The 57671-nt window shown below is 37.4% G+C and carries 63 protein-coding genes (1 of these 63 running past the window's edge); 23 read left to right on the forward strand and 40 right to left on the reverse strand.

Annotation, left to right across the window (positions count from 1 at the left end):
* Nucleotides 1–296: 296 nt before the first annotated feature.
* A complete protein-coding gene (locus ACQKN2_RS16135; protein ID WP_427415850.1) occupies nt 297–1196 on the reverse strand; it encodes a DMT family transporter in 900 nt (299 codons plus the stop codon).
* 333 nt (nt 1197–1529) lie between these two features.
* Between ACQKN2_RS16135 and ACQKN2_RS16140 the strand changes: the two genes are divergently transcribed.
* Nucleotides 1530–2246, forward strand: coding sequence for an MgtC/SapB family protein (locus tag ACQKN2_RS16140; RefSeq protein WP_427415851.1), 717 nt, complete (start codon nt 1530–1532; stop codon nt 2244–2246).
* Between the two features lie 15 nt (nt 2247–2261).
* Nucleotides 2262–3257: a cation diffusion facilitator family transporter gene (locus ACQKN2_RS16145; RefSeq protein ID WP_427415852.1), complete on the forward strand. Its 996-nt coding sequence runs from the start codon at nt 2262–2264 to the stop codon at nt 3255–3257.
* Nucleotides 3258–3457: 200 nt separating this feature from the next.
* Here the strand turns inward: ACQKN2_RS16145 and ACQKN2_RS16150 are convergent, their stop codons facing one another.
* The 4 genes from ACQKN2_RS16150 to pruA form a co-directional block, all read right to left on the reverse strand.
* A complete protein-coding gene (locus ACQKN2_RS16150) occupies nt 3458–4621 on the reverse strand; it encodes an iron-containing alcohol dehydrogenase (protein ID WP_427415853.1) in 1164 nt (387 codons plus the stop codon).
* Nucleotides 4622–4965: 344 nt separating this feature from the next.
* The gene (locus ACQKN2_RS16155; RefSeq protein ID WP_323648062.1) at nt 4966–6210 is read right to left on the reverse strand and encodes a Glu/Leu/Phe/Val dehydrogenase; all 1245 of its coding nucleotides are present in this window, start codon (nt 6208–6210) and stop codon (nt 4966–4968) included.
* Nucleotides 6211–6293: 83 nt separating this feature from the next.
* Nucleotides 6294–7487: an ornithine--oxo-acid transaminase gene (locus ACQKN2_RS16160; protein ID WP_323648063.1), complete on the reverse strand. Its 1194-nt coding sequence runs from the start codon at nt 7485–7487 to the stop codon at nt 6294–6296.
* 292 nt (nt 7488–7779) lie between these two features.
* Nucleotides 7780–9324: an L-glutamate gamma-semialdehyde dehydrogenase gene (gene pruA / locus ACQKN2_RS16165; protein ID WP_427415854.1), complete on the reverse strand. Its 1545-nt coding sequence runs from the start codon at nt 9322–9324 to the stop codon at nt 7780–7782.
* A 145-nt stretch (nt 9325–9469) separates the two neighbouring features.
* On the opposite strand from pruA, the gene ACQKN2_RS16170 reads away from it, so the two are divergent.
* Nucleotides 9470–10777, forward strand: coding sequence for a sigma 54-interacting transcriptional regulator (locus tag ACQKN2_RS16170; protein WP_427415855.1), 1308 nt, complete (start codon nt 9470–9472; stop codon nt 10775–10777).
* Nucleotides 10778–10923: 146 nt separating this feature from the next.
* On the opposite strand, the gene yugI is transcribed toward ACQKN2_RS16170, so the two are convergent.
* The 3 genes from yugI to ACQKN2_RS16185 all read right to left on the reverse strand — a co-directional run bounded on the left by yugI (nt 10924) and on the right by ACQKN2_RS16185 (nt 13574).
* Nucleotides 10924–11301 (reverse strand): S1 domain-containing post-transcriptional regulator GSP13, encoded by a 378-nt coding sequence (gene yugI / locus ACQKN2_RS16175; RefSeq protein ID WP_323648067.1) that lies wholly within the window; start codon nt 11299–11301, stop codon nt 10924–10926.
* Nucleotides 11302–11389: 88 nt separating this feature from the next.
* Nucleotides 11390–13033 carry a hypothetical protein gene (locus tag ACQKN2_RS16180; RefSeq protein WP_427415856.1) on the reverse strand — a complete coding sequence of 548 codons (1644 nt, stop codon included), beginning with the start codon at nt 13031–13033 and terminating at the stop codon, nt 11390–11392.
* On the reverse strand, nt 13026–13574 hold the full coding sequence (locus ACQKN2_RS16185) for an RNA polymerase sigma factor (RefSeq protein ID WP_427415857.1): 549 nt from the start codon (nt 13572–13574) through the stop codon (nt 13026–13028). The genes ACQKN2_RS16180 and ACQKN2_RS16185 overlap by 8 nt, the downstream gene beginning before the upstream one ends.
* A 267-nt stretch (nt 13575–13841) precedes the next feature.
* Between ACQKN2_RS16185 and ACQKN2_RS16190 the strand changes: the two genes are divergently transcribed.
* Nucleotides 13842–15182 carry a sodium-dependent transporter gene (locus ACQKN2_RS16190; RefSeq protein WP_427415858.1) on the forward strand — a complete coding sequence of 447 codons (1341 nt, stop codon included), beginning with the start codon at nt 13842–13844 and terminating at the stop codon, nt 15180–15182.
* Between the two features lie 200 nt (nt 15183–15382).
* Here the strand turns inward: ACQKN2_RS16190 and ACQKN2_RS16195 are convergent, their stop codons facing one another.
* Entirely contained in the window at nt 15383–15643 is a 261-nt protein-coding gene (locus ACQKN2_RS16195; RefSeq protein WP_079561543.1) for a DUF1871 family protein, read from the reverse strand.
* A gap of 72 nt (nt 15644–15715) precedes the next feature.
* Here ACQKN2_RS16195 and ACQKN2_RS16200 point away from each other — a divergent pair, with 72 nt between their 5' ends.
* A complete protein-coding gene (locus ACQKN2_RS16200; RefSeq protein ID WP_427415859.1) occupies nt 15716–16885 on the forward strand; it encodes a MalY/PatB family protein in 1170 nt (389 codons plus the stop codon).
* A gap of 230 nt (nt 16886–17115) precedes the next feature.
* On the opposite strand, the gene ACQKN2_RS16205 is transcribed toward ACQKN2_RS16200, so the two are convergent.
* Complete coding sequence (locus ACQKN2_RS16205; protein WP_427415860.1) at nt 17116–17328, reverse strand: hypothetical protein; 213 nt, start codon at nt 17326–17328, stop codon at nt 17116–17118.
* A gap of 22 nt (nt 17329–17350) precedes the next feature.
* Nucleotides 17351–17938: a peptidylprolyl isomerase gene (locus tag ACQKN2_RS16210; RefSeq protein WP_427415861.1), complete on the reverse strand. Its 588-nt coding sequence runs from the start codon at nt 17936–17938 to the stop codon at nt 17351–17353.
* A gap of 563 nt (nt 17939–18501) precedes the next feature.
* Between ACQKN2_RS16210 and ACQKN2_RS16215 the strand changes: the two genes are divergently transcribed.
* A complete protein-coding gene (locus ACQKN2_RS16215) occupies nt 18502–20352 on the forward strand; it encodes a transglycosylase domain-containing protein (protein ID WP_427415862.1) in 1851 nt (616 codons plus the stop codon).
* A 307-nt stretch (nt 20353–20659) separates the two neighbouring features.
* Here ACQKN2_RS16215 and ACQKN2_RS16220 read toward each other — a convergent pair whose 3' ends face one another.
* Nucleotides 20660–21223 carry a DUF5366 family protein gene (locus ACQKN2_RS16220; protein ID WP_427415863.1) on the reverse strand — a complete coding sequence of 188 codons (564 nt, stop codon included), beginning with the start codon at nt 21221–21223 and terminating at the stop codon, nt 20660–20662.
* Between the two features lie 154 nt (nt 21224–21377).
* Here ACQKN2_RS16220 and ACQKN2_RS16225 point away from each other — a divergent pair, with 154 nt between their 5' ends.
* From ACQKN2_RS16225 to mnhG, 7 genes are read left to right on the forward strand one after another with little or no spacing between them, the layout of a single operon-like run.
* Nucleotides 21378–23792 (forward strand): Na+/H+ antiporter subunit A, encoded by a 2415-nt coding sequence (locus ACQKN2_RS16225; RefSeq protein WP_427415864.1) that lies wholly within the window; start codon nt 21378–21380, stop codon nt 23790–23792.
* A complete protein-coding gene (locus ACQKN2_RS16230; RefSeq protein WP_049669152.1) occupies nt 23779–24201 on the forward strand; it encodes a Na(+)/H(+) antiporter subunit B in 423 nt (140 codons plus the stop codon). Before ACQKN2_RS16225 ends, ACQKN2_RS16230 begins: the two co-directional genes overlap by 14 nt.
* Nucleotides 24201–24542, forward strand: coding sequence for a Na(+)/H(+) antiporter subunit C (locus ACQKN2_RS16235; protein WP_142510534.1), 342 nt, complete (start codon nt 24201–24203; stop codon nt 24540–24542). Before ACQKN2_RS16230 ends, ACQKN2_RS16235 begins: the two co-directional genes overlap by 1 nt.
* Nucleotides 24535–26022, forward strand: a complete 1488-nt coding sequence (locus tag ACQKN2_RS16240; RefSeq protein ID WP_427415865.1) for a Na+/H+ antiporter subunit D — start codon at nt 24535–24537, stop codon at nt 26020–26022. Before ACQKN2_RS16235 ends, ACQKN2_RS16240 begins: the two co-directional genes overlap by 8 nt.
* Before the next feature lie 4 nt (nt 26023–26026).
* Nucleotides 26027–26506 carry a Na+/H+ antiporter subunit E gene (locus tag ACQKN2_RS16245; RefSeq protein WP_427415866.1) on the forward strand — a complete coding sequence of 160 codons (480 nt, stop codon included), beginning with the start codon at nt 26027–26029 and terminating at the stop codon, nt 26504–26506.
* Nucleotides 26503–26784: a Na(+)/H(+) antiporter subunit F1 gene (locus ACQKN2_RS16250; RefSeq protein ID WP_427415867.1), complete on the forward strand. Its 282-nt coding sequence runs from the start codon at nt 26503–26505 to the stop codon at nt 26782–26784. The genes ACQKN2_RS16245 and ACQKN2_RS16250 overlap by 4 nt, the downstream gene beginning before the upstream one ends.
* Complete coding sequence (gene mnhG / locus ACQKN2_RS16255; RefSeq protein WP_079561531.1) at nt 26768–27136, forward strand: monovalent cation/H(+) antiporter subunit G; 369 nt, start codon at nt 26768–26770, stop codon at nt 27134–27136. Before ACQKN2_RS16250 ends, mnhG begins: the two co-directional genes overlap by 17 nt.
* Nucleotides 27137–27271: 135 nt before the next feature.
* Here the strand turns inward: mnhG and ACQKN2_RS16260 are convergent, their stop codons facing one another.
* Together ACQKN2_RS16260 and ACQKN2_RS16265 are read right to left on the reverse strand one after the other, a co-directional pair.
* Nucleotides 27272–27478, reverse strand: a complete 207-nt coding sequence (locus tag ACQKN2_RS16260) for a hypothetical protein (protein ID WP_079561516.1) — start codon at nt 27476–27478, stop codon at nt 27272–27274.
* Nucleotides 27479–27545: 67 nt separating this feature from the next.
* Nucleotides 27546–29054: a leucyl aminopeptidase gene (locus ACQKN2_RS16265; RefSeq protein ID WP_427415868.1), complete on the reverse strand. Its 1509-nt coding sequence runs from the start codon at nt 29052–29054 to the stop codon at nt 27546–27548.
* Nucleotides 29055–29167: 113 nt separating this feature from the next.
* Between ACQKN2_RS16265 and ACQKN2_RS16270 the strand changes: the two genes are divergently transcribed.
* Entirely contained in the window at nt 29168–29650 is a 483-nt protein-coding gene (locus ACQKN2_RS16270; RefSeq protein ID WP_323648097.1) for a divergent PAP2 family protein, read from the forward strand.
* A gap of 291 nt (nt 29651–29941) precedes the next feature.
* Here the strand turns inward: ACQKN2_RS16270 and ACQKN2_RS16275 are convergent, their stop codons facing one another.
* From ACQKN2_RS16275 to ACQKN2_RS16295, 5 genes are all read right to left on the reverse strand, one after another.
* A complete protein-coding gene (locus ACQKN2_RS16275; RefSeq protein WP_079561513.1) occupies nt 29942–30271 on the reverse strand; it encodes a YuiB family protein in 330 nt (109 codons plus the stop codon).
* 456 nt (nt 30272–30727) lie between these two features.
* On the reverse strand, nt 30728–32521 hold the full coding sequence (cstA, locus tag ACQKN2_RS16280; RefSeq protein ID WP_323648098.1) for a carbon starvation protein CstA: 1794 nt from the start codon (nt 32519–32521) through the stop codon (nt 30728–30730).
* Nucleotides 32522–32639: 118 nt separating this feature from the next.
* Nucleotides 32640–33242 carry a LytR/AlgR family response regulator transcription factor gene (locus ACQKN2_RS16285; RefSeq protein ID WP_427415869.1) on the reverse strand — a complete coding sequence of 201 codons (603 nt, stop codon included), beginning with the start codon at nt 33240–33242 and terminating at the stop codon, nt 32640–32642.
* Nucleotides 33205–33702: an NUDIX hydrolase gene (locus ACQKN2_RS16290; protein WP_323648102.1), complete on the reverse strand. Its 498-nt coding sequence runs from the start codon at nt 33700–33702 to the stop codon at nt 33205–33207. Before ACQKN2_RS16290 ends, ACQKN2_RS16285 begins: the two co-directional genes overlap by 38 nt.
* A 585-nt stretch (nt 33703–34287) precedes the next feature.
* Complete coding sequence (locus ACQKN2_RS16295) at nt 34288–34728, reverse strand: MarR family winged helix-turn-helix transcriptional regulator (protein WP_427415908.1); 441 nt, start codon at nt 34726–34728, stop codon at nt 34288–34290.
* 136 nt (nt 34729–34864) lie between these two features.
* Here ACQKN2_RS16295 and ACQKN2_RS16300 point away from each other — a divergent pair, with 136 nt between their 5' ends.
* Nucleotides 34865–35356: a CarD family transcriptional regulator gene (locus ACQKN2_RS16300; protein ID WP_427415870.1), complete on the forward strand. Its 492-nt coding sequence runs from the start codon at nt 34865–34867 to the stop codon at nt 35354–35356.
* A 207-nt stretch (nt 35357–35563) separates the two neighbouring features.
* Here ACQKN2_RS16300 and ACQKN2_RS16305 read toward each other — a convergent pair whose 3' ends face one another.
* Both ACQKN2_RS16305 and ACQKN2_RS16310 read right to left on the reverse strand, forming a co-directional pair.
* Nucleotides 35564–35782, reverse strand: a complete 219-nt coding sequence (locus ACQKN2_RS16305; RefSeq protein WP_427415871.1) for a hypothetical protein — start codon at nt 35780–35782, stop codon at nt 35564–35566.
* Between the two features lie 379 nt (nt 35783–36161).
* Complete coding sequence (locus ACQKN2_RS16310; protein ID WP_427415872.1) at nt 36162–37685, reverse strand: SH3 domain-containing protein; 1524 nt, start codon at nt 37683–37685, stop codon at nt 36162–36164.
* 479 nt (nt 37686–38164) lie between these two features.
* Between ACQKN2_RS16310 and ACQKN2_RS16315 the strand changes: the two genes are divergently transcribed.
* Nucleotides 38165–38338: a hypothetical protein gene (locus ACQKN2_RS16315; RefSeq protein WP_427415873.1), complete on the forward strand. Its 174-nt coding sequence runs from the start codon at nt 38165–38167 to the stop codon at nt 38336–38338.
* A 328-nt stretch (nt 38339–38666) separates the two neighbouring features.
* On the opposite strand, the gene ACQKN2_RS16320 is transcribed toward ACQKN2_RS16315, so the two are convergent.
* Both ACQKN2_RS16320 and ACQKN2_RS16325 read right to left on the reverse strand, forming a co-directional pair.
* The gene (locus ACQKN2_RS16320) at nt 38667–38837 is read right to left on the reverse strand and encodes a hypothetical protein (RefSeq protein WP_427415874.1); all 171 of its coding nucleotides are present in this window, start codon (nt 38835–38837) and stop codon (nt 38667–38669) included.
* A 173-nt stretch (nt 38838–39010) separates the two neighbouring features.
* A complete protein-coding gene (locus ACQKN2_RS16325) occupies nt 39011–39382 on the reverse strand; it encodes a HesB/IscA family protein (protein ID WP_427415875.1) in 372 nt (123 codons plus the stop codon).
* Nucleotides 39383–39567: 185 nt separating this feature from the next.
* On the opposite strand from ACQKN2_RS16325, the gene ACQKN2_RS16330 reads away from it, so the two are divergent.
* The gene (locus ACQKN2_RS16330; protein WP_427415876.1) at nt 39568–40260 is read left to right on the forward strand and encodes a DUF2225 domain-containing protein; all 693 of its coding nucleotides are present in this window, start codon (nt 39568–39570) and stop codon (nt 40258–40260) included.
* 49 nt (nt 40261–40309) lie between these two features.
* Here ACQKN2_RS16330 and ACQKN2_RS16335 read toward each other — a convergent pair whose 3' ends face one another.
* Nucleotides 40310–40546: a NifU family protein gene (locus ACQKN2_RS16335; RefSeq protein WP_427415877.1), complete on the reverse strand. Its 237-nt coding sequence runs from the start codon at nt 40544–40546 to the stop codon at nt 40310–40312.
* 83 nt (nt 40547–40629) lie between these two features.
* Between ACQKN2_RS16335 and ACQKN2_RS16340 the strand changes: the two genes are divergently transcribed.
* Nucleotides 40630–40965, forward strand: a complete 336-nt coding sequence (locus tag ACQKN2_RS16340) for a YuzD family protein (RefSeq protein WP_427415878.1) — start codon at nt 40630–40632, stop codon at nt 40963–40965.
* A 143-nt stretch (nt 40966–41108) separates the two neighbouring features.
* On the opposite strand, the gene ACQKN2_RS16345 is transcribed toward ACQKN2_RS16340, so the two are convergent.
* Nucleotides 41109–42173, reverse strand: coding sequence for an NAD(P)/FAD-dependent oxidoreductase (locus ACQKN2_RS16345; RefSeq protein ID WP_427415879.1), 1065 nt, complete (start codon nt 42171–42173; stop codon nt 41109–41111).
* A gap of 366 nt (nt 42174–42539) precedes the next feature.
* Between ACQKN2_RS16345 and ACQKN2_RS16350 the strand changes: the two genes are divergently transcribed.
* Entirely contained in the window at nt 42540–42776 is a 237-nt protein-coding gene (locus ACQKN2_RS16350; RefSeq protein WP_285398312.1) for a YuzB family protein, read from the forward strand.
* A gap of 123 nt (nt 42777–42899) precedes the next feature.
* Here the strand turns inward: ACQKN2_RS16350 and ACQKN2_RS16355 are convergent, their stop codons facing one another.
* A complete protein-coding gene (locus tag ACQKN2_RS16355; protein WP_427415880.1) occupies nt 42900–43652 on the reverse strand; it encodes a TIGR01457 family HAD-type hydrolase in 753 nt (250 codons plus the stop codon).
* Entirely contained in the window at nt 43649–44101 is a 453-nt protein-coding gene (locus ACQKN2_RS16360) for a DUF86 domain-containing protein (RefSeq protein WP_323648136.1), read from the reverse strand. Before ACQKN2_RS16360 ends, ACQKN2_RS16355 begins: the two co-directional genes overlap by 4 nt.
* A gap of 88 nt (nt 44102–44189) precedes the next feature.
* On the opposite strand from ACQKN2_RS16360, the gene ACQKN2_RS16365 reads away from it, so the two are divergent.
* Nucleotides 44190–44456, forward strand: coding sequence for a DUF3055 domain-containing protein (locus ACQKN2_RS16365; RefSeq protein ID WP_427415881.1), 267 nt, complete (start codon nt 44190–44192; stop codon nt 44454–44456).
* Nucleotides 44457–44739: 283 nt separating this feature from the next.
* Here ACQKN2_RS16365 and ACQKN2_RS16370 read toward each other — a convergent pair whose 3' ends face one another.
* From ACQKN2_RS16370 to lipA, 4 genes are all read right to left on the reverse strand, one after another.
* The gene (locus tag ACQKN2_RS16370; protein WP_323648138.1) at nt 44740–44934 is read right to left on the reverse strand and encodes a hypothetical protein; all 195 of its coding nucleotides are present in this window, start codon (nt 44932–44934) and stop codon (nt 44740–44742) included.
* Nucleotides 44935–44998: 64 nt separating this feature from the next.
* On the reverse strand, nt 44999–45526 hold the full coding sequence (locus ACQKN2_RS16375) for a D-glycero-alpha-D-manno-heptose-1,7-bisphosphate 7-phosphatase (RefSeq protein WP_427415882.1): 528 nt from the start codon (nt 45524–45526) through the stop codon (nt 44999–45001).
* 429 nt (nt 45527–45955) lie between these two features.
* Entirely contained in the window at nt 45956–46309 is a 354-nt protein-coding gene (locus ACQKN2_RS16380) for a YutD family protein (RefSeq protein WP_427415883.1), read from the reverse strand.
* A 32-nt stretch (nt 46310–46341) separates the two neighbouring features.
* Entirely contained in the window at nt 46342–47265 is a 924-nt protein-coding gene (gene lipA, locus ACQKN2_RS16385) for a lipoyl synthase (protein ID WP_427415884.1), read from the reverse strand.
* 308 nt (nt 47266–47573) lie between these two features.
* On the opposite strand from lipA, the gene ACQKN2_RS16390 reads away from it, so the two are divergent.
* Nucleotides 47574–47825, forward strand: a complete 252-nt coding sequence (locus ACQKN2_RS16390; RefSeq protein WP_427415885.1) for a hypothetical protein — start codon at nt 47574–47576, stop codon at nt 47823–47825.
* Between the two features lie 6 nt (nt 47826–47831).
* On the opposite strand, the gene yunB is transcribed toward ACQKN2_RS16390, so the two are convergent.
* The 5 genes from yunB to ACQKN2_RS16415 form a co-directional block, all read right to left on the reverse strand.
* Nucleotides 47832–48653 (reverse strand): sporulation protein YunB, encoded by an 822-nt coding sequence (yunB, locus tag ACQKN2_RS16395; RefSeq protein WP_427415886.1) that lies wholly within the window; start codon nt 48651–48653, stop codon nt 47832–47834.
* A gap of 23 nt (nt 48654–48676) precedes the next feature.
* The gene (locus ACQKN2_RS16400) at nt 48677–49786 is read right to left on the reverse strand and encodes an HD-GYP domain-containing protein (RefSeq protein WP_427415887.1); all 1110 of its coding nucleotides are present in this window, start codon (nt 49784–49786) and stop codon (nt 48677–48679) included.
* Nucleotides 49787–49824: 38 nt separating this feature from the next.
* Nucleotides 49825–51192 carry a bifunctional metallophosphatase/5'-nucleotidase gene (locus ACQKN2_RS16405; RefSeq protein WP_427415888.1) on the reverse strand — a complete coding sequence of 456 codons (1368 nt, stop codon included), beginning with the start codon at nt 51190–51192 and terminating at the stop codon, nt 49825–49827.
* Nucleotides 51193–51660: 468 nt separating this feature from the next.
* A complete protein-coding gene (locus ACQKN2_RS16410) occupies nt 51661–52482 on the reverse strand; it encodes a sulfite exporter TauE/SafE family protein (protein WP_427415889.1) in 822 nt (273 codons plus the stop codon).
* On the reverse strand, nt 52482–53339 hold the full coding sequence (locus ACQKN2_RS16415; protein ID WP_427415890.1) for a DUF72 domain-containing protein: 858 nt from the start codon (nt 53337–53339) through the stop codon (nt 52482–52484). Before ACQKN2_RS16415 ends, ACQKN2_RS16410 begins: the two co-directional genes overlap by 1 nt.
* Before the next feature lie 475 nt (nt 53340–53814).
* On the opposite strand from ACQKN2_RS16415, the gene ACQKN2_RS16420 reads away from it, so the two are divergent.
* Nucleotides 53815–54639, forward strand: coding sequence for a GNAT family N-acetyltransferase (locus ACQKN2_RS16420; protein ID WP_427415891.1), 825 nt, complete (start codon nt 53815–53817; stop codon nt 54637–54639).
* A 67-nt stretch (nt 54640–54706) separates the two neighbouring features.
* Here the strand turns inward: ACQKN2_RS16420 and ACQKN2_RS16425 are convergent, their stop codons facing one another.
* The 3 genes from ACQKN2_RS16425 to ACQKN2_RS16435 all read right to left on the reverse strand — a co-directional run bounded on the left by ACQKN2_RS16425 (nt 54707) and on the right by ACQKN2_RS16435 (nt 56530).
* Entirely contained in the window at nt 54707–55309 is a 603-nt protein-coding gene (locus ACQKN2_RS16425; RefSeq protein ID WP_323648154.1) for a nitroreductase family protein, read from the reverse strand.
* A gap of 94 nt (nt 55310–55403) precedes the next feature.
* Nucleotides 55404–56003, reverse strand: a complete 600-nt coding sequence (locus tag ACQKN2_RS16430; RefSeq protein ID WP_427415892.1) for a DsbA family oxidoreductase — start codon at nt 56001–56003, stop codon at nt 55404–55406.
* Between the two features lie 89 nt (nt 56004–56092).
* Nucleotides 56093–56530, reverse strand: a complete 438-nt coding sequence (locus ACQKN2_RS16435; protein WP_427415909.1) for an Rrf2 family transcriptional regulator — start codon at nt 56528–56530, stop codon at nt 56093–56095.
* A 132-nt stretch (nt 56531–56662) separates the two neighbouring features.
* Here ACQKN2_RS16435 and ACQKN2_RS16440 point away from each other — a divergent pair, with 132 nt between their 5' ends.
* Nucleotides 56663–57529 carry a ferritin-like domain-containing protein gene (locus tag ACQKN2_RS16440; protein WP_427415893.1) on the forward strand — a complete coding sequence of 289 codons (867 nt, stop codon included), beginning with the start codon at nt 56663–56665 and terminating at the stop codon, nt 57527–57529.
* Nucleotides 57530–57603: 74 nt separating this feature from the next.
* Here ACQKN2_RS16440 and sufB read toward each other — a convergent pair whose 3' ends face one another.
* Nucleotides 57604–57671: the final stretch of a Fe-S cluster assembly protein SufB gene (gene sufB / locus ACQKN2_RS16445; protein WP_053593214.1), read on the reverse strand. 1330 nt of this gene lie beyond the right edge of the window; the window shows 68 of its 1398 coding nt (coding positions 1331–1398); the start codon falls outside the window, past its right edge; its stop codon occupies nt 57604–57606.

The raw sequence follows: 57671 nt of genomic DNA on the forward strand, positions 1-57671 counted from the left end.
ACTCTCCATAAAAAGAAATTTGATTAGCTCAAATTGTTTTGCTGGCATCATGTTTGATGTCCAAAATTTTGTTTCGTTCACCAACTCAAGGTTAGTTACTAAAAACTTTATTGATTACGTTTTGCTTGTTCAGTTTTCAAGGTTCATGTCGTTGTTGTTTTTAACAACTTTATCATCATAACTCATCTCCAACAAGAAGTCAACAACTTTTTTCAAAATCTTTTTTTCAAATCTTTTTTTCAAGTCATCCTTCTTGTTAAGGACAAGTAATAATATATAATATAGCAATTTAAAAATCAAGCTTTTTTTGAAAAAAGTTTAAAAATCTTTTTCTCATCCACCACAAACAATAGAATTCCTACTATAACAATTAATCCACCAATAATTTGTGTGGCTATTAAAAACTCTTTAAAAATGAGAAGAGCTAAGATGGCCGCCCCAATTGGTTCAAATAATATCGCAATAGAGATTACATTTGTACTAACGTATTTGATAGACCAATTAAATAGAGTATGACCCAATAAATTAGGTACGATTGCTAATAAAATAAACCATATCCAGTCCATAGTTGGATAAGGGCCGAACGATTCACCCTTAATAAGAACATAGATGAATAACGTAATTGTGCTAACAGCATAAACAATCATCGTATATGTCACAAGAGATAATCTCTTACGTACATCTTGTCCAAATAAAAAGTAAGCTGTAACGAGTGCGCACGCAATAAGAGCAAGCATGTCTCCATAAAATGCAGTACCGCTAAGTTTAAAATCTCCCCAACTAATTAAAATACTACCAATAATAGCTATTGTTCCTGCAAATATGGTTTTTAGAGTAATCTTCTCTTTAAAGAAAAAATATGTACCTACAAATGCAAACAACGGCTGTAGTGTAACCAAAACTGTAGAACTTGCTACAGAAGTGTAATTAAGTGATTCAAACCACAAAATAAAATGGAAGGCTAAAAATATGCCTGCAACCGAAGAAAATAGCCAATCACGCATTCTTAATTGTTTTACTTCATGAGTGTACTTCCAGAAAAACAGAGGAGCCATTATTAACACCGAAAACAACATACGGTAAAACGCAATAACCCCCGCTTCTGCATTTGCTAATTTTACAAATATCGCAGATAAGGATACAGAAATAACACCAATAAATATAGGTATGTATGGATGAATTCTTGGTTTCTCCATTAAATCCAACCTCCAATCATTTTTTCCTGGGTATAAATACGTCTGGATTCAGCTTTGTGCTATCTGCTATCCGTGATATCTACCTGAGGCTTCAACTTACACCAGCATCTACCTAGACACCTATAACGGCGGAAACTTCTGTAGCTAATTTGGCTACTAAAAACACTTGTAGCTGATGCATCGCTTTCGCTACCAAGATCGTTTACTGAAAGAAATAAAAAAATACTTATACTTCATTCCTATCGTGATGTACAATACAAAAAAGTAATGTACATATAATAATGACACCTTGCATATCTCTTAGCAATACGAAATATCTATGGAGGGTTGCGTATGGAAACCTTTGAAAATTTGATTACATATGAAGTTGGCATAAAATTAGTAATTGCAGCCACATTAAGTTTAGTAATCGGCATTGAAAGAGAATTAAAAAAGAAGCCTGTAGGATTAAAAACGAGCTTAGTTATTGCTACATTTAGCTGTTTATTAACTGTTATTTCAATTGAAACCGCCTACTCCACACCCCCAAGGTCAGATATCAATATTACTATGGACCCTCTACGCTTGGCTGCCCAAATCGTTAGTGGAATTGGATTTCTTGGAGCAGGCGTTATTTTAAGACGTGGTAATGATAGTATCTCAGGTTTAACAACTGCAGCAATGATTTGGGGAGCTGCCGGGATAGGAATTGCAGTTGGTGCAGGCTTCTATCTGGATGCTACATTAGCTGTGATTATCATTGTCTTTGGCATTGAGGTTTTATCGCCGTTTCTAATGAAAATAGGACCAAAAAGAATTCGTATGCGAGAGATATCATTGAAGGTTCAGATTAACAATGATGAAAATAGTGAATCCTTTTTACATTTTTTGAAGGAAAACAACATTATTATCGAAAACATACGCATTCAAGATGTTCCAAATAATGATAACGTTTTTCACGAATTAGATTTACGCTTATCATTAATAGTATCTGATAACTTACTGTCATTTTATCGTTCATTACGAGCACTACCCTATATAAAAAAAATTGAAATGGAAATTTTAAACTAGTCGGAGGATTCTTTCGTGGGAGAACTATTAAAACTATTAAAAAACGGGAATAAACCATCTTTGTTGGCGGCGGTTGTCAATGCCTTTTTAGGAATTATTAAAGGCGTCGCCTTCTTCTTTACAGGTAATGTTGCCATGTTTGCAGAAATGATGCACTCTCTAGGGGATGCAGCAAACCAATTATTTGTTTATATCGGCTCAGCACTTTCGAAAAAAGCACCGACAAAACAATTTCCTGGAGGCTTTGGCCGAATTGTAAATTTAGTTTGTCTTTTTGCTGTTATTATTGTTGCCATTCTTTCTTACGAAACTGTAAAAGAAGGCTTGCATCATTTTATGCACCCTGCTGGAGAATCTAAGGGAATGCTCATTGCACTTGGCGTATTATTGATCGGTATTGTTTTAGAAGGGTCAGTTCTTGCGAAAGCTGCCGTTGAAATACTACATGAGGCTGGACAAGAAAAAACGGGATTATTAACATCTATCCCTAAAGCTTTTCCCTTTTTAAATCGCGCAAAACCAGCAACAAAATTAGTATTTATGGAAGACTTAGTGGCTACAGGAGGTAATATCTTAGCCTTCGTCGCTATTTTAATGGCACATTTTACAGGCTGGACAAGAATCGAAGGACTTGTATCAATGATTATTGGCTTTATGATGTTCTATGTAGTAGCAAAAGTTTTCCTTGATAATGCACGAGGCGTTATTGGTGAAACAGACGAAGAAATGCTAAATCATATTGCTCATCTTGTTATGGATGACCCAAACATCAAAGATATTGTTCGTTTAGAGGTCGTTAAAGAAGGTGAATTTTTACATGTGGAATTAGTCGCTGAAGCTGACCCTAGCTTATCACTTGCTTTTCTAGATGATGTCCGCGACCATTTAACAGCGGTCATTTTAAGTCAGAAGGGCGTATCAAAAGTGGCCATTTTATATGATGAGGATGATGGGAAACAAAATTGGGTGCATATTGGTGAAAGACCGGATAATTCAACACCCAAACAATAACATCATAAGCCAAAATAATTTTTTTAAATAAGATAAATAGCCAATTGCCCTATTGCGGGTAGTTGGCTATTTTTTATACAAGTACTAGATGAATGATGTCTCTAATCAACGCAATGTGACATCAAGATTTATACGAAGAAGCCTGCACATTAAATTCCAATTAATAATATAAGACTGCGTAGCCTCATATCCGTTTTCCATTAAAGTGAGTTTTGCAAAATAGCTCGCACATCTTCTTCCTGCAATTTGTTGAAGTTTCCAAAGGGACCATTTTGCATTGCATGTTCTACGATTTGATGGAATTTCGAATTATCAATTTCATATTCCGCAAGATGACTTGGAGCTCCTATTGAAGTCCAGAATGCCGATAAACGATCAATTCCTTCATATGCTACTTCTTCCGGAGACTTTCCTGTAGCGTCGACACCAAAAACGCGTGTTGCAATGCCTGCAAAACGCTCTGGATTCACAGATACACTTAGACGCATCCAATGTGGTTGTAATATCGCTAAACCACCTGCGTGAGGAATATCGTATACGGCAGATACAGCGTGCTCAATATTATGTGACGCCCAATCACCTCGAGAACCAATTGATAAGAATCCATTTAACCCAATTGTTCCGGCTAATAAAACCGTTTCACGTAACTGGATATTCTCTAAATCTTCTATTAATTTAGGAGCTGTTGTAATAACTGTTCGTAATACCCCTTCACACATTTCATCTGTAATCGGTGTATTCGTCGTGTTATGGAAATATTGTTCAATTACATGCGACATTATATCAACGATACCATAAACGGTATGATTTTTTGGTACTGACACTGTATACGCTGGATTTAAAATCGAAAATTTCGGGAAAACAGCAGGGCTACCCCAGCTTAGTTTTTCTTCTGTCTCCGCATTTGTAATGACAGAGCCTGAGTTCATTTCAGAACCTGTTGCAGCTAGCGTCAATACCGTTCCAAGCGGTAAAGCGTCCTGCACAAATACTTTACGCTTTACAATGTCCCAAGCATCGCCATCATATTTTGCACCAGCGGCTATTAACTTAGAACAGTCAATAACGGAACCACCTCCAACAGCTAGAACTAGATCAATTCCTTCTTTTTTACAAAGACCAATACCAAGTCTCGCTGTTTCCACACGCGGATTTGGCTCCACACCGCTTAGTTCAAATATTGTTTTATCCGCTTCTTGTAACTTCTCGATGACAGCATTATATACACCATTTTTCTTTATACTACCTCCACCATAGACAACCAACACCTTTTTACCTTGTTGCGCTAACTCTTTTGATAGCTTTTCCAGTGCATCTTCACCAAAATGCAACTTCACTGGATTATAAAATGTAAATGAATCCATTCAATTCGCCCCTTTCAAGTTGGATTTTCTCATATTTCTGTTAATGAACGCAAAGATTTAAAACCGAAATATTGGCTTCAATTTGTCACTCCGAAAGGTCTAACTGTCTGTCCCATCTATTAGCCTCTCAGACTAACTTATCGTCTGTTAAGTAGCCGCTAAATAGTATGACTTCATATAAAAAATAAAGGGCTTCTTAAGCTTATCGTCAGGGGTTCCATAATTATGTATGTTCTCCAAATACGATCAAAGAAGAACGTCTTAAACATGCGATTAAAATGGGACGCATACAAAAAAAACGAGCCATCCGACTAAGAATGACTCGTTTTTCATATATATATTGATTAAACCCATCCACGGAAGCGTGAAGCTTCTGCAGTGCGGCGAACACCTACCATATAAGCTGCTAAACGCATGTTAATGTTACGTGTTGTCGCTGTTGTATAAACGTTCTCAAATGCATCGACCATTTTTTTGTATAGACGTTCTTCAACTTCTTCTTCTGTCCAGTAATAACCTTGGTTATTTTGTACCCACTCGAAGTAAGAAACTGTTACACCACCAGCTGATGCTAATACGTCTGGTACAAGTAAAATGCCACGATCAGTTAAAATTCTAGTTGCTTCAGCAGTTGTTGGACCGTTCGCTGCTTCTACCACGATGTTTGCTTTAACATTGTGTGCATTGTCAGCAGTAATTTGGTTTTCGATAGCAGCTGGCACTAGAATATCACAATCAAGCTCTAATAATTCTTTGTTTGAAATTGTGTTTTCAAATAATGTTGTTACAGTACCGAAGCTATCACGACGATCTAATAAGTAGTCAACATCTAAACCTTCTGGATCATGAAGTGCACCATAAGCATCTGAAATACCGATTACTTTTGCACCTAAATCATGCATGAATTTCGCAAGGAAACTACCTGCGTTACCGAAGCCTTGAATAACAACGCGTGCACCTTTAATATCAATGCCACGTTTTTTCGCTGCTTCTTGAATAACGATTGTTACACCTTGTGCAGTTGCACGGTCACGACCTTGAGAACCGCCAAGTACTAATGGCTTACCTGTGATGAAACCTGGTGAGTTGAATTCGTCCATACGGCTGTATTCATCCATCATCCAAGCCATAATTTGTGCATTCGTAAATACGTCTGGCGCAGGAATATCTTTTGTTGGTCCTACGATTTGACTAACTGCACGTACATATCCACGGCTTAATTTTTCGATTTCATCCATAGACATTTGACGAGGGTCACAGATGACACCGCCTTTACCACCGCCATAAGGTAGATCCACGATACCACATTTCAATGTCATCCACATTGAAAGCGCTTTAACTTCTTCCTCAGATACTGCCGGATGGAAACGTACCCCACCTTTAGTTGGTCCTACAGCATCATTATGTTGTGCACGGTAACCAGTAAATACTTTTGTTGTACCATCATCCATTTTCACTGGAATACGCACTTGTAGCATGCGAAGCGGTTCTTTTAACAATTCATACATTGCTTCGTCATAGCCAAGTCTATTTAGAGCCTCTTGAATGACTTCTTGAGTTGATGTGAACAGATTTAAGTTTTCAGACATTATTAAATCGCCTCTTTGTTTTTATAATGATAGTATATCGGCATCATTGTAACATACTTCCGAATTGAAATGTGAACAATTTGTTAAACTTTAAAAACTTTTTCAATTTGCTCGATTGACCAATCTAAATCTTCTTGAGAAATAACAAGTGGTGGCGCAAATCGAATAACTGTATCATGTGTTTCTTTACATAATAGACCTAATTCTTTAAGCTTTTCACAATACGGACGTGCTGCCTCTGTTAATTCCATTCCGATAAATAAACCACGACCACGAACATCTTTAATAACTGGGTTATTAATTTCTCTTAATTTCCCTTTAAAGTATTCACCAAGTTGGTGTGAACGCTCTGCTAATTTTTCATCTAGTAATACTTTAATTGAAGCAATAGATACAGCACATGCTAAAGGATTACCACCGAAAGTTGAACCGTGTGATCCTGGATTGAAAACTCCTAAGATTTCACGATTTGCAGCTACACAAGAAATTGGGAATACACCGCCGCCTAAAGCTTTCCCTAAAATGTACATATCAGGCTCTACTTCTTCCCAATCACATGCGAACATTTTACCTGTACGTGCTAAACCAGCTTGAATTTCATCTGCAATGAATAAAACATTGTTTTCACGGCAAAGCTCGCGAGCTGCTTTTAAGAAGCCTTCTGGTGGAATAACGATTCCAGCTTCACCTTGGATTGGTTCAATTAAAAACGCCGCTGTGTTAGGAGTAATAGCAGCTTTTAATGCTTCTAGGTTACCGTAATCGACTAATTTAACATTCGGTAACATTGGACCGAAGCCACGACGATATTCTTCGTCAGATGATAAAGATACAGCAAGCATTGTACGACCATGGAAGTTACCATTGCATGCAATGATTTCAGCCTTGCCATCTTCTACACCTTTTATATCATATGCCCAACGACGAGCTGCTTTAAATGCAGTTTCTACCGCTTCTGCACCTGTATTCATCGGTAATACCATCTGTTTATTTGTTAATTTACCAACAAGCTCATACCATTCACCAAGGTTTTCACTATAAAACGCACGAGAAGTTAGTGTTACTTTATCAGCCTGTTCTTTTAACGCAGCGATAATTTTTGGATGACGATGACCCTGATTCACAGCAGAGTAAGCTGATAGCATATCTAAGTATTTAGTACCTTCCGGATCTTTTACCCAAGCACCCTCAGCCTCTGAGATAACGATTGGTAGCGGGTGATAGTTTGCAGCACCAAAATTTTGAGTTTGTTCAATAACTTGATTTGTTTTTGTCATATAGTTTTCTCCCCTTACTTTCATGATGAAAAATCTCTGGACGACTCTGATTTTCTATAAGTATTTCAATAGGATAATTTCAGCATTTTCTGAATATAAAAACCAAAAATCTACCTTGCTACTCCTAAGTACGCCACTACAACGTTAGCGTCTGCGGTTCTTGCTCAGCCTACTTTACCAGGAGTAGTTTCGCAGATTCTCTTACTAGCCCCGGTCGGATTCGGTTTAGTGCTTGCACAAAACCGAATCCGTGACATAACCCGAGGGCTATAACTTCTGTCTGCTAAAGAGGTTATAGCATTTCTGAAGTTGTTTTTGCTTGCATGTGAAGTTGTAGATAGTCAGGGCCACCTGCTTTTGAGTCTGTACCTGACATATTGAAGCCACCGAATGGTTGGTAACCTACGATTGCACCTGTACAGCCACGGTTGAAGTATAAGTTACCTACATGGAAATCTTCACGAGCTTTTTCTATGTTCATACGATTATTTGTAATAACCGCACCAGTTAAACCGTATTCAGTGTCGTTTGCAATATCGATTGCTTGATCGAAATCTTTAGCCTTTGTGATAGCTACAACTGGACCAAAAATTTCTTCTTTCATGATACGTGCAGAAGCATCTACGTCTGCAAATACTGTTGGTTGGATGAAGTAACCAACTGAATCATCAGCTGTACCACCTGCAACAAGGCGACCTTCTCCTTTACCAATTTCAATGTACTCTGTCACTTTATTGAATGCTGCTTGGTCAATAACTGTTGCCATGAAGTTTTTGAAGTCTGTTGGATCACCAACTGTTAACGTGTTAGTAAGCTCAATTACACGATTAACAACTGTGTCATATACATCTTCAACGATAATAGCACGAGAACATGCTGAACATTTTTGACCAGAGAAGCCGAATGCTGATTTTACGATAGATTGTGCTGCAAGCTCTAAATCTGCTTCTTTATCAACAACGATTGTATCTTTACCGCCCATTTCAGCGATAACACGTTTAATCCAAATTTGACCATCATTTAATACAGATGCACGTTGGTTAATACGTAAACCTACATCACGAGATCCAGTGAAGCTGATGAAGCGTGTTTTCGGATGATCAACTAAGTAGTCACCTACTTCTGCACCAGAACCTGGTACATAGTTCACAGCACCCGCTGGAAGACCTGCTTGCTCTAATACTTCGATAAATTTATATGCTACAACTGGTGTTGTAGAAGCTGGTTTTAATAAAACTGTGTTCCCTGTAACTAGAGCTGCTACTGTTGTACCCGCCATAATTGCGAATGGGAAGTTCCAAGGAGAGATAACGATACCAACACCCAATGGAATATAGTCATAACGGTTGTATTCACCAGGACGGCTCTCTACAGGTTGACCTTCTTTAACACGTAGCATTTGACGACCATAGTATTCTAAGAAATCAATTGCTTCTGCAGTATCTGCATCAGCTTCAGCCCATGGTTTACCCGCTTCTTTTGTTAAAAGCGCAGAGAATTCGTGTTTACGACGACGGATAATTGCCGCTGCTTTGAATAGTACGTCTGCACGAATAGCTGGATCTACTTTTTTCCAAGTTTTAAATGTTTCGTCTGCAGCTTGCATCGCTTTTTCAGCTAGTTCTTTGTTTGCTTTTGATACGCGACCAATTACTTCTGTTTTCTTTGCAGGATTATATGAAACGATTTTATCTTCTGTCGTAATACGTTCACCACCGATAATAAGTGGGTAGTCTTGACCTAAATAACTTTCAACTTTATTTAATGCTTCTAAATATGCTTTGTAATTTGCCTCTTGAGTAAAATCTGTGAATGGTTCGTGTTTGTATGAAATCATACTATATCCTCCCTCGTGAGATGTGTTTTAAGTGTGCAAAAAACATTGACGCAAAATATCTTTGCGTTTAGAATATTCTTACACTTATAATAATGCAAAATTTTGTTGCATATTTCAAGTAAAAAATTTTCGAGGTGCACATTTTATGAAAAATTCCGAACCCTTACTCCCTTTTTATGAGTTTATTACAACAAATGTAACTGTTGGTATTCATGCTGTAGACCTTTCTGGCAAAACAATTATTTATAATACGAAGATGAAAGAAATTGAAGGATTTCATTTTGATGAATTAGCCGATCGTTCTGTTATTGAAATGTTTTCTTTCCGCCAGCATGAAAGTACTTTAATGCGTGTATTACAAACAGGCAAAAAGGAAATCAATGTAAAACAAACATATTGGAATAAAAATGGTCATGAAATTACAACTATTAATGATACTTTTCCACTATATGTCGAAAATAAACTAATTGGAGCTATCGAGTTTGCTCGGGATATTACATCACTCGAAAAGCTAGTTTATCAGCCTCTTCGTCGATATGGTGAACCTTTAACATTCGATATGATAACAGCTGTTTCCGAATCAATGAAACAAGTTATCGCAAATGCTAAAAAAGCAGCAGCTGTGAAATTACCAGTATTATTAATTGGTGAATCGGGTACAGGAAAGGATTTAGTAGCAGAGGGTATACATCATGCAGCTTCGACTGACGCTGAAGCATTTATAACCCTAGTGAGTCGTCGCTCTGCTCAATCTGTTTTAGATAAATTACAGGAGCTCTTACAGGATGACAAGGCATACACATTTTTCTTTGAACGCATTGATTTTTTAAGTCTAGACATTCAAGAGCAACTATTAGAGGTATTACAGTCTCTTCCACAATCAAAATACATGCTTATTGGCAGTGTAGGAAGCGATCCCATTACATTGATTGCAGAAAAGAAACTATCAAAATCACTGTATTATTTCTTTGCCACAATGGCCATTTCCATGCCTAATTTAACAGACCGAAAAGAAGATATTCTTCCATTCGTAGATGATTACTTTAAGCGCCATCAAGAACGATTTGCTTCAAATGTCGCGGAAGTATCACCAGATGTACAGGATTTATTTTTGCAATATGATTGGCCAGGAAATTTAAAGGAGCTTGAGCTATTACTAGATGAAACCGTGTCGTTTATGACCACTGAATCAACAGTTACCTCAGATTTATTACCAATGCATTTCCGCTTCAAGGTACAGCAGCAAGACGTATCTAATCACGAGCCGGAATTCTTTATGTTCCAGCAACAGAATGATATTATGCCGCTCGATGCTTATTTACGTGAAGCCGAATCCTATTATGTGCAAAACGTCTTAAATTTATATGAAGGCAATATAACAAAGGCTGCTACTGCACTTGGCATGAGTCGTCAAAACTTACAGTATCGAATTCGAAAAATAAAAAATCAATAACTTCAGCTATAACTAAATAAAAAAAACGAGGATGCTTTCATATTTGAAAGCATCCTCGTTTTTTTATCTCGCATGAACAGGCAGTAATTTATCTGTACCGAAAGCGCAGCGCTATGTACAAGACTCCTACCTAATATTCAGCAAAATTAATGTCCTGACTGCTCGATCCAGTCCTGTAATTTATCTTTTAAGGAATTAAAACCATTCGCATCCGATTCATCTACACGGTCCTGCAATGATTTACGTGGCGGTGCATCTTTTTTACGCAATGTAGCCGGGCGCTCCTGCAAAGCACGAATCGATAAACTAATTTTTTCGGCATCTTCATCGATTTCAAGTATCTTCACTTCTACCTCTTGCCCAACTGACAAAAATTCACTTACGTCCTTTACAAAGCCGTACGTAATTTCGGAAATATGTACAAGGCCTTGTGTATCTTCATCAAGCGCAACAAATGCACCGTACGGCTGTATACCTGTAACTTTTCCGTTCAACACGTCCCCTAATTCATATTTTTTCCCCATAAACTTTGCCCACTTTCTTTTTGTTTGCTACGTATATATCACCATAAATTATAACATACGTAAATTAGTGGAGCAAAAAATCATCCCATCAATCAATGATCCCTGTTATGCGATAATTACCTTCTTTATTTTTCGATAATTTAATAAGAAATTGTCTACCGTACATATCCTGATACTCTCCTGAAACACGAGCAGCAACCATTGGATAAATACCATCATATTCCCCTAATTGACTAAAAACATCTAAACTTTTAACTTTGTCTAACACACTTGTATTACTGTTCGCTTCTGGCATTAATATAGCTTTTTGTAAAGATTCATCTCCTATAGTTATTGCATATAAAAAAAGAGAAACCATATTCAATGGGCGTAGTTGATTGATAAATGTTTCTGTATCACTTTTTTTATACTGCTCATATATACTCTTCATTTCTGATTCATCAATACTTACAATAGTAACATCACTATTATTAATAAATCCTTCTGTTTCTTGATTTTGCAATATCATTGTCCAAATATCGTAGACAGTTAACTGAGCTAAAGTATCTGAGTGATTGTCCTGTTGTAGCTCATTCAAAATTGTTGAAGCAGTTTTTTTCATTACTTCCCCGTACTTTCCATCAGCTACTTTTTGTAAGAAATTCATATAATCTTGATGAGGTTTCCCATCCTTTGTTAAAGCAGGATAGGCTTCCGTTCCGTTCAACAATACCAACCATGTATTTTTAAAGCTTTGTCTTAGAACCTCATAAGTAGACGAACCTGAGTTTACATCCGCTAGTAACGAGCGCTCCATTATTTTCAAAGATTTAGCCGTTTCTTCCCGCGTATACCTTAAATCATCTGCTAATAATAAATGCCCCTTTTGTAAATATTCAAAGTAACCAAAAATATCAGGATGTAATTGCTGGATAGAATCCTGTGCAAATTCACCATTAATCGGATTAGCTTTAAAATAAAACGAACCTTGATCATCTACTTTCAGTTCCATAAATTGATTGTTCGCAGCTTCAATAATTACTTTTAAATCTGATGGATATTGATTGATATCCACTTTCTTCTTTAAGAGAGGTTCATATTGCACAAGAAGATTACTGTAAAAATTTTCTAGTTCCAAGACCGTTTTTTCATATAAGCGATATATCTCAAATGATTCATCAAAAGTTAATTTTTCCCGTTCATTAATAGCTTCTAACGCTCTCCTAGGTGTCATTAATTCATTAAGAACATTTTCTTCTGTATTTTTTAAATACTGGTCATCGCTAGCGAGTAAATGTAAATTATTTCTTGTATAAAAGTCTAACTTAGCATCAGCATCTTTAATAAATTCAAATGCATTTAGTTCATCACCAGAAACTCTTAACTCTCTTCTTATTTGATCTCTTTTACTGTTATATTTTTTAGTAATTTTCTCGACCCATTTTTTATTTCCAGCTTTCTGTGGTTCTTCCTGAGAAACATCATCTTCACTATTTGCGCTTTCTGATTGATTAAACACATACGATGAAACTAGCACACCCACTAAAAATAAACTTGCAATGCTTGCAATCCAGACAGCTGGCTTTTGCCATCTTGAAGGGGGCTTTTGTGTTGTTACCGTTTCTTGCGCTTGTTGTGTTGCATCTTCTGCCTCCATTTGTGCGAAAACGGTTTCTGGATCTAACTGTGGTTCTAGGCGATCATAGGATTTTTTTAGAAGCTCCATTCGTTTTTCAAACTGTTTATCATCCATTTTCAACACTCCCCTCTTCCATTAACACCGCTTTGAGCTTTTCCTTTGCACGTAATAGACGAACTTTAACAGATGATAACGAAATATTTAGTACTTCCGCTATCTCCTCATACTTTAATTCATGGAAGTAAAATAATATGATAGGATAACGATATTTTTCATCAAGTGCTTGAATGGTATTATGCAATAGCCTATCCTCTTCAAAATTAAGGACATGCTTTTCCGCTGAAGATGAGGGCATTTGTTGCTGTGCACTTAGCCTTTCTTCCTTTGCTTGCTCTCGTTGTTCTTTGCGATAATAATCACGAGATGCATTCAATGTGATTTTATAGAGCCACGTCGTAAAACGATCCTGCTTAAATTGATGTAAAAAACGATAAAGCTTCACAAATACCTCCTGTGAAACATCTGCTAAATCATTACTATGCACGCCGCATTGAAAAGCAAACTTTTCAACTGTTCGTTGATGTATTCGAATCAGCTCTATATAGGCACCTTTGTCTCCTTGCTGAGCCCGTTCTATTAACTCGGTTTCTGTCACAGTCATCCCCCCCTTTGCATATGTAACGAACCATTTCCCCTAATTGTTACATATTTAAATATATTTTGGATTTTTACCATACAGTGTGGTTGATTTCCTTGTACTTCGCTGGTAATACCGCCAAAACCATCTATTCAGCTACTAAAATTATCCCCCTGTACAAACCAAGATTAATTTAAAAACATCTAAAATCATTCGCTGAAATTAGCTTGTGTTATGAGCATATTGCGGTAAAATAAAGCTTTAGTATAAGGAGGATTAATTTTTGTGTCTTCGAGAGATCAATTTACATCTAAAATCGGGTTTATTTTAGCTGCCGCTGGAAGTTCTATAGGATTAGGAGCTATTTGGAAGTTTCCTTACATGGCGGGTACTAACGGTGGAAGTGTCTTTATTTTACTATTTATCCTATGTACATTTTTCATCGGTTTGCCGGTGTTAATTGCAGAATTTATGATTGGTCGCCGTGGGCAAAAGGATGCCGTCACGTCGTTCAAGGAACAAGCACCAGGAAAACCGTGGTACTTAATAGGATGGGGTGGCATGATTATTGCCGGTCTAATACTTTCATTCTATAGTGTTGTCGGTGGTTGGATTTTAAGTTACTTAGGCCGCGCCATAACATTCCACCTCAATACTTCTAGTTCAAATGCTAATTATGCAGATTTATTTGATAACATCATTTCAAGCCCATTGGAAGCAGTGCTTGTACAAGGGTTATTTATGTTGTTAACGGTAGTGATTGTATCAGCAGGAATTAAAGGCGGGATTGAAAAAGCTAGTACGTGGATGATGCCTCTATTATTCATCTTCTTCATCATATTAGTTATACGCTCTTTAACATTGGACGGTGCCATGGAAGGCGTCAAATTTATGTTCGTCCCTGATTGGTCCTACTTAAATGCGGAAACATTTTTAATGGCACTTGGACAAGCATTCTTCTCATTAAGTGTCGGGATCGCGGTAATGATCACATATGCTTCCTATTTATCAAGAACAGAAAAGATTGGAAATTCAGCGATCAATGTTGCATCGATGAATATCATTATCTCTTTACTTGCAGGTCTAGTAATTTTCCCAGCAGTGTTCGCTCTTGGCTATACACCCGATCAAGGTCCTGGCCTCGTATTCATTATTTTACCTGCTGTTTTTGAGCAATTACCTCTTGGTGGTCTATTCTTAACGATTTTCTTCGTACTTTTACTATTTGCAACAGTTACTTCTTCCATTTCCATGTTAGAAATTGTCGTGGCTATCGCAATTGGAGATAAGCCTGAAAAGCGTAAAAAAATTGCTTGGATTGGTGGTATTATTATTTTTATCGTTGGTATTCCAAGTGCTCTGTCATTCGGCATCCTATCTGATGTAAAAATTTTAGACCGCTCTATTTTCGACTTTGTAGACTTTTTGACGAATAATATTGGTATGCCAATTGGAGCCTTACTGATTTCTATCTTTGCAGGCTATTACTATACAAAGGACATCTCACGTAAGGAGCTTGCCTCATCTAGTCTGATGTTCAATATTTGGTATATTTTAATTCGTTATGTTTCTCCAATAGCGATAGTAATTATTTTCATCCAGGGGATTTTACCGTTGTTTAAATAAAAGACCGTTAATTTTATAGCTAAAAAACGAGGTTGTCTCAAAATTGAAGACAACCTCGTTTTCTATAGAAAAGCAAAAACATAATTGTGTCCGAATACGGATTGTACTGGCACCCAGAACTCTTTTCCGATTCTATGACATCCGCCAGAAGTTAGATCAATACAATATTGGTCACTCAGGCATTTCACCCGCTGAAGAAGTTAAATAATGCATTTTGCTTCAAATTTTATCGCAATAAGTTTGTATGAAATGGCTACACAATCTTCATATGGAATCCATTCTTCAAACGAATGCTCATATGTTTCTTGAATAACCTTTGCAAGAACAGATGGATCATCGATACCTTGCAATGCTGCTACAACATCTGCGGTTTCAGTATCATAATGATCTGGACCTAAGTGGAATGGATCCCATTCCTCTAGCAGATGTACGGCTGCTTGATTCATTTTTATATTTTCCAAAATACTCACCTATTATCCTTTTATCATACTCGTATGATACCATAGTAAATAAAAAAGAAAAGAGTGATTTGCTTGTCTATTTTCGATCAAACTATTAACCGTCGTTGTACAAACTCTGTAAAATGGGATGCAATGGAAAACGTATATGGATTACAAGATGCTTCAGACATACTCCCAATGTGGGTAGCTGATATGGATTTTGCTGCACCAGTAGCTGTATCAAAGGCGCTACAAGAGCATGCTGAAAAGACTGTTTTCGGCTATAGCTTTGTTAGCGATGAAGCCGTACAGGCGATCGTAGACTGGCAGAATACTCAACATGATTGGCACATTGATAAAGAATCCGTTGTTTTCTGTAATGGTGTTGTCGCTGCTTTAGCCGATAGTATTATGGCACTTACCAATACTGGAGATAAAGTACTGATTTCCTCACCTGTTTACCCACCATTCTATAACATCCCAAAAAGCAATGGCCGAGAGGTTGTTAATTGTCCTTTAGTAGAAAAAGATGGGACATATGTCTATGACTTTGCAGCCTTTGAGGAAGCACTTGCTCAAAATGTGAAAGCCTACATATTGTGTAATCCACATAATCCCGGTGGCTATGTATGGGATGAAGCTACATTAAAGGAAATTGTACGACTATGTGCAAAATATGATGTAGTGATTATTTCCGATGAAATTCATTCTGATTTAATGTTAGATGGCTCAAAACATACACCATTAGCAAAAATCGCTGGCGATGAAATAGATCGCATTATTACATGTATGGCACCGACAAAAACATTTAATCTAGCTGGGATTCAAGTTGCCTATATGATTGTGACAGATAAGAAAAAACGAATGTTACTAGAAGCAGTTCATATGGCTAGCGGGCAAGGCTCACTAAATACCTTCGCTGCTGTTGCACTTCAGGCTGCTTATACAAAAGGTTCTCCGTGGTTAAACGAAATGCTTACTTATATTTCAACGAATATGGACTATGTAATTGCTGAATTAGAACAATTACCTGGGATCCATATTACAAAACCTCAGAGCACTTATTTACTTTGGGTTGATTATCGAGAATTAGGACTTGATGAAAATGAATTGATGCAGCGCTTGCTAGAAAACGGCAAGCTAGCATTAGAACCAGGGACAAAATACGGCGAAGAGGGTCGCGGCTTCCTGCGTATGAACGTTGCTTGCTCATTTGACACAGTAAAAGACGGTGTTCAGCGTTTTAAGCAAGTACTTCAGTAATAGGAAATAAATAGTGAAGGATATCTCAATTTTTCTGAGATATCCTTTTATTGTTTAGAAATCTATCTCACCTGAAGAATGGTGCGAAGACAAACCTTAATGAGAAAGTATGATGCCCCGCAGTCAATAAAGACAGCGTGGCATCTGGGTACAATCAATTATTCCTCGGCATAATTGCGTCCGGAGGCTCTAACTGCATTCAGTGGGTATTTGGACACCCGCTGATGCAGTTACATATTTTGCTGATTGTTTGTATTATTTTTCTCTGAAAGAATACGTGCTTCGATTTCCTTTGATTTCATTTCTTGTTTCTTAGAAATTTTACGGAAAATAGTAAATACAATAATACATAAAATAAGCATTAATAAAAATTCAAAAGCTGCAGGAACATAGCCTGATTTATCTTCTGGGAAATATAAAAATTGATACATTAAATGTTTCATGTTTTACACGTCCTTACAATTATTATTCAAAAACTGTAATTGACTCGATTTTTACATCTTCTACTGGTTTATCACGGGAATCTTTTTCTACATCTGCAATTTTGTCTATGATGTCCATTCCTTCAACAACATGACCAAATACTGTATGTTTATGGTCTAACCAAGGAGTACCGCCATTTTGAGCATATGCTTCAATAATTTCTTCTGGGAAGCCAGCACCTTGTAATTGACGAAGCATATCACTTGGAAGGTGCTTCATTTGTACGATAAAGAATTGTGAACCGTTTGTGTTTGGACCCGCATTTGCCATTGAAAGGGCACCGCGAAGATTAAATACGTTATCAGAGAACTCATCCTCGAAAGAGTTACCCCAAATTGATTCGCCGCCCATACCTGTACCTGTTGGGTCACCGCCTTGAATCATAAAGTCTTGGATTACACGGTGGAAAATGATGCCGTCATAGTAACCAGATTTTGCATGACCTAAGAAGTTTTCAACCGTTTTTGGTGCATGCTCTGGGAATAATTTAATTTTGATGGCACCTAATGTTGTTTTCATTTCTACAAGTACTTCGCCTTCAAGTACTTCTGTTGTTAATTGTGGAAACATGGAAGTCTCTCCTTTAAATGTAAAATTTCAGTTTCAATGAAAATGATAGTAATATCATTTCTGACCTCATTTTAGTCTAACATACTTCTTAATGGTTTTCTTCACCAAAGTATTGACGATTTTTTGCACTTTTAATTTTTTGGTTAATAAGCAAAGCGTGGGGTTGATTTCCGTTCCGGCTGGGCGCTTTCCTGGGGGCGTCCGATGAGCCGCTTCACTCGCGTTGCTCGCTGCAGGGTCTCATCTGTGACGCTGATCCCCGAGGAGTCGCCCAGCCTCCACTCCAATCAACTTATTCGCATGGCATACGTTTTAACAAAATGTCATCCCAAACTTACGATGAGAGACCGAAATTAGAAAATCAGTCTCAGCAAATAAATCCTAACTTTTGGTAACTAGTCAACTTCACAGGAAAATTTATTATCGTATTTAAACATGCCAAGAGTTGTTCAACCTGCTAGCCAAGATTGTTGATAAAGTGCAAATAGGTCTGAACGAGTATTTGGAAACCATCCAAATTATGTTATTCTTTTGAGTGACTCATATTTAGAGTGGAGGCACACATGAAAAAGGCTTTTGGTTTCATTATCATTTTACTATCCTTACCCGCCCTTTGGTGGATTAGTACAAATATTAGAACGGAAATCCATGCGGCACAAGCGCATGAGGAGCAAATCGCTAGCGCTATTCACTTACCGGAAGTTCAACCACAGCTTCCAGTAACACTTATTGATCAAAATGGTAAAACATTTAGCGAGGAATATGTCGAATGGAGGCAACCTCTAGCACTACAAGAAATCCCAAAAATTGCCCAGGAAATTTTTATCGCAAGTGAGGACGCTCATTTTTATGAGCATATCGGCTTTGACCTCAGTGCTATCATCCGTGCAGTTGTTGCTAACTCAAACACAAATTCAGCTTCTCAAGGTGCCAGCACTATTACACAGCAGCTCGTTCGTATGCGTTATTTATCCGACGAAAAAACATATGAGCGAAAATTAACAGAGGTTTTTTACTCCTATGAGCTTGAGAAAGAATTTGATAAAGACACGATTTTAACGATGTATCTAAATGAAGCCTATTTTAGCAATCAAGTTTATGGAATCGGTGGAGCAGCTACCTATTATTTTCAAAAACCACTCCAAGAATTATCTATAGCTCAAATTGCATTTATTGCGGCCATCCCAAATAACCCATCATTGTATAATCCTTTAAAGAATTTTGATAAAACAAAAGCGAGACAAGAGCGGTTATTAGATACGCTCGCAACGAGCGGGGCTATAACAAAAGAAGATGCCATTACATATAAAGCTGAAACGATTACATTAAATGTAAAGAATAAAGCGCAAAGCTACCCTATGTACAGCACTTACGTCCTCCAAGAGCTTAGATGGTTAGTTGCAGAAAACGAAGGCTATTCAGATCGTCTTGCAAATACACAAAGTGAAGAAGAAAAGAAAAAAATCAAAGCCCAGCTAGACAATCGACTCAATACATTATTTCAAAATGGATTAACGATTTATACCGCGCTTAATCCAGACAAACAAGCAAATGATGAGAAAAAGATGACTTCCATTCTAGGCTCAGGCAAATTACAAGCAGCCGGAGCAGTTATTGATAATAAATCCCGTGAAGTAGTTAGTCTTTATGCGGGGAAAAACTATGAAAAGTTTGGTTATCATCGGGCCTTTCAAGGAACGCGTCAGCCAGGCTCTGCCTTTAAGCCGTTAGCGGTATACGCTCCCTTTTTTGAAACGACAGCACACACTCCTGATTCTATCGTGAGTGGTGGCAGTTATTGTGTCGGTTCATTTTGTCCACAAAACTATGGCGGCTTTAAATACGGTGATGTACCCATTCGAGTAGCATTTCAAAATAGCTACAATACATCGGCTCTTCGTCTCTTGAACACTGTCGGAATTGACACAGCTTTTAGTTACTTAGATCGCTTTCACTTCCGCTCTATCGTTGCAAAAGACCATAATTATGCTGCCTCTTTAGGAGGATTAACGTATGGTGTTACAGCACTTGAGCTAGCAGACGCCTATACAAGCTTTATAGATGGCTCATACGTACAGGCCCATAGCATCCGTAAAGTAACAGCGGCTGATGGAACAGAGCTTTACAGGTGGGATTCAGCACGCGATCAAATTTGGTCACCGAAAACCGTTAAGTATATGCGTTCAATGCTTTCAGATGTCGTTACTAAAGGTACAGGACAAGGCGTTTATAGTAGAAGTAACTATGTCGGTGCAAAAACAGGAACAACTAACAACTATCGTGACTACTGGCTTGCAGGATTAAATGATGACTACACCGCAGCAGTATGGCTAGGCTATGATAAGCCACAATCTATGGAGAGATTAGAAGACTATAAGATTCACCATCAACTATTTAATGTTTTACTACAGTAAATAGTCATATATCCTCAATGAAAAGGAGCAGCCCTGAGTGAAATTCATCACTCTAAAGCTGCTCCTTTCCTTGCTTTAACGTTTCTATGTATTTAATGGTTCATCACCAAAAGTTATGGATGACTTTTGTTAAAACTTCTACTATGTAAATAAGTTGATTGGAGTGGAGGCTGGGCGACTCCTCGGGGATCAGCGTCACAGATGAGACCCTGGAGCGAGCATCGCGAGTGAAGCGGCTCATCGGACGCCCCCAGGAAAGCGCCCAGCCGGAACGGAAATCAACCACACGTTTTAGTGATGATCCCATTCAATGTGCAAACGGTAAGCTTGCCAAGATGCCATTATACAATTTTAAAACAACATAAAATATTAGCGATAATAGTATTGTCCACATAAATAGCTCAAATACTAATAAGCCAATCGTTCCACCCATCGACATAAAATGACTCATTTTATAGATAAGGTAAATAAAGTAAACAAAAACAGTTAAGACAAAAATACCTACTAAAACGTAAATAAATTGAATAGCAAAGGCTGAACAGATTGCACCAACTAATAAAATGATGTATCCGCCTCGTGCTTGATGAACTGTCGCACCATCATTATCCTTTGAGAAAAATAACATTCCTAGCTCATGAATCGTTTCCCCTACTAATTTTAATGCTGAAAATAACATAAAAAAGATCCCAGCAAAGACAATTAGTAAAAAAACACGGAGTTCGAAATCAGATAAAAACTCACGCATGCCGGAATACACACCGATTGCATGAAAAACTTGCAATGATTTACTTACTGCATACATCCCAAATGTCAAACTAAACAATAAAATCGTAATTAATGGTAGATAACCATAGATATAAGGGTTTTTCATAAAAAATTTTTACCTCTATTTTTATTGATAACTTCCTATTTATAATATATCCAAAATTCTTCCACTATCGCAAGCTAAATCCTATGCGTGCATATGCATTTCGACAAAAAGTGAGTTATAATTAACATACTTACCTGCATAAAGGAGGATTTTTTTGTTACAAGTACTTTATATTTTCATTCCAATGCTTGCTGCAATTTTTGTGCCTTTTTTATATAAACGCATTAAAAATATTCACACAGGCTGGTTTGTTCTTGCAGTACCTGCTACACTCGCGATTATTTACGCATCTTATATCGCAAAAGTAGCAGATGGTAAAGTATTTCTTGAAGAGCTTCCTTGGATTCCATCGCTTGATATTTCCGTAGTATCTTATTTAGATGGACTTAGCTTGCTTTTCTCATTACTAATTACTGGAATTGGCTCATTAGTCGTACTTTACTCTATTTTTTATTTAGACAAACATAAAGAAAAATTACATAATTTTTATGTTTACTTATTACTATTTATGACCGCAATGCTAGGAGTAGTACAGTCAGATCATTTAATTACGCTGTACTTCTTTTGGGAGCTAACATCTATTTCATCATTTTTACTGATCGGCTATTGGTATAACCGTGATGCCTCTCGCTTTGGGGCACTTAAGTCAATGATGATTACAGTCGGTGGCGGCTTAATGATGTTGGGAGGATTTATCCTTCTGTATTTAATGGGAGGAACGTATTCAATCCGTGAACTTATTGTCATGGCACCTACTTTAATGGAGCATCCGATGTTCACTTGGTCACTCGTTTTAATACTTTTAGGTGCATTTACAAAATCTGCGCAATTCCCATTCTACATTTGGTTACCAGATGCAATGGAAGCGCCAACACCAGTTAGTGCATACCTTCACTCTGCAACAATGGTAAAAGCAGGTATTTATTTAGTTGCACGCTTTACACCAATTTTCGCTGTTTCTGAACTTTGGGTTTGGCTCGTTACAGGCGTAGGTATCTTAACGCTATTCTGGGGTTCGTTCTTTGCTGTGAAGCAAACAGATTTAAAAGGAATCCTTGCGTTCTCTACTGTGAGTCAGCTTGGCCTTATTATGTCATTGCTCGGCGCTAGTGCTTTAGCATTTCATGGCAATGGAGCAACAGATACTATTAAATTTGCTGCCTTTGCGGCAATCTTCCACCTGATAAACCATGCAACGTTTAAAGGGAGCTTATTCATGATTGCAGGTATTGTCGATCATGAAACAGGTACACGTGATATTCGTAAGCTCGGTGGCTTAATGAGTATTATGCCGCTTAGCTTTACAGTCGCGGCAATCGGAAGCTTATCAATGGCTGGTCTACCGCCATTTAACGGCTTCTTAAGTAAGGAAATGTTTTTAACAGCAATGCTTGCACTACAAAATTTCGAATTTTTCGGCTTTGATACATGGGGAGCACTTTTCCCGATTGTCGCTTGGATTGCAAGTATCTTCACATTTGTCTATAGCTTTTATTTTGTTTTCAGAACATTTACTGGTGAATATAAACCAGAAAAATTACCTCATAAACCACACGAGGCACCGATTGGCATGCTAATTTCGCCGATGATTTTAGCTGCATTAGTCGTAACAATATTCTTTATTCCAAACCTAGTTGGGGATACTTTTGTAAAGCCAGCAGTACAAGCTATTCAGCCATTCTTATATGATTCACCAAAGGATATTGATATTCATGTGGCAGCTTGGCATGGTGAAATTACACCTGAATTACTCATGACATTTGGCATAGTACTTGTTGGGGTTCTATTGTTTGTATCGTTACCGAAATGGCAGGGCATTTATCAAAAATTCCCTCGAGCTTTAACATTGAATAATGCATACGACAAGATAATGCTTGGACTGGACGTAGGATTAAATCGTGTATCACGTCTATATATGACGGGCTCTATGCGTCATTACCTGCTATATATGTTCAGTAGTATTGCAGCGATTGTCATAGGTTCTTTATTTGTGAAGAAGGCCTTTACGGTCTCTTTCCAAGACACTGCACCTATTAATCCTTACGAAATTATTTTAGTTGTAGTGTTAGTCATTGGAACAGCCATGACAATTTTGGCAAAGTCACGTTTAACAGCGATTATAGGTCTTGGTGCTGTCGGCTACACAGTAGCATTATTCTTCGTTATTTTTAATGCTCCTGATTTAGCATTAACACAGCTTGTCATTGAAACGATTTCTGTTGCGCTATTTTTAATGGCATTTTACCATCTACCTAAGCTTGGGAAACGAGAAGAACGGATGAGATTCCAATTAAATCGGGCAATTGTTTCCATTGCTGTCGGTGTTATGGTTACGCTTTTAGCACTGTCTGCTCATTCACAAAAATTGGTTCCAACTATCTCGAAGTATTATGAGGAAACAGTTTATTCAAAAGCCGGCGGTGGAAACATTGTCAATGTAATCTTAGTAGACTACCGAGGCTTTGATACATTATTTGAAATTACTGTGCTAGCTATTGCCGGAATGGCCATTTTAGCAATGATTAAGCTACGCATGAATAGAAAGGAGAAATCGCATGAAAACAAATGATGTCATTATACAATTTACAACAAAAATTGTTTTCTTCATTATTTTCTTCTTCTCTATTCATATCTTTCTTGCTGGTCATTACACACCTGGAGGCGGCTTTGTCGGAGGGCTTTTAACATCGAGTGCTATCGTACTCTTAGTCCTCGCCTTTGATTTAAATACGGTTCGCAAGGTTTTACCAATAAATTATACGTATTTAACTGCAATTGGCTTACTACTAGCCCTAGCAACGGCCGCTTTCCCAATGTTTGTAGGTAAACCGTTTTTCACACATTTCTTTGATTATTTCGATTTACCGCTTCTAGGCAAACAGTCTTTACACACGGCTATGCTTTTTGATAGCGGTGTCTATCTGGTTGTTGTCGGCGTTACGATGACCATTATTCAAACGATTGGGGAGGATGAATAATGGAAATAATGATGGCGTTTGTCATAGGCTTTTTGTTTATGGCAGCGGTTTATTTAATCTTATCCAAGAGCTTATTGCGTATTATTATCGGGACAGGTCTTTTAAGCCATGGTGCACATCTTCTCATTTTAACGATGGGCGGGCTTGGTGGAGAAGCACCACCTGTTTTAAAGGAAGGGGCAAAAACTTTTGCAGACCCATTACCACAAGCGCTTATTTTAACAGCGATTGTTATTAGCTTTGGGGTAACCGCTTTCTTCCTTGTACTTGCTTACCGTTCTTACCAAGAGCTCGAGACAGATGATATAAGCTTAATGAGAGGAAGTGATGAGGATGAATAACTTCCTTCTACTGCCCATAATCATTCCGTTTTTCTTCGGCATGATTTTGATGTTTGGGCAAAAAAACTTAAAATATCAGCGTTCATTCGCATTACTTGGTATAGGGCTCGCACTTATATCAGCCATTTCACTGCTTTTAAAGGTAAAAAATGACGGTATTCAAAAGTTGACGTTCGGGGATTGGCCTGTGCCGTATGGTATTACGATGGTTTCAGATATGGTGTCCGCACTACTTGTCACAACTACGCTACTGATTGCCATCTTTGTTGTTTGGTATGGCTTTAGTTCCATCACAAAGGAACGTGAACACTTCTTCTATTACCCTGGGATCATGTTTATTTTAACTGGGGTTAACGGGGCATTTACGACAGGCGATATTTTTAACCTTTTCGTGTTCTTCGAGGTATTGTTAATGGCCTCTTATTTGCTCATCGTTCTTGGGGGCGAAAAAGGACAGCTTAAAGGTTCCATTAAATATATTTTAATTAATGTTATTTCATCTGCATTATTTGTTATAACAGTTGCCTTCCTTTACTCTGTAGTAGGTACATTAAACATGGCCGATATTGCAGTAAAAATTGCTGACATTAATCAGCCAGGTATTGTTACTGTTATTGCTGTACTATTTTTAATGGTATTTGGGTTAAAAGCGGCTATTTTCCCGCTATACTTCTGGCTTCCAACTTCTTATGCGGCAGCTCCAATACCAGTGTTAACGCTATTTGGTGCACTATTAACAAAGGTGGGCATTTACGCGATTACTCGAACATATACATTGTTCTTTGTTCATGATGTATCGTATACACATGATCTATTAATGGTATTTGCAGTTGCAACAATTATTGCGGGCTGTATCGGTGCTCTTGCCTATCACGATGTGAAGCTCATCATTATCTATAATATTGTCATTGCTGTAGGTGTTATTTTATTCGGTGTATCTCAAATGAATGAAATCGCCCTAAAAGGTGCCATGTTCTATTTAATTCATGACATGCTTATAAAAGCAGCGCTCTTTATGTTAATAGGTATCGTAATCTACATTACAGGTACATCTGATTTACGGAAAATGGGCGGTCTTATGAATAAATATCCTGCTCTCGGTTGGTGCTATTTAATTGCAGCATTTGGTTTAGCAGGGATTCCCCCACTTAGTGGCTTCGTTGGAAAGCTGCTAATTGTTCAGGGAGGTTTTGAAGCAGGTAGTAAATGGAGTAGTATTTTTATTTTAGCTTCGTCACTTCTCGTGTTATTGTCAGTTATTCGTATTTTCCTTTATGCCTTTTGGGGTGAGGAAAAAGAAACAAAGGGTACTGTCGATAAAAAAGTCTATCGTACACTATTTGTGCCTACCGTTCTTCTAGTGCTCATTACCGTAGTGTATGGTGTTGGTTCTGAATGGATTACACCATTTATGGACGATGCAGCAAAACTATTAAGTGATCCATCTATTTATATAGATGCTGTAATGAAGGAGGATTAGAAATATGGCATTTCAAATTATTTTAAATTTTGCACTTGCCTTCGTTTGGATGTTCCTTTCTTCTAATTACACAGCAACAGGCTTTATCATTGGGTTCATTCTCGGTATTGTATTACTCATTATTATGCGTAGATTTTTTACTGCTCGTCTTTACGTCTACCGTATATGGGCAATCATTAAACTGACTTTACTCTTTTTAAAGGAGTTAGTGTTAGCGAATATACAAGTTCTTCGAGTGGTCTTAAAGCCAAAGTTAGATATGCAGCCTGCGTTCTTTGCCTATCCTACTGTTTTGACACAAGAATGGGAAATTACGTTATTATCGAGTCTCATTACGTTAACACCTGGTACTGTAGTAGTGCACGTATCAGATGATGCAAAAACTTTGTATGTACATGCAATCGACATGAGTGATGTCGATGAAGCCATTACAGCAATTCGAGATTCATTTGAGAAAGCGATTTTGGAGGTGAGTAAATCATGACAACGTTTATTATTGCTTCGATTGTAGTGATTTGCTTATCAATGATTGCAGTCATTTATCGAATGGTTAAAGGACCTACTGCATCCGACCGTGTAGTAGCATTGGATTCATTGGGTGTATCAGTCATCTCACTAATTGCACTGTTTTCAGTATTGGTTGAAACAAGCTTCTTCCTAGAGATTATATTATTGTTAGCGATCTTATCGTTTATCGGTACTGTTGCTTTCTCTAAATTCATAGAGAAAGGAGATATCATTAAACGTGACAATACTCGCTAATAGTTTAGTTATCTTTTTCATTTCTATAGGGGTGCTATTTATTGTCGTGACAGCCATTGGTCTTGTCCGTTTACCTGATTTGTACACACGTGCTCACGCAGCTTCTAAAAGTGCAACGCTCGGTGTCATGTGCGTACTTATTGGCGTATTCTTTCACTTCTGGCTTATTGAAGATCACTTTAATCCCCGCATTTTGCTTGGTATACTGTTCCTGTTCATCACAGGTCCTGTTGGAGGGCATATTATGACTCGCTCCTCATACATTGCTGGTGTGAAGCCTTGGAAAGGCACAATACACGACGAGCTTGGACCTGAAATTGATCGGATGAAAAAGGAACAAGGCATTAAATAACTTTTATACAAGAATCTGCTCGATTTTTATTAAATCGGGCAGATCTTTTTTATACATCTTACTTAAACTAGTTAGTTAGAAAAACCAGGTGTCACTTGCTGACATCTGGTTTTTTTGAGATCTATTTTGTTTGAATTAATATCTACGATGCCCTCCAAACGGTGGACCTGGTCGGAAAAATGGTGGACCCGGACGGTAAAACGGTGGAAATGGGCGGTAGAACGGCGAAAAAAATGGAGATGGGCCAAACTGTGATCCAAGAAAACTTCCTAAAAATCCTCCCAAAAACGGCCCACCAATTGGCCAAAAGCCACCTCCTGGATAACCTCCGAAGAATGTCATAAGCTTCCTCCCTTTTTTACTCTATCGTATGTAGGAGGATGCATATATCACACGTCTATCGCCTATTCTATTTTTCTTCTCCCAAACGTTGCACAAAATTTGCTAGTGTACGCACCATTACACCTGTACCACCTTTTGGACCTAAATCATGTACAGCCATCGCATCTGAAGTCCCTGCAATATCTAAGTGAATCCATGGTGTATCACCAACAAACTCACCAACAAAGCCTCCGCCAAAAATCATGTGTCCATCACGACCAGGAGAATTATTTAAATCAGCGACATCTGATTTACGAATTCGTTTTCTATCATTTTCTGTTAAAGGCATGCGCCACACAAATTCATCTGTCTCCTGTGCAGCTTCCATGAAAGCAGCAAAGAATTCATCGTCATTAGAAAGTGCACCTGTTTTATCCATACCAAGTGCTGTAATCACTCCACCTGTTAACGTTGCAACATCGATCAGGCAAGTGGCTCCTTGTTGTTTAGCATATGTAGTAGCGTCTGCTAATACTAAGCGTCCTTCCGCATCGGTATTTAAAACCTCGACCGTCTTACCACTATATGTCGTAATAACATCATCCGGCTTAAAGGCTGTGCCAGATACCATATTATCGGTAGAGCCAATAACAGCTACGACATTTTTGTTAGGACGTAATTCACCAATAATTTTCATGGCGCCTAGCACGGCTGCCGCACCGCCCATATCGCCCTTCATGCCTACCATTGAATCTTTTGGCTTTAAGGAATAACCACCTGTATCATATGTAACTCCTTTGCCGACAAGGCCAATTGGATCGTCAAAGTCTTCAGTCGCTTTATATTTTAAAGTTATTAAACGAGGTTCTTCATGGGAGCCTTGATTGACACATAAAATACCGCCCATTCCAAGCTCCTCTAATTGTGCTTTATCTAAAATTTCCACTTCAAAATCGTACTCGACTGCAAGGGACTCTGCGTAATTGGCTAAGTCTGTCGCTGTCAGTAAATTTGGTGGTAAATTAATTAAGCTACGTGCTTCATTTACAGCATCTGCATATATAGCGCCAACCTCAAAGCTTGCCACCACTTCATCTAAATCATTAGCAGCAGTTACAAGATGAACCACGTCAATACGTTTATCTACTTCATTTGATGTTGTTTTGTAATGAGGAATTGAATAATAACCAAGACCAGTTCCTTCACCAGCTAAAAATGCAACATCTGTTACAGTAATCGACTCTGTCGTAAACGACTCAAGCCAAATCGAATATTCTTTAATCTTTAAGGCTCTTAGTTCCTTGCCAAGCAACCCAAATGCTGCACGAACATCGTCTTCTGTTAGGTCCTTACGATCATCTAAACCAACAAATAAAATGCGTTTAAGATTTGCGTGGCCCTTCAAGAATGGCAATTTCGTCATTTTCTTTAACGCAGTAGATACATCCCCTGCACCAATCCACGCATCAATGGATTCTCCATAAAATGATGAAAAGCTTGCCCACTCCTGCATTTGTTCACGATGTTTAGGGACTCCTACTACTAACACTTCAGTAGAAATCGTTTCAAATGTTTTTGCTTCTTTTACAATATGCATGTACATTCCTCCATTCAATATTTTATTATACCTAAGTTTCAGAAAACGCGTAATATTTGGCTTTTAGAAAATAATGAATGTTATAATAAAAGCAATTATAAGTGAAGGTTGTGATGATCATGAGTTTACTTCAAAATACCCCTTTACTCGTTGCCCTTTTTGCTGTTCTCTTTGCACAGTTTGTAAAAATCCCTATTCATTTTTTAATGACTCGAAAGATTGACTGGGGATTATTTACTTCCACCGGGGGTATGCCTAGTTCACACTCCGCTTCCGTAACAGGACTAACAACCTCTATAGCCTATGAAACAGGATTAGATTCCCCAATATTTGCTGTAGCCGCTATGTTTTCATTTATCGTCATGTATGATGCGAGTGGGGTACGTTTTCAGGCAGGTCAGCATGCGGCAGTATTAAATCAACTACGGAAGGACTTTGAAACATTGCTTCATGATTTAAAAAAATGGCCGCAAATGGATGGGCAAGAGAAAATGGAGGAGCTAAAAACATTACTAGGCCATAAACGGAGTGAGGTATTTTTTGGAGCATTAACAGGAATTTTTATCGCCATCATCACATACCAGTTTATTTTGTAACAATAGACACACCCTCATGTCGAGGCTGTGTTTTTTTGTTTATCGGAACACTTTCGTGATTTATCGAAAACTTTTTACGGTTTATCGGAAACTTTTGTGATTTTATCGGAAACTTTTCAATAAAAAAATCAGCGGATGCTGGACACCCGCTGAAAGAAGATCAATTATGCCTCGGCATAATTGCGTCCGGAATCGGCTTTGTGCACGCACAAAGAACTCCTTTCCGATTCCGTGACATCCGCCGGAGGCTTTAACTTCTTTCAGCGGATGCTTGATACCCGCTGAAAAAAGTTAAAACATTCGATAACCACTTTTACGTAAATAAATCATGACAATTCCCGCAACAATTGAACCGGCAAAGCCACCAGATAAGATGGACACATCTACAAGGTGCAGTGCCTGTAACTTATCTAAAAGTGCTGGAAATGCAGAACCTGGCTTGAAAATATAATCTAAAAAGCTTACATCATCGACAATAAAGATAACAACAATTGGATACACGATTGCCATTAACCATGTCATTCGCAGAAGCATATTCAATAAAAATCCAATACCAAAGAACATAACGAAAAATAACAAAATTGAAATGATTAACTGTACTAATGAAACTGGACCATCCATGTATGTATAACCTCCGTTTTCCTCTCATTAGTTTACATGATTACTACAACGCTTTCAATGAACATATCCTTGATTTCGCTTGTTCGTCATATTTAGGAATCATCACCATAGCGTGTGGTTGATTTCCGTTCCGACTGGGCGCTTTCCTGGGGGCGTCCGATGAGCCGCTTCACTCGCGTTGCTCGCTCCAGGGTCTCGGGCCAACAGATGTTTTTTGCGCGAAAGCGAAGCGGCAGCAGCACCGATGTTGGTCACGAAGGCGTTATCACAGGATGTGATGGTTTTAGCCTTCGTTCCTCTATTGCTGATCCCCGAGGAGTCACCCAGTCTCCACTCCAATCAACTATTTATGGCATATATTTTAACAAATGCCATCCACAACTTTTGATGATGAACCATATAAAAAACTATTGAAAACTAGTTTACAACTAATTTTCAATAGTTTCTTGCTGTTCATTATGAAGCTGTTTGTGATAATAAAAACTTTGGTGACTTCCAAAGCTCTGCCCATTTTTTAATGGCCGCTATGACAATTATAAAGCCTAAAACTAACATAATGACAGACAATACACCATTTAACATATTGTAACCAGCAGATGCTGTATTCCAATACACATTTTTAATCATCCAATAGCCTGCTACGTTTACAGTAACATATAAATAGGCTAATGGGATAAAGCATGTTAAGGCGTAGATTCGCTTATCAGCAACTTTTAATACTATTGTTACACCACATACTAAACCGATTGTCGCCATCAACTGATTTGAAACGCCGAATAATACCCAAATCGAACTAATATCTCCTGAATACAATAAGTATCCCCACATGAAGCATGCAAGTGCACTTGCAAAGATTGTACCTGGAAGCCAATTTGTACGCTTCAACGGCTTGTATACATTGCCGCCAAAATCTTGGATTAAATAGCGCGCTACACGTGTCCCAGCATCAATAGCCGTTAAAATAAAGACCGCTTCAAACATGATCACGAATTGATAGAAATAAGAAGACAGTTCAGCAAACCAAGGAATCCCTGTGAAAATATCCGTCATTCCAACTGCAAGCGTGACCGCTCCTCCTGTACGTCCTTCTAAATCCATCCCAATACTTTCAGCTAATGCATGTAAATGAACCGGCTCCATTCCTAATGTAGCAAAGACTGCTGGGGCTGAATTAATCGCAAAGTAATCTGCTGGATGAAGGGCTGTTGCTGCAATTAAAGCCATTACACCTACTAAAGATTCTACGAGCATCGCACCAAAACCAACGATGCGAATATCTTCCCAGCGATCAATCATTTTCGGCGTCGTCCCAGAGCCTACGAAAGCATGGAAACCAGAAATAGCCCCACAGGCAATTGTGATAGAGACGAATGGCCATACCGGACCAGCAATTACTGGACCACCACCATGAATAAACTCTGTAATCGGTGGGAATTGAATAACTGGGTTAACGAAAAAGACCCCGATGATTAAAGCAATAAACACGCCAATTTTCATGAAACTACTTAAATAATCACGCGGCGCTAATAAGAGCCACACAGGTAATGCCGCCGCAAAGAATGCATAGATAGGTAGAATAATAGCTAAAGTATCACGGTCAAACGTTAAAAAATCACCAAATGCCGTTCCTTGAATCATCGGTCCAATAAATACACCGATCATCAATAAAATAAAGCCAACTGTCGAGGTAACAATTAAATTTCCTGTTTTACGATAAGCAATACCAACAAGCATCGCTATTGGAATAGTAATCCCTACCGCAAAAGTTCCCCATGGATTTCGCTCTAACGCACCAAGGACAACCATCGATAGCCCGGCCATTGTAATTGTAATAATAAATAGCATGGCAAGGCCTGTACAGAATCCTGCAACAGGTCCTAATTCCTTCTTCATGACCTCTGATAACGACTTTCCACCATGGCGCATAGAAGCGAATAACACTACTGCATCATGTACTGCACCACCGATTACCGCACCAATTAACAACCAAAGGAGCCCAGGCAAATAGCCAAATTGTGCAGCTAAAATAGGTCCGACTAACGGTCCAGCTGCTGCAATCGCAGCAAAATGATGCCCAAATGTTACCCATTTATTCGTCGGAACATAGTCTTTACCATCCTCCATAGCGTGTGCTGGGGTGGGCGTATCATCTTTTATCTTAAGTACCTTCTTTGTGAAAAATATGCCATACAAACGATAGCTAATCATCAGTACACAAATGGAACCTATTACAATTGTAATAGCATTCATGTTATCACTCCTTTTACGTTTTCCACATCATAGCAAATGAATTGAACAATTATTCATAAAATTCACCAAAATGTCAGAATTCCAAGTTGAAAGGGAGTTTTCTACTGTTGAAATGCAGTTATTTTGATAGCTGAAATATCTTTCGCACATCCTTCATATAAAGTCTGCTGACAGGTATCGAATGCCTATTATGCAAAATCAAATTGTACTTTGAGCTACTCCAAGGCTCGAGCTCTTCAATATGCTCTAGATTAACGATAAATGCCCGATGGACACGCACAAAACCTTTTAAAGTAAGTTTATTCTCCAAAGCAGCTAATGACTCTGAAGCAAAATAACTCCCATTCTCAGTGACCACAATCGTCTTACTATCTTCAGATGTACAATATAAAATTTCTTGAATTTTAATAAGTAAAATCCGATCATTCACATAAACTGTTAATTTATCAAGCTTGTCCAATTGTAAATCCTTTAATTTTTCCATCGTATTAGCCTGCGTTGCTCTTCTTTTAGCCATTAGCTTTTCAACAGCACTTTGTACACGCTCTGAGCCCCTTGATCCTGGAATAACACTCCCCGAAAGAGCCGCCATCTTGACATTAAAAAGGCAAACACAATGATTAGCCCTACGCGCTCTAACATAAACAAAAATAGCTCCATCATAGGTCCCCTCCTCTGTCACTTTATTTTTTAAAGAACAATTTATAAGAAGAATAGCCAAAGACATCTCCTGGATTAATACCTTCTATCCCCTCTAATTGGTGCTTTTCAAATTGGTTAGATGCCATTTCCTTTAACATCACTGATGTCATCTCATCTTGAGCTAGCTCCTTTGGATACATCCATTTAGCTTCTAATAATTCTTTTTCCTGAAGACAAATCTTCTGTTGCTCATCTTTCATCCGACAATAAAATATCGCCATATTATCACTAATGTCACCACGAATCACACCCGTTCGAAAGCCAATTAAGCCTGATACATAGCAATCAATTCCCGTTTCTTCTTTTAATTCACGAACAACAGCCTCATCTACTGTTTCACCAGCATTGACAAAACCAGCCGGCAATGACCATCTTCCCTTTAATCCGCTATATGCCTTTTTAACAACTAGCCATTGGCCTAACTCATTTACAGTTACCCCCGCAACGCCCAACCAAACTTTCCCTCTATCTTTTTTCATATTCTTCACCTCTATATCACTATTATAACGGCCTATTTTCAATATATAGAAGTATTAATTCAGAATTTTATGGTTACTCCACACTCTCGGTCATAAAATACACATGTACGCCAATTTTATATAGATATAACACTGATACAAATGACAGGACCATCACCATAACGTGTGGTTGATTTCCGCTCCGACTGGGCGCTTTTTTGTTGCTGTCGCTACGCTTTCGCACAGATAAAACATTTGTTGCTGTCGCTACGCTTTCGCACAGATAAAACATTTGTTGCTGACGCTTCGCTTTCGTGCAGAGCAGAGCTTCCTGGGGGCGTCCGAGGAGTCGCCCAGTCGGAACGAAGATCAACTTCAATATATGGCATACGTTTTAACAAATATCATCCACAAATTTTGGTGACGATAAAACGACAGAATATTCAATCTTTTTTATAGAAGGAGGATTATGTTAAATGAATTATCATCTAGAGTGGGAACCTTCTACTGTAAGAAATTAAAAAGCCTCTTCCGTAATGGAGAGGCTTGCAAACTTTTCCCAAGGCAGCAATTAGTCTATTCGCTAAAAATAGTATCTTTTTTATTTCATACTCTATTCCAATTAAGCTTTAATATATTTTTTAAATTGTTTACTTGATCTTCTCCTATAGTATTAATTAGTTGCTGTTCAATTTCAGCTTTATAACATTCGTTCTTTTCAAAACATTCTTGACCAAATTCAGTCATACGAATTGCTTTATGTTTTTTACTATGTTCGACATCAGTAACCTTCACTAATCCTTTTGCTTCCAAACTTTTTATAAATTTATGGGTTGCTTGTCTTGTAAATTCAACACCCTTAGCAACGTCTGAAATCATAAGTTGTTTTTTATAAACTATCCCCAAAATACACCATTCTGAGTTTGAAATATAAATAGTATGATGTTTATTCCACTTCTCTTCAGCAAGTCGTCGAAGTAGTTCGTGACGTTCGCTCAACAAGTCAATTACATCTCGATTCTGCAATTCGTCCTTCAACTGGTTCACCTTCATTCCATATTTTTCGTTATTAATATACAAAAAAACAACAGCAATCGTCAATCAAGTTGACAAAATTCTTTTAATTGCTTATAATTAATTTAGTCAACTAAGTTGACAATATAGTTTGTTGGAGGGAATATACATGTACAATGTTGGCGATGTAGTCATTTATTCATCACATGGACTTTGTTCTATTAAAGATATTTGTGAACAAACCTTTAACGACATTACAAAAACATATTACGTTTTACAACCACTAAATGAACCACAATTAGTCATTCGTACCCCTATTGACAATTCAAAAAAACATCTTAGAGACATTATTAAAAAAGAAGAAGCACTCAATATTTTACATTCATTTACATCACCTGGTGTGGAATGGATTGAACAAAACACTCATCGATCAAGATTTCATCTAGAAATAATTAAATCCGGTAATCGCCAAAAACAAGCAAACCTTTTAAACACATTGTTACGAAAAAAGCTCGAATATAGTGCGGTTGAAAAAAAATTCCCTAACCAAGAAGAGAAATTACTGCAATCTTTACAAGAGAACATTTTTTCAGAGTTCTCCATAGCTCTTAATAAATCATCCGATGAAATTTATGAATATGTATTAACACAGCTTCACTAGCAGTGAAATATTGGTACATTAATAAGGTCGCGATTAGAAATAATCGTGGCTTATTTTTTAAAAAGAAATATAAAAAGGTTCTGCTCCATTGTTTAAGCAATATGATAATTCGTGTTTGCTATAAAAAAGCCTCCTTCATTCACCATGTTTTACAACATCATAAATCAAAGAAGCTTATTATTTGGAGCCCATTAATGAGCTTTTTGTTTAATTTTTAGTCACAAATCTCAGGCGTACCTTCACGTTTTGCTGTTTTGAAAGACGTGCCACAGCCCCTCCTAGACCACCTATTAAGGTTGCTATCGTTGCAGGTTGAATCCATTCAGTATCAAACCCTATGCTTCCATGTAGAATCATCAATATCAAGCATAGCAATGAGCCTAACGATATATATGTAATACAAAGTAAAACAGAATTAACTCGCATTTAATCCACCCTTTTTCTTATGTTTAATAATCCAATTACATTATAGTGGACAGCCTTGGATACAACACCCTATTTATTGGAAAATATGATCCATTCTAGCCAAAACCTCATCGTATCGTCAAACCTTAACAGCGTAGCATGGTCAAGCGTATACAAGCCATCACACGAGCTGTCAGCATGGCTCATATGAAGCTCCGCGCGGTCATACTAACTGTGTTCTGTTGTGAATCTATATCAACGTCCACAGGCTCGTTAAATAACTCTGTCAGCTTGCTACGATTATTGCTGTAAGCTAATTCAACTAAATACTTTTTGAATTGCAACAGCAGTAAAACACAAAAAAACGATTGCTATGAACGCAACCGTTTTTTAAGTTCAATTATTTTTGGTTAGATACGAATGATTCATATCTTTGAATAAACGCTGAGATTTGAGAGCGAGTTAAAATTTGGTCGGGGTTATAGGCATCAATTGATGTAGCTGTAGTAATCCCATTATCCATGAAAAATTGAATAGATTCGTTTTCACTTACCGTTTGCCTGTAGTGGTATGATGCCATCAGTTGGGCTAGTTTACCACGTCTAATACCTTTATCCGCTAAACCTTTAGAAGTTGTAGATGCTTCTGTAGCTAATACTGGCATTTTGTATTTACTTGCCATGTTATATAAACCACTTTTGTTCCAAGATGATGTGTTTTTCACACTTGCTAATTCATCTTTCTGTACGTAGCGGAAGAAGATTGTTAAGAAGTGAGCTTCTGTTAATTGTGTGTTCGGTTGTAACTGTGTTTCGTATTTCTTTGTTTTTGCGTTCCATACGTTACCGTAACCACTAATTAAGCCTCGGTCGATTGCCCAAATCATATCATCTCTCCACCAAGCTGTAGTGCTGAAGTCTGCAAACTTTTTAGCGTAAGCTGAGTAGTCCTTTGTAGTGGCAACTGGAGTTGTAGGTGTTGGTGTTGAAGCTGAGTAGTTTAAATAACTTGATGCTACATACCCCTCTGTCCCGTCATTTTTTTTCATAGGATACCAAACAAAATGGTTTTTCTTCGTTGATACTTCTTCATATTCAAAAGGACCCGTAATGGTAACAATTTCGCCTTCACGTAAAGTACCCATAGAAGGACTATCCGTAGTAGGTCTTGTCCTAAATTTTACATTAGTTGTTGCACTAACTTTTTGGTTTGTTTTAAAAAAATGCTTTGATTTTGTTAATGGTAAATCAAAATCATAGTTCATCGCTGAAAATTTAATATTTTCCCTGCTGTTAGGGCCATATTGAAAATGTTCGCGTGAAAAAGGCAGCTCTGTTAAGTCTATCATTCCCAATGTATCAATAATTCGGAGAATTCTTTCTTGATAGGCATTTGCATTTCTTTCACCAGTTGCTTGGACAATTGGACTATTTACTGGCTTAGTACCGTTATAAGCCATGATAGCGAAATACCAATGTTCCAATACATCTCTTTCTCCACTGTTGATGCTAGGCAAATCCTTCCGCTTAAACATATTATCTAGAGTCTCTACACCAGCTTGAATATTATAGACAATATCGCTTTTTAGTCTATCTTGATTGTAGCCAGCTTGATTTGTAATTTGCATAATGCCAATTCCATTATCAGCTGTCACAATCGCTTCACCATTAATATCGAAATGACGCCAATTTCCACTTTCACCTTCCGCTATTGCCTTCACAATTTCAGGAGGAACATCATAACTCAGTGCTGTTTCGGTTAACAAACAGTTCATTGTGGAATAATTAGGGTTGACCTTCGATGCCGAATCATACTTACATGTATTTGCAATATCATTAGCTAATACATTTTTATCTATATTTATAGTTAGAGAGAGGGCACCTATGACAATAACACTAATCAATGGTTTCAATATCTTTTTCATATCTGATTATTACACTTCCTTTCATATTTTCTAAAGTTAAAAGATTCAGATATATGTTATCATAAACCCAATATTTGGGATAGGGGTAATATTCAATGTTTCTTTCATTTAACAGGGTTGAGTGATAAATGATAGCCCTAACATATATTGATTCGGTGAAAGGGTTGTAAATAGTGATTGTTGGATTTTTACCTTTTTGTGAAATAAGTAAGCTTCCTAAAGTCCATTGAAACAAGCCCAAGCCAAATCTATATCAACGTCCACAGGCTCGTTAAATGGCTCTATCAACTTGCTACGATTATTTCTATAAGCTAACTCAACTTTGAAGCGATTGAGCTTATCGCTTCTCCCTGTCATAACAGTCAAACTCACTTGTTACAAATTTACCATTTATATACCAATTCAAACTTTACTGTGCTACAATTTCTGTATTGATAGATTTTGCAGTTAGTTAAGAAAAAGGCATAAGAGGTGATACAGTGCGAGGACTTTATATTTCGATTTGTTTAATGCAGTTTGTTATTTTAAGCAATATAACAATTTTTGATAGTGAATGGAATGGCATTACAATGTGGTTATGTACAGGATTCTTTATAGTAGCCACTGCAATATTTATTTCAACAAATAAGAAATATAAAAAACAAGAAATGTAACGAGGGCTATTATCGACTTTTGGATAATCGAAACCATCATACATCATCTTAGGACTTGCTTGTATGATTATTCCTCATATCAGCCTCACAGAATCCATTTGGTTAAACGCTATCAAACCCTCACGTTCTAAATGGTTGAACATTGCTTTGTAAACTCGTAGACGAATATTAATTGTTGTATCAGCTAATCCAACACCTGCTACTTTGTTGATGTATATATGTCCCTCATAGCGAACAGCATCATACTTTAAGTAGTTAATATAATCACGAAAAATTTGTGGCGTTAGTTCATCAACTGTTGCAATCTCATAGTTCTGCTCTATTCACTTTACAAAGTAACCCCAATCCTTGTGGTACCTTTTAACGTTCGTGGTCGAACCCCCTCTGCACTTTTAGCAGATGTGACAAGGTCAATCGCTTGCTCAAATGTAATCTTTGGATATTCCTTCTCCATTGCCATTTTACCTATAGCTGTCCGTTTCTTCTTTTTTAAGACCATACAAAAAGCCTCCTCAATTTGTTATGTTTTGGCAACATACAAATCAAAAAGGCTTGGTATCTACAATCCTAAATACATCATTTTAGGGTTGTGTTTACACATTTTAAGGATTGTGTACACATCAATTTCTGCTGTTATTTACAACCCTACTTCAACATTTAGAGACATTTTTTTTAGTCACAAATCTCAGGCGTACCTTCACGTTTCGCTGTTTTGAAAGACGTGCCACAGCCGCATGATGCGATAGCATTTGGATTATCGATCGTGAAGCCACCGCCCATTAGCGATTGTTTATAGTCAATTTTTGTCCCCATTATAATCGGCGCATCTTCACGGGAAACAAGAACTGTTAAACCATGTTGTACATCTTCAAAATCATCTTCTTTTTTCTCTTGATCAAAATGCATACCGTATGATAGGCCACTGCATCCGCCACCATTAACGACTACACGTAAAAACGAACCTCGCTCTTCATTGTTCTCCATCATTTCATTGATATGAAAGACAGCCGCTTCAGTAACTTCAATTATTTGCTTACTTGTCATCCCAATCACCTTCCTTCTTATTTATTATCATATCAATTTTGACTATTGTATGACAAACATTCAGCTCCAAGAGGATTATTAGCAAAAATTCTAATATTTTTCACATTAATAGTATTTTTTATTCACGTTTATAAAATGTACATTGGTATAATAGTTATAATAAGTCAATGAAAGAGGTATCAAATATGGAGATTTCACCTTATTACGAAAAAAAAATTCAATGTCTTCATTGCAAAAAAGAATTTCCAACATTAAAAGTACGCTCTAAATTCATTAAAGTAGATCATACAGAAACAGATTTTCATCCTATTTATGCAGATGGTGTAAATGCCCTTTATTATAATGTATTTGTTTGTGAGCATTGCGGATTTTCATTTACAGAAGACTTTTCAAAGTATTTTGCCCCAGGCACGCAAGATGAAATTCGTACGCAAATTACAGAAAAGTGGGTACACCATGATTTTAAGGGAGAACGTACTGTATTCCAAGCGATACAAGCTTATAAATTAGCGTTCCTTTGCGGTACGATAAAAAAAGAAAAATTTGTCGCTATAGCTGGTCTTACATTACGTCTTGCATGGCTATATCGTTCGCTAAAAAACGAAGGCCAAGAGCAACGTTTTATGACAATGGCCCGAGATTACTATATGGATTCTTATTCAAATGAGGATTACAGCTCCACTCAAATGTCAGATGTACGAATTATGTATATGATTGCTGAACTATCACGACGTATTGGTGATTTAGAGAATGCTACTCGCTTCTTTTCAAAGGTCATTGAAAAGCAAAGTATAGGTGGCGAGGCAAAGATCATTGATATGGCTAAGGAACAATGGGCTATTATTCGAGAAGAAAAAGAACAAGCTCGCCAAGTGTAAGAAAAAAAGTTCTAGCCTGAATGAATCAGCTAGAACTTTTTTAGTCGTTTTAGAATACTTGCTCTACTTCAATAATACCTGGTACTTCTTCTAATAATGCGCGTTCGATACCAGCTTTAAGTGTAATTGTTGAACTTGGGCAACTACCACATGCACCTAATAAACGTAATTTTACAATGCCGTCTTCTATATCTACTAATTCACAGTCTCCACCGTCACGTAGTAAGAATGGGCGTAATTTATCTAATACCTCTTGAACTTGATCGTTAATTGTTGCTTCTGCCATTTGTCTCGACTCCTTTCCTTATAATGATTATAATGTTAGCAACAGAAAAAATCCAATATAGAATCACGAGGAGTGGAAATGCTATGAGTCAAACGAAACCAAAGATTGAAATTTACGGAACAGCGGTAATCTGCGCGAGCTGTGTCAATGCACCATCTTCAAAGGATACATATGAATGGCTACAAGCGGCCATAGATCGAAAATATCCAAATCAAGGATATGATATTCGCTATGTCGATATTGAAGGACCAATTGAGAATGAACGCGATCAAGATTATGTTGAACGCATTCAAGATGATGAATTTTTTTATCCGCTTGTCCTTATAAATGATGAAGTGGTGGGCGAAGGCTATGTGCAATTAAAGCCTGTATTTACCGCACTTGAAAAGCTAGGTTTTACGCCAGACGAAACTGTTTAACTTCTTTCAGCAAATGTTTCGGTAGCGAAAGCGAAGCGTCAGCTACAAATGTTTTGGTAGCGAGGCATTATTGATAGAAATAAAAGGGACTGCTTCAAAATTAAATTTTGAAGCAATCCCTTTTTTTAACTAACATCATCTATTTAATCATTTTGACGTTTGTAGTACCATAATAATCCTGATTTCATTAAGCGTGCGATACGTCCTGTTACTGTTGTATCTGCTAAATAAACAAAGCCTTGTTTTTTACCAAGCGCTCCCATGAAACCTTTTAACTTGATATCAGGCATTTTCTCAGGTAAGTTTTCGCCTTTCCAACGCATGCGAAGTACTTTTACGATTTGTTCTGCTTGTTCCTCTGCTAACTGCGCAGTTGGAGGTAATTCTGAAGCAGCACAGTCACCTACAATATATACATGCTCGTCATCAAGTAGATTGAAATATTGTGTTACAATCGGACGACCTTGTTTATCTTTCTCAACTTCCAAATCACGAACAATTTTGACTGGCTGTACACCAGCAGTCCATACTACAGTATCGAGTACAATTTCTTCATCGTGATTGTAAATTTTACCTTGTTCGATTTTTGTAATATTGGAATTGGCAATAACTTCAACATTATGTTTTACAAACCAGTCTTTTACATATTTACTTAGCTTTTCTGGGAAGTCCTTCAGAATACGTGGACCACGGTCGAATAGCTTTATTTTTAAATCTGATCGGCTTTCACGTAGCTCACTTGCAAGCTCAATACCACTTAAGCCCGCTCCTACAATCCCAACTGTAGAGCCTGCTGGTAAACCACAAAGTGCTTGGAATGTTGAACGTGATTTTGCCATTGTCTGAATGCTATATGTGTGCTCCTCTGCACCTGGCACACCATGATATTTATCCTCACAGCCAAGACCAACTACTAAATCATCATATTCAATACGTTGTCCATCTTCTAGAATGACTACTTTTTCCGCACGATTAATTTCAACAACTTCTCCATATACAGCAGACAAACGTTCATGCTCCGGGAAGCATACACGAATTTCTTTATCTGTTGCAGTCCCTGCTGCTAAAGCGTAAAATTCTGTTTTTAAACTATGGAAAGGGGCTCTGTCTATTATCACAACTTCTGTGTCTAATGGAAGGTTTGGTAATAATCGAAGCATGACACGCATATTGCCGTAGCCGCCACCTAAAAGTACTAATTTTCCCATAATAGTCTCCTTTTATATCTCTTATATTAATTGTTCACAAAGTATCCACAAATGAGTATAACCGATTGTGAGAAGTTTCACAATATCATAATGCAATTTTGTGAAAGATTTCACAAAATAAATGACAACTTGTCTTTTCGAACGGTTTTGAAATGATTAATACTTTGACAATGTGTCGATATTGCCCAAATTCCCCTTAAATATTGTTCCCTTTCATCACTTTTGCAAAAATAGTTTAAACTGTAGCGTGCCATCATTTTGTATGCAGCCAGCTTTACCACTGAATTTCTTCTTTCCCACGGCCAACTCAAATCATTGACGAATGTTTTAAAAGCGAGTAGCATTACTTTGGGTGAGGTGACATGTATGAATCCAATGGTTGAATTTTGTATAAGTAATTTAGCAAATGGCTCTCAAAAAACGTATGAAATACTAGAGCGCGATCCGAACATTGACGTTTTGGAATATGGCTGCCTTAGTTACTGCACAAAATGTTCAGAATCATTTTATGCAATCGTCAATGGTGAGTTAGTAGAAGCTGATTCTCCTGAAGAGTTGACGAAAGCCATTTATCAATTTATCGAAGAAAATCCGTTATGGTAGTGTAGGCGTAATCCCTCATTTATATAATGAGGAAGTGCTTACTACTAAATTTGAACATATAAAAAGGATGTTATGCCAAAAAAATCGACATAAGCATCCTTTTTTTATATTTAGGCTTAGAAGTTACATTAAAGCTTCTACCACATAGGTAGGTTGCTGTTCCTTCTCAAGTACAACCTTTGTTGGTGTAACACCTGTATTTACATGGATTGTGTCACAGCCAAAACGAATCCCACACATAATATCTGTGTCATAATTATCGCCAATCATCACCATTTCATCTTTCATGAAGCCATGCTCTACCGCAATGATTTCAAGCATTGCAGGAGATGGTTTACCGATATAGAGTGGCTCAACGTCTGCAACCTCACCTACTAATCGGGCAAATGACCCATTACCTGGGAGAAAACCATGTTCTGTTGGGAATTTAATATCTTGATTCGTAGCTATAAACGTTGCCCCATTTTGCACAGCAATCGTCGCCTTCGCAAGTGCCATATAATCTAGATTTCGATCAATCCCCATAACAAATACTTCTGGCTCATCCTCGGTAGGTTCAATGCCTTCATTAAATAACGCTTTACGAATACCATCAGAACCTAACATGGCTACTTTTTTGCCAGAGAAATTCAAGGCTACATATTTCGCTGTAACTAATGCACTAGAGTAAATATGTTCTAACGGCGCATTCACACCTATAGCACTTAAAGCTTCCTGCAGTTGCTCTCTTGTCTTAGAAGAATTGTTTGTTACATAAAATGGCTCGATTCCTGCTTGTTGTAGCCGATGTATAAAAGTAATCGCAGAAGGAATGCCATCCTTCCCACGGTACACTGTACCATCTAAATCAAAGCAATATGCCTTGTAGTTTTTCATTGATGATCCTCTGGTAAAAATGCTGAAACAGGGCCAAGTTCATTTGTTAAGTAACTATTCACAGCTGGTGAGAATTGCTTTAATGCTGGTAAAGTCGCTGTTAATACATTCACAACTTCCTGAACATCTACATCTGTAAATTCACGAACAAGCATTTTACGTAAGCCAACTACTGCTTTTAATGGTGCTTCCATTTCAGTAGATACGACTTTTTCATCGATTAAAATATCAATAATATCCTCATAGCTTCCTGGGTCACGCATAATGAAGCCGTCAATCATTAAGTTTCCAACATCCATCATTGACTCCATCACATTATGACCAATTCGCTCGATTGCTAATTTCTTAATATCGTTTTCTAACCAGCTATCTTCTGACTCTAAAATAGCTAATAGCTCATCTAAGTACTGTAAATTTTTTGTGATTTTATTACGATCTACAAAATACACAAGGAAAGCCCCCATTCAAATCTTTAAAAGTTGATAGTCATTTCTCTTCTATAGTACCATATCTATAGGACTGGAAGGAGATTAAAAGATGGAACGTTTTTTTTTATATGATGATGTAGAAGATACAAAAACACGCTTTGTTAGTTTTGCTGGGGATAAGTTACGTTATGATTTAGCCATTTTGCAATCGAGTCGTTTCTTTGGGAAAGTGCTTGTTATGGACATCCAATTTGGCCGCTTTGCAATAATCGGTCCAGATGATGTAGAAGAGCCTGGCTATCTTGAACACGTTTATAATCGCACAGAGGAAGAAACAGTCGAGCTACGAGAATATTTACGTGAATTATTAAATTAACACCATTCAAATTGGTGTTCCACCTTCTAATAAAAGGAAATTATATTTAAAGTGAGGAGACAAGCTGAAACCTAGATAGTGTTTATAGAAAACGCGAGAGTTTCGAGGCTCCTCACAAAATGCTAGTGGCGCATCCTTCAATTGGGTGTATCATGTAAGCAATTAAGAATTAAATACAAAAAAATTCCGCTTTTCTGCAGACATAAGGATATACTTTACGTACTGTACAAAAAGGCGGAATTTCTTTTGTAAAAATCTTATTGAGGAGCATTGTATCGTGCTCCTACTTTTCATTATTTATCTTAGCAGGAGTATCCTTATTGTGAGGCTTGTCTTTGTTTTCATTGTCGTTTTGCTTTTTGGCTTGTTGATTTTGCCCAATTACTGCTAAATCATCAACACTAATATCAAAGCCAAATCCATATTCTTCTCGATCTAACTTTTTTTTATTTTCTTTCGTCAAATTAATCACCTCCAATAAATAAATTATCCTTTTTCAAATGATTTATACGCTTTGTCTTTTGATTTCACTAACACTAGCTCTATGTTGTTGCATCCTTAATAATCCAATCAGCAGCACTAATTAAATCTGGAAAAACCGCATCTGCCAGTGGATCTTTTTCACCTAAAAATACGCCTTTGGTTCCCGCTCGTTTGCCTGCTATTATATCTGTATCCGTATCTCCCACCATATAGGATTTTGCCAAATCTATATTATATTTTTCACCAAGATCCACGATTAATTTACTACTGGGTTTACGGCAGGCACAGCCCGATTTTGGTTTATGGGGACAATAGACGACTTCGTGAATAGTGGCTCCTTCCTTCTTCAATTCTTTTACCATATGCTCATGTATTTTTTGAAGCATCGTTTCTTTCATATACCCCAATCCAACGCCACCTTGATTAGTTACTACAAATATATAGTCAAAGTATTTATTCAATTTTTTTATAGCTTTTGGAACATGTGGCAAGAAATAGAGGTCCTTAGGTTTATTTACAAATTTAACGCGGTTCGTTAATACTTCATTGATGACCCCGTCACGGTCCAAAAATACAGCTTTTTTCATCTAAACAACACACACCTTTAATATAAAATAAGTAGGTCGGTATAAAAGCCAAGTATACAGGCTAATCTCCATAACGTGAGGTTGATTTCCGTTCCGACTGGGCGCTTTCCTGGGGGCGTCCGATGAGCCGCTTCACTCGCGTAGCTCGCTCCAGGGTCTCAGGCCAACACGATGTTGGTCACGAAGGCGTTATCACAGGATGTGATGGTTTTAGCCTTCGTTCCCCTATCGCTGATCCCCAAGGAGTCGCCCAGCCTCCACTCCAATCAACTTATATCAATCTGGATACGTTATATCAAGTGTCATCCCACTTTGGTGAAAAGCCAATAATAAAGCAATTTTTTGCATTCACTTTTATTATTACCATTTTTTAAAAACCTATCACTACAAAATAAAAACCTGATGCAAATTGCATCAGGTTTTAAACGTTTATTCGGCTATTTGTTCATTCTCAACAAGCTTTGTCACTTGACTATCTTCACTTACTACAGCTACTGGCTGCTGAGTGGATTTACCGGATTTGCGCAAGACGAAATAGGCACAGCCAAAATTACAATACTCGTATAAGTAATCTTGTAGTGTACTAATCTTTGTATCGAAAGAAGCTTTTTGATTTTTATCGTCAAAAAAGCCTTTTAAGCGCAATTGATTATAGCCCCAGTCGCCCACGATATAATCATATCTGGCTAAAATATCCGAGTATCGTTCCTTGAACACTTCCTCTTCGAAAGCTTCTCGGTAATCTTTAATAAGCTCGTATTCATATCCTTCAATATTGATCAAAGTGACACCACCTTCCATTTCAACATTTGCTTTTACAGTTCTGTTTGTAATTGACGTTCTTTTGTTGCTTCGTTAACTTGTTCATCAGCATGATAGCTACTACGTACAAGTGGGCCTGCTTCACAATGCTTAAATCCTTTTTCCATTGCGATTTTACGAAGTTTACCAAACTCTATTGGTGAATAATACTTTTTAACCGATAAATGCTTTTTCGTTGGCTGTAAGTATTGACCAATTGTCATAATATCTACGTTGATTGCTCGTAAATCATCCATAACTTCTAAAATTTCCTCTTCTGTTTCACCTAAGCCTATCATTAAAGATGACTTCGTAGGGATGTCTGGCTGCATTTCTTTGGCCAAACGTAGAAACTCTAATGAGCGCTCATATTTTGCACGAGCACGTACTCTTGGCGTTAAGCGACGCACAGTTTCAATATTATGATTTAAAATATCTGGCTTCGCATCCATTAACATTTGAAGGTTCTCTTTCACACCACTTAAATCGGACGGTAAAACTTCAACAGATGTAGACGGACTTTTGCGACGAATCGCACGCACGGTTTCAGCTAATACTTGCGCACCGCCATCCTTTAAATCATCACGCGCTACCATTGTAATAACAACGTGTTTCAAGTTCATAATAGCTACAGAATCTGCTACGCGTTCTGGCTCAGCTAAGTCTAATTCATTTGGTAAGCCTGTTTTAACAGCACAGAAACGGCAAGCACGTGTACAAACAGATCCAAGAATCATCATTGTTGCTGTACGTCGTTCACCCCAGCATTCATGAATATTAGGACAGCGTGCTTCCTCACATACAGTATGCAGATTTTTTTCTCGCATGAGCTTCTTTAGCCCTTTATATTCATCATTTGTGTTTAGTTTAATTTTTAGCCAATCGGGTTTTCTTAAATATTCTTCCTTTTCTTTGCTTGTAGGTTTACAAGATGTCATACGGATATCGCCCCTATCAAATATGTGCATTTTATATTGCTATCTTCACTGTTGTCAATGTAACATAATAAACGAACTCCAACAACTATAACAATCAATTATGCCTCGGCATAATTGCGTCCGGAATCGGCTTTGTGCTTAGGCCTGCAGATGTTTTTTGTGCGAAAGCGCAGTGCTAACGTAGCGACAGCAACATGATGTAGGTCAGTTAGCTGTTATCGCATGGATGCGATGATTTTAGGCTAACATCCTATGTGAGAACTCCTTTCCGATTTCCGTGACATCCGCCGGAGGCTTTAGGCCAACAGATGTCTTTTGCGCGAAAGCGTAGTGCTAACGCAGCGGCAGCAAAAGGTTTTGTCTGTGCGAAAGCGAAGCGTCAGCAACAGCATGATGTTGGTCACTCAGTAGTTGCCACAGGACGTGGCGTTCTTAGACTGAGTTCCTCTATTTCAGTGGGCGTTTGGACACCTGTACCGGTCGCTACGCTTTCGGTACAAAAGATATTTGTAGCTGACGCTTCGCTTTCGCTACAGAAAACATTTTCTGAAAGAAGTTAAACATTTCTACTTTTTAGGAGGGACAGGTACTTGAATTGAAGGTACCTCTTCACTACCATTTGAATAGACGTTTGGAACTGGCCCTCTTACAAAGCCCATCGCCACCGGAATATCCTGAGTAACTGTAGTAGTTTTACTAGCAAAAGGGACAATAATTTGCACATTTACCTCTATATGAATCCCAACCGACATATATGCACTATTAATACCATATTCAGTTAATGAAGAGGTAACTTCACTATGCACATTGCCAATAACATGAAAGCGTATCGGAATTTTCGGGCCTAAATTCCCTAGTAAAGGTATATTGGCCGCCTGACTGATAGGTACATAAAAAACGACCCCGTTCCCTTCATTTATCTTGTTATAATCATATTCTACATTATCAAGATTTGGTAAATGCGACAACTCCCCTTGCTCTGCCTGCTCTAAATACACTTTTACTTGATTGACCGTTTCTGTTCGAACTCGATTAATCGTTTCAGTATTAATTTTCAAATCAGAGTTGCCACCAGAGTTGCTGCTAGGGGCTACTTCTACAAGAATGTCATTAATATCTAAAACATTTGATGTACGAGAATCAATCGCTTTACTCACAACTGAGGATGCAATCTTACCCGTTTGTATTTCAGCATAAGCTAAGTAGACCGGCGTAAGCTGCGCATTTAAATAGTAAATAAATAATAAAACACCGATAATAATGAAGACAATTAATAAGGGTAAACGATTCAAGTGTTTTCCCTTTTTTCTATAGTTTCCATGCTGACTATATGATCGTAATTTCATCCTTTTTCGAGGGAAAAACAAAAAAATCTCCTCCTGTTCCATAACGTATGAACAGGAGAAGATTTTTATTCGATTTTCGGTGGTACAACATAATCCGCTTCAACACTTTCAATGATTACTGTTGGGTAGTCCACTAAATTAATTTCATATGTAGCTGCTAATATTTGATTTTGCTCCTCAAAAATACGAATCCACGGAAATGCTGGATCCAATGTATTTTGTCTTGAAACAATACCTCGACGGCCGTCCGTTAATTTTAAAATAACACCGTTAGGATAATGAACCACAGACCTTTTCAATGCATTTACAACACGTGCATCGTATATAGTTCCAGAGCCTGCTTCTACAATTGCTAGGCCTTGAGAAGGGAGCATCTTTTCACGATATACACGGCTTGTAGTCACTGCATCAAAGACGTCTGCTACACCAATAATTTTTGCAAACGGATGGATTTCAAAATCAACTAAGCCCCGTGGATAGCCACTCCCATCAATCCGTTCATGATGTTGGAAGGCACAATGTGCAACAATCAATGATATGGAATGTAAATTACGTAACAAATCAAAACCATATCGTGTATGTTGCTTCATCGTTTCAAATTCCTCACACGTTAGGCGCCCAGGTTTTGTCAAAATCTCTTTTGGTACCATAAGTTTCCCTATGTCATGTAACAAAGCGCCAATTCCAATTAAACGTAAATCCTCGGCTGAGTATCCAAGCTCTTTAGCAATCGCTATCGAATAGAGAGTGACTTGAAAGGAGTGTTGATATAAATATTCATCAAATAAATACGCATCTGTTAGTATCGTTAGAATTTCATCATTGCCGCTAACTACCGATAGTAACTCATCTACAATTGAGAGAATTGCCTTTGATTGTTGGTCAAGCACATAAGAGGCATTGACTGGATTTAAACCATTGATTGATTGGAAGGAATTTTTAATGGTTGAAATCGTTTTATTTCGAACAACAGTTGGGACTGTTTCCTCTACCTCAATACCCTCAGAAATTTTATCGTCAATATATAAATAATGCGTATTTAATTGTTGAAGTCTTTGTATGATACGCTCATTAATGACAACATCTTTTTTTAAAAGAGGGTGTCCCGCCTCATTCCAAATGGTTCTTGCTAAGACCATTCCTTCCTTTAATACATCGATTGAAATTAACCGCATGACCTTTTCCCCAATCCATTCTAAAAGCGTTTTATCTACTATTGCTTAAAGAATCTTTGCCCATAATCTATCATAATATTTCGTAAAAATTCTGGTAGAATATATTTTTTCTTAGCATATTTAAAGCTCGGATAAAAATAACCAAACGTAAACAAATCAAGCGTGACTAATTTATAAATTCGATCGTTATCTGCTAGCTTCCCATTGATCAGTAATTGGCGATCTTCATTCATTGAAAAGCCATAAGTTAACATCTTCCCAAAGATAACGCCTCTAAACCCTAACCCTTTTAGCTCAATATAAGGCCATTCTTCATTTTTAGATTGCTGGAAAATTTCTTTCATTTCAGCAACCGATAATTCAATCGTACATAAATTTATAGGATGTGGGAAAATTCTATGCAAATCTAGTGCAGTGACTGTTCCCTTAGGTAAACTATCTAAAAAAATGCCCGCGTTAAATAACGCACAATCCGCTCCACTTTTCTCTAAAATAGCCCGCGCGAACAAATCGGATAATTGCGAATAATGGAACCATTCTTTGTTGTACGATTTTTTCGTAGTGAATACTGGTATATCGAGTAATCGTTTGCCCTCATTTTCGAAAAACTGAACGATTTCATGTTCATTTTTAACCGTAGGCAAATCCTTATTATGAATTAAGAAATCCTTTTTTTCAACAATTTTCCTCATTTTTTTATCATATTCTAACACAAGATGGCCAGTATATTGACCAAATTTCCCTCCACCTGTTAATAAAACCCCATTAATCAGCTTTCCATTTGGGAGAATATGATGTGTATGTGAGCCGAATATAACATCTATTTCTGGGCATTCCTCAGCTAAAAGCTCATCCTCTGTTATCCCTAAATGCGACAAGCAAACAATAATATCTACTTCTTTACGAAGCTGATAGGCTAAGTGAATGAGTGTGTTTCGTGCCTCATCTATCTCCCAGTTTAATTCTTTATAATAAATTTCAAACATAGCAGTTGCTGCAATAACTGCAACCTTTGTACCATAAGCAGTTGTTAATACAACATATGGCTTCATCCACGCTGGATTTGTTCCATGTGAAGCATTTACATTGGCAACTACTACGTCAAAAGCTGCTTCATCATATAAATGATACAGCTCCTCATGTGACAATGTTATACCTTCATTATTTCCAATTGTCACTACGTCGTAGCCAGCTTCATTTAATAACTTCACATTGCCCTTGCCAACTGTTGCGTCTGTATAAATATTTGAACGATCTAAATGATCGCCGACATCAAATAAAAAGCTTGTCTCTCCCATGATTGTAAGCTTAGTACGCATTTCTTTCACATAACTTTGCATTCGTGACCAATATTTAAAATGGCTATGCAAATCATTCGTATGAAAAATATGAATTTTTTCCAGCAATTAAGCCACCTCTTCTTTAAAATAGCTTCTATGTCTGTATAAGAATTGCTATCAGACATTATTGTCAGTATAAAGTCGATTTATAGATACTTCCAATCAATATTGGCTCATCACCAAGTTGTCGATTACATTTGATAAATCTTGTATATAAGTTGATTGGAGTGGAGACTGGGCGACTCCTTGGGGATCAGCGATAGAGGAACGAAGGCTAAAAGCATCACATCCTGTGATAACGCCTTCGTGACCAACATCGGTGCTGCTGCCGCTTCGCTTTCGCGCAAAAGACATCTGTTGGCCCGAGACCCTGCAGCGAAGCGGCTCATCGGACGCCCCCAGGAAGCTTTGCTCTGTGCGAAAGCGAAGCGTCAGCAACAAATGTTTTATCTGTGCGAAAGCGTAGCGACAGCAACAACAAAGCGCCCAGTCGGAACGGAAATCAACCTCTCGTTTTGGTGAGGAGCCTCAATATTACAACAAACCATCGATAATAGAACGAATTCCTAATAATAATAAAATAACTCGAAGCGCTACTACAAGCGTATCTGATTTAATTCTTTTATTTAATGCTGCCCCTAGCTTTGCTCCAATATAAGCTCCTGGAATAACAGGAATCGTATAGAGCCAAGGCACATTTCCTAAATAAATATGACTCGCTGAATTTACAAGCGACGATAAAAATACTAGGAACATCGACGTTGCCACTGCAACATGTGGTGGGAATAAAAATAAAATGATCATGGCAGGCACGATCATCGAGCCTCCACCGATACCAAATAATCCAGAGGCAAAGCCAATGCCAAATGTTAATACAATGGCAAACCAAATTGGATACCCATATACATAGGTATTTCCTTCTTTATCTTCAAACTCTCGTTGCATACCGTTTTTTACAAACCATTCTACTGGTTTCAATTTATCACGTACAAGTAATATCGTCGCTAAAATAATAAGTAAAATACCAAAATATAAATTAAATGAAGGTAAATCTAGCCCCTTATTTACCCATGCGCCCAGCATTGTGCCCGGAATACTCCCTATAAAAAATATCAAACCGCTTTTATAATCTACTGTTTTAGATTTCATATAGCTTAGCGTAGAGGCAAGTCCAGTGAAAATCATCATGACAACAGATAAACCAACCACTTTTTGAGGAGTGATATCTGGAATCATTCCTAGATTTACTCCAACAAATAATGTTGCTGGGACTAAGATAACTCCTCCGCCAAGCCCTACTAATGAGCCTATTAATCCCGATAATAATGCAATAATAACTAAAAGAAAAAAATCCATTATAGTTCCCCTTCAAACATGTTTAATTGTTTAGGCGCTAATCCTACATCACTAATCGCTAAAATTCCTTGTAACTCTTTTGCATTTTTAGCAGCATGAAGCCCTGAGTTATTATTAAATAATACATATAGGTCCTGCACTTCTGATTGGATATGTTTTATATGCTGTCCAATCTGCTGCAATTCTTCACTATTATAATCATATAAAAAGCGAACCTTCCGCCAGTTTTCGGCATTACCAGTATTGCGCCACCCATGAATGTTACGTCCATGAATACGTACAAGTGCCTTCCTCGCAGTAACCGTAGGATAAAATGGTACCGAGCCTACGCCAGCCTGTGGTTCATCACAAATTGTATGAATGAATTGATGCTCTCGTAAAAGATCCATTGTTTGCTGCACTACATTATCTGCATACCATGTTCGATTGCGAAACTCAATAGCTACATCAAAGCTTTTAAGCTGCTGCCTAATATACAATAAATATTGTACATTTTTAGTCTGACAATCGAACCACGGTGGGAATTGTGCTAGTACCATCGCTAGCTTCCCATGACGTTTAAATTCATTGGCACATTCGATAAATGCATTAAACATGTCATTCTTCGATTCAAACGGTATGTCGCCACGTAGATGACCAGTCATTCCTTGATATGCCTTCACAACAAAACGAAAATTTTCGGGTGTATCCTCACACCATTTCCGAACATTTTCTTTAGAAGGTATGGCATAAAAAGAGGTATCAACCTCCACCGTTAAAAAATGACCTGTATAATCAAATAATTTTTCCTTTGAGGCAGTCACTCCACTATAAAGTGAAGGATGATCACCCCAACCAGTTAATCCAACTATAATCATGTGACCCCCTCCTTCATGTACATTTATCATAGCATACACCTTCTAAATAAAAATGAACGTATCGTAAAAAAACATAGCTCATAAATAAGGTAAATATGGATATTACCATAATTTACATTTATGATAAATATAGGATCATCATCAAAACGTGGGGTTGATTTCCGTTCCGGCTGGGCGCTTTGTTGCTGACGCTTCGCTTTCGCACAGAGCAAAGCTTCCTGGGGGCGTCCGATGAGCCGCTTCACTCGCGTTGCTCGCTCCAGGGTCTCGGGCCAACACGAGGTTGGTCACGAAGGCGTTATCACAGGATGTGATGGTTTTAGTCTTCGTTCCTCTATCGCTAATCCCCAAGGAGTCGCCCAGCCGTAACGAAGATCAACTTTTACACATAATATACGTTTTATTAAATATCATTCCGAACTTTCAGGGATGAGTCAAAATATAAAAAATTCTACGTGAAAGGATAATGATGTAAATGATTACTGAACTACAGAAAAATGAATTTCACAAGTGTAAAGAGCTACTGAATGAACACGGTCAATTAGAAGTAAAAGCAGTCGTAGAGGGTGTGAATCCTGGACGAGTATTTGTGGATCAAATCGATACGCCTCATTCAGCACTTATTTGGTTAGGGAACAATGATGGATTTCTCTTTATAGGAAATGAAAAAAATGAACAGTTTAATAATCAAATCAATGATTTTATTGATCAGGTAATTGTACCAGAAGCGAAAAAAGTGGGATTGCATTACTTCGAAGGCATTGGAAATCATCAAAAGTGGAATCATACGATTGAAAAAATATTTAAACATCGTGAACTTGGTAGTTGGAAGCAAAGAGTATATAAGCTTCATAAAGAAAGCTATAAAGCAAATAATGAGCCAGATAGTAAAGAAGGCTATACTGTTTTACAAGTCGATAACACTCTGTTTGAAGATAACACAATTAAAAACCCCGCATTTTTACAGTCTAAAATATTATCGTTTTGGTCTTCAGTTGAGTGTTTCTTGAATAAAGGGATCGGATACTGTATCGTTTACGATCATCACATTGTTAGTCTTTGTTTTTCAGGCTTTGTCGTTGAGAATGTCCACTGTATTGACATTGAAACATTAGAAGCTCACCAAGGAAATAAATTAGCCCAAAAGTTAGCTCACCATTTTGTAAAAGATTGTTTGGCACACGATTCGATTCCATATTGGGATTGTATGGACTCAAACAAACCATCCATCGCTGTAGCAGAAAATATAGGGTTTACTAATGCTTTTAACTATATAGGATACGAGTTTTCATTTAACTAATATGTTAGAAACCCCGTTAAGTGAATCGTGTCCACTTAACGGGGTTTATTTGTATTTATTGATTTAATTAATAAAACTTCACTACATCTTCAAAAGGTAAAGAAGTTTTTTCTCCTGGTTGTTCATCTGGTTCACCGAATGGCATTTGAGCTACTAGACTCCATTCTGCAGGAATATTCCAAGTTTGTTTAACTTCCTCGTCAATAATTGGATTATAGTGCTGAAGAGATGCGCCAATTCCTTCTGTAGTTAAAGACATCCATGTTGCGTATTGTAACATTGCATTTCCTTGATGTGACCAGAATGGGAATTGCTCTTTATAAGAAGGTGCGTTTTCTTGCATTTGTTTGACTGTTGCTTGGTCTTCAAAGAACAGGATTGTTCCTACGCCATCTTTAAAGCCGTGTAAGCGCTCTTCAGTCGCTGCAAAATTTTCTGCTGGCACACGTGCACGTAATGTTTCTTTGACAATGTCCCAAAACTTTTCGTGTTCATTATCCATTAAAACTACTACACGTCCACTTTGCATATTAAATGAAGATGGTGCATGTACACTAATTTTTAATAGCTCTTCAATTTTTCCCTTTGTAATTGCTGTGTTCTTTTTCACCTTACGGATTGAACGACGATTAATAATGGCTTCTTTTAAATTAGTTGTTGTTACTGACATTTGTAATTCCTCCAAATTTTAATTAGATTTATCTACATAGATTTTTACAAGTAGCTTTATTTTATACACTCCTGTTTAAATCTATTTACATTACCTATTTTTTTAATTGCTGATCGATAACTTGTGCTAGTCGTTCTTTACTAGCTAATCCTTGGATCATTTCATCACCAATAATTAATGTAGGAACGGCAGTAATATTCGCCTCTTCATAAGCATGCTTTAAAGCTTCTTGATGAGCTTCACGATATTTACCTGAAAGTAAAGCTTCTTTGAATTCTTCTTTAGGCAGACTTACCTCATTCGCTAATTGAGTTAATACTTCTACATCCTCAATATTTTGTTCTTCCTGGAAAAACGCTGTAAAAATTCTATGATGAAATTCATTTCCCTTTCCATGCACCTTAGCAAATTGATATCCTTCAAAAGCTAAATTTGTATAAGGATGTGGAGATACACGCGGTAATCGCATATCAATCCCTAGCTTCTTAGCTGTAGGGAGAATATAGGAATCCCATGATCCTAATTTAGCAGGCTCTTTCCAAGGGTCAATTTTCGGATATGGTTCAGGTCTTAATTCAAATGGCATCCACTCTATTTCAATATCCTGTTCTTTAGCAATCTCATCTAATGGCCCTTTCCCTAAAAAACAGAAAGGACAAATAAAATCCGAATATGCTTTTATTTTAAGAGTCACCCCATAAAACCTCCTTTTCTCTTTTTTGTTGTAACCATTTTGGTTACAACTAAGTCAAATAAATAATGCATTCAATGAGAATAATGCATTTATTGTGATTGTTGAATTTCATGGATTAAAGATGTAATCACTTGTTCCATAGTAATATTGGCTAATAATTGTTCCATAGCTTCTTGTGCTTGCACTAAAATTAGCTCTAACACAGCCTGTATATTGGCACCTATAGGACAATCAGGATTTGGATTTTCATGTAGATGAAATAACCGATCTTCTTCTACAACTTCTACTGAACGAAAAACCTCTAGCAAAGTGATTGCATCCAAATCTTTGACCAAAGAAGCTCCACCTGTTCCCCGGCGCACTTGCACTATACCTGCCTTTTTAAGATAGGACACTATTTTCCTAATTACTACCGGATTTGTATTTACGCTTTCCGCCATAAATTCCGATGTGCAAATGGTCGATGGATTTTGTTTGATGATTGATAAAATATGAACAGCGATTGTAAAACGACTGCTAATTTTAATCTTCATCACCTCCAGCTGTAACCATTATAGTTACAACTCGAAAATAAGTCAACTGATTAATAAATGACTTTGCACAATTACCGATACACAAAGCATAAGATATGTTGATGATTACAGGGAAGGAGGACAATCATGCATTCAAATCAATACTATTATCATTATGCTCCACAGTATAATGGTTATCTTCAACCAATCAATGATACACAACTAATAAATGATATCCAGAAGGCAATTAATGGTGAGTACAGTGCTATTGTTTGTTATGAAAAGTTAGCCAAAATGGCGCCTACTGAGGATGAAAAGAATAGAATACTTGAGATACAAAAGGACGAAAAACGTCATCTCGAGGAATTTAGCAAAATTTATACAACTTTAACAGGAAGCAAGCCATCTTATCAAATAACGGAGGAATGCCCAGATGACTATAGGGCAGGCATCGAATATGCTTTTAAAGACGAACAAGAAACGGTTGATTCTTATTTAGATATAGCAGATAAAGCAAATGATCCAATGATTAAAGAAAGATTCCGACGTGCAGCAGCAGACGAGCAAACTCACGCTGTATGGTTTTTGTTTTTTTTTCAAAAAAGCCCTAATATAACACCTATAAAGAAGCAAACGCAAAATTACGATCATCAACATACATTACATCCTTCTACATTTACATCCCCTCAAATGTTCGGAAAAAACTTAACCCAATCAATTTTCAATAATTTTCTCGGAAACTTTTTTACTAATCCATTAGGGCATATAAATGCTTTATCACCTCTTTTTGAACGTAATTGGTTACCGTTATCTAATGATGAATCGCAGTTAATCGTAACAAACTTAGAAGACAATAAAATAGCATATGTGGCTAGGAGGCAGAAAGAGCTAGACAATATTTCTATGTACGAAACGTTTCTAGCTTATAATGTTCCTAATGATTTTCCAACCGTTTTTTCTCAACTTTATCAGGACCCTTCGAACCAGCAAAACAACATGAAGTACTTACCTTAAAGATCAAAAAAAGGAGACGAACTTCAAAAGTTCGTCTCCTTCACTCTAACATAGAATCAAATCGGTAGTCTTTATTATCCGATTGAACCTTCCATCTCGAATTTGATTAGGCGGTTCATTTCTACTGCGTATTCCATTGGTA

It is taken from the genome of Lysinibacillus sp. NPDC093688, from assembly GCF_050280145.1.
In the GTDB taxonomy this organism is placed as follows: Bacteria; Bacillota; Bacilli; order Bacillales_A; family Planococcaceae; genus Lysinibacillus; species Lysinibacillus xylanilyticus_B.

What these genes read in the sequence shown, in the direction of transcription:
- ACQKN2_RS16420 (WP_427415891.1), top strand. Translation starts at nt 53,815, where the DNA reads ATGATTACTGAACTACAGAAAAATGAATTTCACAAGTGTAAAGAGCTA.
- ACQKN2_RS16440 (WP_427415893.1), top strand. Translation starts at nt 56,663, where the DNA reads ATGCATTCAAATCAATACTATTATCATTATGCTCCACAGTATAATGGT.
- ACQKN2_RS16390 (WP_427415885.1), top strand. Translation starts at nt 47,574, where the DNA reads ATGTCTTTTGCGCGAAAGCGTAGTGCTAACGCAGCGGCAGCAAAAGGT.
- ACQKN2_RS16275 (WP_079561513.1), bottom strand. Translation starts at nt 30,271, where the DNA reads ATGGATGGTCCAGTTTCATTAGTACAGTTAATCATTTCAATTTTGTTA.
- ACQKN2_RS16365 (WP_427415881.1), top strand. Translation starts at nt 44,190, where the DNA reads ATGGAACGTTTTTTTTTATATGATGATGTAGAAGATACAAAAACACGC.
- ACQKN2_RS16215 (WP_427415862.1), top strand. Translation starts at nt 18,502, where the DNA reads ATGAAAAAGGCTTTTGGTTTCATTATCATTTTACTATCCTTACCCGCC.
- ACQKN2_RS16330 (WP_427415876.1), top strand. Translation starts at nt 39,568, where the DNA reads ATGGAGATTTCACCTTATTACGAAAAAAAAATTCAATGTCTTCATTGC.
- ACQKN2_RS16355 (WP_427415880.1), bottom strand. Translation starts at nt 43,652, where the DNA reads ATGAAAAACTACAAGGCATATTGCTTTGATTTAGATGGTACAGTGTAC.
- ACQKN2_RS16375 (WP_427415882.1), bottom strand. Translation starts at nt 45,526, where the DNA reads ATGAAAAAAGCTGTATTTTTGGACCGTGACGGGGTCATCAATGAAGTA.
- ACQKN2_RS16180 (WP_427415856.1), bottom strand. Translation starts at nt 13,033, where the DNA reads ATGGATGATAAACAGTTTGAAAAACGAATGGAGCTTCTAAAAAAATCC.
- ACQKN2_RS16400 (WP_427415887.1), bottom strand. Translation starts at nt 49,786, where the DNA reads ATGCGGTTAATTTCAATCGATGTATTAAAGGAAGGAATGGTCTTAGCA.
- ACQKN2_RS16335 (WP_427415877.1), bottom strand. Translation starts at nt 40,546, where the DNA reads ATGGCAGAAGCAACAATTAACGATCAAGTTCAAGAGGTATTAGATAAA.
- ACQKN2_RS16135 (WP_427415850.1), bottom strand. Translation starts at nt 1,196, where the DNA reads ATGGAGAAACCAAGAATTCATCCATACATACCTATATTTATTGGTGTT.
- ACQKN2_RS16425 (WP_323648154.1), bottom strand. Translation starts at nt 55,309, where the DNA reads ATGTCAGTAACAACAACTAATTTAAAAGAAGCCATTATTAATCGTCGT.
- ACQKN2_RS16245 (WP_427415866.1), top strand. Translation starts at nt 26,027, where the DNA reads ATGGCATTTCAAATTATTTTAAATTTTGCACTTGCCTTCGTTTGGATG.
- ACQKN2_RS16150 (WP_427415853.1), bottom strand. Translation starts at nt 4,621, where the DNA reads ATGGATTCATTTACATTTTATAATCCAGTGAAGTTGCATTTTGGTGAA.
- lipA (WP_427415884.1), bottom strand. Translation starts at nt 47,265, where the DNA reads ATGACATCTTGTAAACCTACAAGCAAAGAAAAGGAAGAATATTTAAGA.
- ACQKN2_RS16310 (WP_427415872.1), bottom strand. Translation starts at nt 37,685, where the DNA reads ATGAAAAAGATATTGAAACCATTGATTAGTGTTATTGTCATAGGTGCC.
- ACQKN2_RS16300 (WP_427415870.1), top strand. Translation starts at nt 34,865, where the DNA reads ATGTACAATGTTGGCGATGTAGTCATTTATTCATCACATGGACTTTGT.
- ACQKN2_RS16155 (WP_323648062.1), bottom strand. Translation starts at nt 6,210, where the DNA reads ATGTCTGAAAACTTAAATCTGTTCACATCAACTCAAGAAGTCATTCAA.
- ACQKN2_RS16240 (WP_427415865.1), top strand. Translation starts at nt 24,535, where the DNA reads ATGAATAACTTCCTTCTACTGCCCATAATCATTCCGTTTTTCTTCGGC.
- ACQKN2_RS16265 (WP_427415868.1), bottom strand. Translation starts at nt 29,054, where the DNA reads ATGCATATTGTAAAAGAAGCAAAAACATTTGAAACGATTTCTACTGAA.
- ACQKN2_RS16415 (WP_427415890.1), bottom strand. Translation starts at nt 53,339, where the DNA reads ATGATTATAGTTGGATTAACTGGTTGGGGTGATCATCCTTCACTTTAT.
- ACQKN2_RS16260 (WP_079561516.1), bottom strand. Translation starts at nt 27,478, where the DNA reads ATGACATTCTTCGGAGGTTATCCAGGAGGTGGCTTTTGGCCAATTGGT.
- yugI (WP_323648067.1), bottom strand. Translation starts at nt 11,301, where the DNA reads ATGGGGAAAAAATATGAATTAGGGGACGTGTTGAACGGAAAAGTTACA.
- ACQKN2_RS16340 (WP_427415878.1), top strand. Translation starts at nt 40,630, where the DNA reads ATGAGTCAAACGAAACCAAAGATTGAAATTTACGGAACAGCGGTAATC.
- ACQKN2_RS16230 (WP_049669152.1), top strand. Translation starts at nt 23,779, where the DNA reads ATGAAAACAAATGATGTCATTATACAATTTACAACAAAAATTGTTTTC.
- yunB (WP_427415886.1), bottom strand. Translation starts at nt 48,653, where the DNA reads ATGGAACAGGAGGAGATTTTTTTGTTTTTCCCTCGAAAAAGGATGAAA.
- ACQKN2_RS16220 (WP_427415863.1), bottom strand. Translation starts at nt 21,223, where the DNA reads ATGAAAAACCCTTATATCTATGGTTATCTACCATTAATTACGATTTTA.
- ACQKN2_RS16325 (WP_427415875.1), bottom strand. Translation starts at nt 39,382, where the DNA reads ATGACAAGTAAGCAAATAATTGAAGTTACTGAAGCGGCTGTCTTTCAT.
- ACQKN2_RS16270 (WP_323648097.1), top strand. Translation starts at nt 29,168, where the DNA reads ATGATCATGAGTTTACTTCAAAATACCCCTTTACTCGTTGCCCTTTTT.
- ACQKN2_RS16160 (WP_323648063.1), bottom strand. Translation starts at nt 7,487, where the DNA reads ATGACAAAAACAAATCAAGTTATTGAACAAACTCAAAATTTTGGTGCT.
- ACQKN2_RS16320 (WP_427415874.1), bottom strand. Translation starts at nt 38,837, where the DNA reads ATGGTCTTAAAAAAGAAGAAACGGACAGCTATAGGTAAAATGGCAATG.
- pruA (WP_427415854.1), bottom strand. Translation starts at nt 9,324, where the DNA reads ATGATTTCATACAAACACGAACCATTCACAGATTTTACTCAAGAGGCA.
- ACQKN2_RS16350 (WP_285398312.1), top strand. Translation starts at nt 42,540, where the DNA reads ATGAATCCAATGGTTGAATTTTGTATAAGTAATTTAGCAAATGGCTCT.
- ACQKN2_RS16140 (WP_427415851.1), top strand. Translation starts at nt 1,530, where the DNA reads ATGGAAACCTTTGAAAATTTGATTACATATGAAGTTGGCATAAAATTA.
- ACQKN2_RS16235 (WP_142510534.1), top strand. Translation starts at nt 24,201, where the DNA reads ATGGAAATAATGATGGCGTTTGTCATAGGCTTTTTGTTTATGGCAGCG.
- ACQKN2_RS16170 (WP_427415855.1), top strand. Translation starts at nt 9,470, where the DNA reads ATGAAAAATTCCGAACCCTTACTCCCTTTTTATGAGTTTATTACAACA.
- ACQKN2_RS16345 (WP_427415879.1), bottom strand. Translation starts at nt 42,173, where the DNA reads ATGGGAAAATTAGTACTTTTAGGTGGCGGCTACGGCAATATGCGTGTC.
- ACQKN2_RS16290 (WP_323648102.1), bottom strand. Translation starts at nt 33,702, where the DNA reads ATGAAAAAAGATAGAGGGAAAGTTTGGTTGGGCGTTGCGGGGGTAACT.
- ACQKN2_RS16205 (WP_427415860.1), bottom strand. Translation starts at nt 17,328, where the DNA reads ATGAAACATTTAATGTATCAATTTTTATATTTCCCAGAAGATAAATCA.
- ACQKN2_RS16410 (WP_427415889.1), bottom strand. Translation starts at nt 52,482, where the DNA reads ATGGATTTTTTTCTTTTAGTTATTATTGCATTATTATCGGGATTAATA.
- ACQKN2_RS16305 (WP_427415871.1), bottom strand. Translation starts at nt 35,782, where the DNA reads ATGCGAGTTAATTCTGTTTTACTTTGTATTACATATATATCGTTAGGC.
- ACQKN2_RS16210 (WP_427415861.1), bottom strand. Translation starts at nt 17,938, where the DNA reads ATGTTTCCACAATTAACAACAGAAGTACTTGAAGGCGAAGTACTTGTA.
- cstA (WP_323648098.1), bottom strand. Translation starts at nt 32,521, where the DNA reads ATGAATGCTATTACAATTGTAATAGGTTCCATTTGTGTACTGATGATT.
- ACQKN2_RS16250 (WP_427415867.1), top strand. Translation starts at nt 26,503, where the DNA reads ATGACAACGTTTATTATTGCTTCGATTGTAGTGATTTGCTTATCAATG.